54 protein-coding genes (2 of these 54 cut by a window edge) are annotated in these 56,420 nt (G+C 71.8%); 24 read left to right on the top strand and 30 right to left on the bottom strand.

Annotation, left to right across the window (positions count from 1 at the left end; translation table 11 throughout):
- On the top strand, window positions 1–298 hold the 3' portion of the coding sequence (locus IFT73_RS00505; RefSeq protein WP_192165701.1) for a DUF3592 domain-containing protein. The gene continues 74 nt to the left of window position 1, outside the view; only the last 298 of its 372 coding nucleotides appear in the window; the start codon falls outside the window, past its left edge; it ends in the stop codon at window positions 296–298.
- A 31-nt stretch (window positions 299–329) separates the two neighbouring features.
- On the opposite strand, the gene IFT73_RS00500 is transcribed toward IFT73_RS00505, so the two are convergent.
- Window positions 330–1,706, bottom strand: a complete 1,377-nt coding sequence (locus IFT73_RS00500) for a wax ester/triacylglycerol synthase family O-acyltransferase (protein ID WP_192165699.1) — start codon at window positions 1,704–1,706, stop codon at window positions 330–332.
- Between the two features lie 143 nt (window positions 1,707–1,849).
- On the opposite strand from IFT73_RS00500, the gene IFT73_RS00495 reads away from it, so the two are divergent.
- The 4 genes from IFT73_RS00495 to IFT73_RS00480 all read left to right on the top strand — a co-directional run bounded on the left by IFT73_RS00495 (window position 1,850) and on the right by IFT73_RS00480 (window position 6,237).
- Window positions 1,850–2,899 carry an alpha/beta hydrolase gene (locus IFT73_RS00495; RefSeq protein ID WP_192165697.1) on the top strand — a complete coding sequence of 350 codons (1,050 nt, stop codon included), beginning with the start codon at window positions 1,850–1,852 and terminating at the stop codon, window positions 2,897–2,899.
- A gap of 19 nt (window positions 2,900–2,918) precedes the next feature.
- Complete coding sequence (locus tag IFT73_RS00490) at window positions 2,919–3,356, top strand: hypothetical protein (RefSeq protein ID WP_192165696.1); 438 nt, start codon at window positions 2,919–2,921, stop codon at window positions 3,354–3,356.
- 65 nt (window positions 3,357–3,421) lie between these two features.
- Complete coding sequence (locus tag IFT73_RS00485; protein ID WP_192165694.1) at window positions 3,422–5,812, top strand: FdhF/YdeP family oxidoreductase; 2,391 nt, start codon at window positions 3,422–3,424, stop codon at window positions 5,810–5,812.
- Entirely contained in the window at window positions 5,809–6,237 is a 429-nt protein-coding gene (locus IFT73_RS00480) for a DUF1810 domain-containing protein (protein ID WP_192165692.1), read from the top strand. The genes IFT73_RS00485 and IFT73_RS00480 overlap by 4 nt, the downstream gene beginning before the upstream one ends.
- Before the next feature lie 77 nt (window positions 6,238–6,314).
- Here IFT73_RS00480 and IFT73_RS00475 read toward each other — a convergent pair whose 3' ends face one another.
- Window positions 6,315–9,341 carry an amidase family protein gene (locus IFT73_RS00475; RefSeq protein WP_192165690.1) on the bottom strand — a complete coding sequence of 1,009 codons (3,027 nt, stop codon included), beginning with the start codon at window positions 9,339–9,341 and terminating at the stop codon, window positions 6,315–6,317.
- 205 nt (window positions 9,342–9,546) lie between these two features.
- Entirely contained in the window at window positions 9,547–11,067 is a 1,521-nt protein-coding gene (locus IFT73_RS00470; RefSeq protein ID WP_192165687.1) for an OFA family MFS transporter, read from the bottom strand.
- A 114-nt stretch (window positions 11,068–11,181) separates the two neighbouring features.
- Between IFT73_RS00470 and IFT73_RS00465 the strand changes: the two genes are divergently transcribed.
- The 6 genes from IFT73_RS00465 to IFT73_RS00440 all read left to right on the top strand — a co-directional run bounded on the left by IFT73_RS00465 (window position 11,182) and on the right by IFT73_RS00440 (window position 23,530).
- Window positions 11,182–12,444: a magnesium transporter MgtE N-terminal domain-containing protein gene (locus tag IFT73_RS00465; RefSeq protein WP_192165685.1), complete on the top strand. Its 1,263-nt coding sequence runs from the start codon at window positions 11,182–11,184 to the stop codon at window positions 12,442–12,444.
- Complete coding sequence (locus IFT73_RS00460; protein WP_056606844.1) at window positions 12,437–12,943, top strand: DUF1003 domain-containing protein; 507 nt, start codon at window positions 12,437–12,439, stop codon at window positions 12,941–12,943. The genes IFT73_RS00465 and IFT73_RS00460 overlap by 8 nt, the downstream gene beginning before the upstream one ends.
- Before the next feature lie 132 nt (window positions 12,944–13,075).
- A complete protein-coding gene (locus IFT73_RS00455; RefSeq protein ID WP_192165683.1) occupies window positions 13,076–15,886 on the top strand; it encodes a hypothetical protein in 2,811 nt (936 codons plus the stop codon).
- A 6-nt stretch (window positions 15,887–15,892) separates the two neighbouring features.
- Window positions 15,893–17,167, top strand: a complete 1,275-nt coding sequence (locus IFT73_RS00450; protein WP_192165681.1) for an ABC transporter substrate-binding protein — start codon at window positions 15,893–15,895, stop codon at window positions 17,165–17,167.
- Between the two features lie 10 nt (window positions 17,168–17,177).
- The gene (locus IFT73_RS00445; protein WP_192165679.1) at window positions 17,178–19,211 is read left to right on the top strand and encodes a serine/threonine-protein kinase; all 2,034 of its coding nucleotides are present in this window, start codon (window positions 17,178–17,180) and stop codon (window positions 19,209–19,211) included.
- A gap of 11 nt (window positions 19,212–19,222) precedes the next feature.
- A complete protein-coding gene (locus IFT73_RS00440; protein ID WP_192165677.1) occupies window positions 19,223–23,530 on the top strand; it encodes an FtsK/SpoIIIE domain-containing protein in 4,308 nt (1,435 codons plus the stop codon).
- 27 nt (window positions 23,531–23,557) lie between these two features.
- Here IFT73_RS00440 and IFT73_RS00435 read toward each other — a convergent pair whose 3' ends face one another.
- From IFT73_RS00435 to IFT73_RS00395, 9 genes are all read right to left on the bottom strand, one after another.
- Window positions 23,558–24,145, bottom strand: a complete 588-nt coding sequence (locus IFT73_RS00435) for a hypothetical protein (protein WP_192165675.1) — start codon at window positions 24,143–24,145, stop codon at window positions 23,558–23,560.
- 27 nt (window positions 24,146–24,172) lie between these two features.
- Window positions 24,173–24,823: a hypothetical protein gene (locus tag IFT73_RS00430; protein ID WP_056606830.1), complete on the bottom strand. Its 651-nt coding sequence runs from the start codon at window positions 24,821–24,823 to the stop codon at window positions 24,173–24,175.
- Window positions 24,820–25,410, bottom strand: a complete 591-nt coding sequence (locus IFT73_RS00425) for a hypothetical protein (RefSeq protein ID WP_192165674.1) — start codon at window positions 25,408–25,410, stop codon at window positions 24,820–24,822. The genes IFT73_RS00430 and IFT73_RS00425 overlap by 4 nt, the downstream gene beginning before the upstream one ends.
- Before the next feature lie 2 nt (window positions 25,411–25,412).
- Window positions 25,413–26,591, bottom strand: coding sequence for a hypothetical protein (locus IFT73_RS00420; protein WP_192165672.1), 1,179 nt, complete (start codon window positions 26,589–26,591; stop codon window positions 25,413–25,415).
- Complete coding sequence (locus IFT73_RS00415) at window positions 26,588–27,952, bottom strand: putative T7SS-secreted protein (RefSeq protein ID WP_192165670.1); 1,365 nt, start codon at window positions 27,950–27,952, stop codon at window positions 26,588–26,590. Before IFT73_RS00415 ends, IFT73_RS00420 begins: the two co-directional genes overlap by 4 nt.
- A 5-nt stretch (window positions 27,953–27,957) precedes the next feature.
- Window positions 27,958–28,248, bottom strand: a complete 291-nt coding sequence (locus tag IFT73_RS00410; protein ID WP_056606819.1) for a hypothetical protein — start codon at window positions 28,246–28,248, stop codon at window positions 27,958–27,960.
- 127 nt (window positions 28,249–28,375) lie between these two features.
- Window positions 28,376–28,672 carry a WXG100 family type VII secretion target gene (locus IFT73_RS00405; RefSeq protein WP_056606816.1) on the bottom strand — a complete coding sequence of 99 codons (297 nt, stop codon included), beginning with the start codon at window positions 28,670–28,672 and terminating at the stop codon, window positions 28,376–28,378.
- 168 nt (window positions 28,673–28,840) lie between these two features.
- Complete coding sequence (locus tag IFT73_RS00400) at window positions 28,841–29,452, bottom strand: cyclopropane-fatty-acyl-phospholipid synthase family protein (protein ID WP_192165667.1); 612 nt, start codon at window positions 29,450–29,452, stop codon at window positions 28,841–28,843.
- A complete protein-coding gene (locus IFT73_RS00395; RefSeq protein ID WP_192165665.1) occupies window positions 29,449–31,155 on the bottom strand; it encodes an ATP-binding cassette domain-containing protein in 1,707 nt (568 codons plus the stop codon). Before IFT73_RS00395 ends, IFT73_RS00400 begins: the two co-directional genes overlap by 4 nt.
- Window positions 31,156–31,249: 94 nt before the next feature.
- Here IFT73_RS00395 and IFT73_RS00390 point away from each other — a divergent pair, with 94 nt between their 5' ends.
- Window positions 31,250–32,389: an Mrp/NBP35 family ATP-binding protein gene (locus IFT73_RS00390; protein WP_056606806.1), complete on the top strand. Its 1,140-nt coding sequence runs from the start codon at window positions 31,250–31,252 to the stop codon at window positions 32,387–32,389.
- Between the two features lie 9 nt (window positions 32,390–32,398).
- Window positions 32,399–32,725, top strand: a complete 327-nt coding sequence (locus tag IFT73_RS00385; RefSeq protein ID WP_192165663.1) for a sec-independent translocase — start codon at window positions 32,399–32,401, stop codon at window positions 32,723–32,725.
- A 24-nt stretch (window positions 32,726–32,749) separates the two neighbouring features.
- Here the strand turns inward: IFT73_RS00385 and IFT73_RS00380 are convergent, their stop codons facing one another.
- Both IFT73_RS00380 and sigE read right to left on the bottom strand, forming a co-directional pair.
- On the bottom strand, window positions 32,750–33,589 hold the full coding sequence (locus tag IFT73_RS00380; protein ID WP_192165662.1) for an anti-sigma factor: 840 nt from the start codon (window positions 33,587–33,589) through the stop codon (window positions 32,750–32,752).
- Entirely contained in the window at window positions 33,589–34,185 is a 597-nt protein-coding gene (gene sigE, locus IFT73_RS00375; RefSeq protein ID WP_192165660.1) for an RNA polymerase sigma factor SigE, read from the bottom strand. Before sigE ends, IFT73_RS00380 begins: the two co-directional genes overlap by 1 nt.
- 166 nt (window positions 34,186–34,351) lie before the next feature.
- Here sigE and IFT73_RS00370 point away from each other — a divergent pair, with 166 nt between their 5' ends.
- The gene (locus IFT73_RS00370; RefSeq protein ID WP_056609983.1) at window positions 34,352–34,981 is read left to right on the top strand and encodes an O-methyltransferase; all 630 of its coding nucleotides are present in this window, start codon (window positions 34,352–34,354) and stop codon (window positions 34,979–34,981) included.
- A gap of 86 nt (window positions 34,982–35,067) precedes the next feature.
- Here the strand turns inward: IFT73_RS00370 and IFT73_RS00365 are convergent, their stop codons facing one another.
- Both IFT73_RS00365 and IFT73_RS00360 read right to left on the bottom strand, forming a co-directional pair.
- Complete coding sequence (locus IFT73_RS00365; RefSeq protein WP_192165658.1) at window positions 35,068–35,427, bottom strand: hypothetical protein; 360 nt, start codon at window positions 35,425–35,427, stop codon at window positions 35,068–35,070.
- On the bottom strand, window positions 35,428–35,589 hold the full coding sequence (locus IFT73_RS00360; protein ID WP_019145023.1) for a DUF3117 domain-containing protein: 162 nt from the start codon (window positions 35,587–35,589) through the stop codon (window positions 35,428–35,430).
- A 102-nt stretch (window positions 35,590–35,691) separates the two neighbouring features.
- Here IFT73_RS00360 and IFT73_RS00355 point away from each other — a divergent pair, with 102 nt between their 5' ends.
- On the top strand, window positions 35,692–36,486 hold the full coding sequence (locus IFT73_RS00355; RefSeq protein ID WP_244632837.1) for an enoyl-CoA hydratase-related protein: 795 nt from the start codon (window positions 35,692–35,694) through the stop codon (window positions 36,484–36,486).
- Between the two features lie 19 nt (window positions 36,487–36,505).
- On the opposite strand, the gene IFT73_RS00350 is transcribed toward IFT73_RS00355, so the two are convergent.
- The 7 genes from IFT73_RS00350 to IFT73_RS00320 all read right to left on the bottom strand — a co-directional run bounded on the left by IFT73_RS00350 (window position 36,506) and on the right by IFT73_RS00320 (window position 41,709).
- Complete coding sequence (locus tag IFT73_RS00350) at window positions 36,506–37,099, bottom strand: hypothetical protein (RefSeq protein WP_192165654.1); 594 nt, start codon at window positions 37,097–37,099, stop codon at window positions 36,506–36,508.
- Between the two features lie 78 nt (window positions 37,100–37,177).
- Entirely contained in the window at window positions 37,178–37,750 is a 573-nt protein-coding gene (locus IFT73_RS00345) for a DNA-3-methyladenine glycosylase I (protein ID WP_256435402.1), read from the bottom strand.
- Complete coding sequence (locus tag IFT73_RS00340; protein ID WP_192165652.1) at window positions 37,747–38,487, bottom strand: TIGR00730 family Rossman fold protein; 741 nt, start codon at window positions 38,485–38,487, stop codon at window positions 37,747–37,749. Before IFT73_RS00340 ends, IFT73_RS00345 begins: the two co-directional genes overlap by 4 nt.
- Entirely contained in the window at window positions 38,480–39,547 is a 1,068-nt protein-coding gene (gene dapE / locus IFT73_RS00335) for a succinyl-diaminopimelate desuccinylase (protein ID WP_192165650.1), read from the bottom strand. The genes IFT73_RS00340 and dapE overlap by 8 nt, the downstream gene beginning before the upstream one ends.
- A 4-nt stretch (window positions 39,548–39,551) precedes the next feature.
- Complete coding sequence (locus tag IFT73_RS00330; RefSeq protein WP_192165647.1) at window positions 39,552–40,100, bottom strand: GNAT family N-acetyltransferase; 549 nt, start codon at window positions 40,098–40,100, stop codon at window positions 39,552–39,554.
- On the bottom strand, window positions 40,097–40,771 hold the full coding sequence (locus IFT73_RS00325) for a VOC family protein (RefSeq protein WP_192165645.1): 675 nt from the start codon (window positions 40,769–40,771) through the stop codon (window positions 40,097–40,099). The genes IFT73_RS00330 and IFT73_RS00325 overlap by 4 nt, the downstream gene beginning before the upstream one ends.
- A 38-nt stretch (window positions 40,772–40,809) precedes the next feature.
- Entirely contained in the window at window positions 40,810–41,709 is a 900-nt protein-coding gene (locus tag IFT73_RS00320) for an aminoglycoside phosphotransferase family protein (RefSeq protein ID WP_192165643.1), read from the bottom strand.
- Window positions 41,710–41,809: 100 nt separating this feature from the next.
- On the opposite strand from IFT73_RS00320, the gene IFT73_RS00315 reads away from it, so the two are divergent.
- The 4 genes from IFT73_RS00315 to mqo all read left to right on the top strand — a co-directional run bounded on the left by IFT73_RS00315 (window position 41,810) and on the right by mqo (window position 46,101).
- Window positions 41,810–42,289, top strand: coding sequence for a hypothetical protein (locus tag IFT73_RS00315; protein ID WP_056606768.1), 480 nt, complete (start codon window positions 41,810–41,812; stop codon window positions 42,287–42,289).
- A gap of 49 nt (window positions 42,290–42,338) precedes the next feature.
- On the top strand, window positions 42,339–43,781 hold the full coding sequence (locus IFT73_RS00310; RefSeq protein ID WP_056606765.1) for a flotillin family protein: 1,443 nt from the start codon (window positions 42,339–42,341) through the stop codon (window positions 43,779–43,781).
- A 45-nt stretch (window positions 43,782–43,826) separates the two neighbouring features.
- Window positions 43,827–44,423 (top strand): hypothetical protein, encoded by a 597-nt coding sequence (locus tag IFT73_RS00305; RefSeq protein WP_192165641.1) that lies wholly within the window; start codon window positions 43,827–43,829, stop codon window positions 44,421–44,423.
- A 145-nt stretch (window positions 44,424–44,568) separates the two neighbouring features.
- Entirely contained in the window at window positions 44,569–46,101 is a 1,533-nt protein-coding gene (gene mqo / locus IFT73_RS00300; RefSeq protein WP_371811115.1) for a malate dehydrogenase (quinone), read from the top strand.
- Window positions 46,102–46,315: 214 nt separating this feature from the next.
- On the opposite strand, the gene purE is transcribed toward mqo, so the two are convergent.
- From purE to IFT73_RS00275, 5 genes are all read right to left on the bottom strand, one after another.
- Window positions 46,316–46,834, bottom strand: a complete 519-nt coding sequence (purE, locus tag IFT73_RS00295) for a 5-(carboxyamino)imidazole ribonucleotide mutase (RefSeq protein ID WP_056606755.1) — start codon at window positions 46,832–46,834, stop codon at window positions 46,316–46,318.
- Window positions 46,835–46,899: 65 nt separating this feature from the next.
- Window positions 46,900–48,015, bottom strand: coding sequence for a 5-(carboxyamino)imidazole ribonucleotide synthase (locus IFT73_RS00290; RefSeq protein ID WP_192165638.1), 1,116 nt, complete (start codon window positions 48,013–48,015; stop codon window positions 46,900–46,902).
- A gap of 28 nt (window positions 48,016–48,043) precedes the next feature.
- Complete coding sequence (locus IFT73_RS00285; protein WP_192165636.1) at window positions 48,044–49,048, bottom strand: adenylate/guanylate cyclase domain-containing protein; 1,005 nt, start codon at window positions 49,046–49,048, stop codon at window positions 48,044–48,046.
- On the bottom strand, window positions 49,035–49,547 hold the full coding sequence (locus tag IFT73_RS00280; RefSeq protein WP_157432487.1) for a PH domain-containing protein: 513 nt from the start codon (window positions 49,545–49,547) through the stop codon (window positions 49,035–49,037). Before IFT73_RS00280 ends, IFT73_RS00285 begins: the two co-directional genes overlap by 14 nt.
- Window positions 49,548–49,646: 99 nt before the next feature.
- Window positions 49,647–50,453, bottom strand: a complete 807-nt coding sequence (locus IFT73_RS00275) for a biotin--[acetyl-CoA-carboxylase] ligase (protein ID WP_192165634.1) — start codon at window positions 50,451–50,453, stop codon at window positions 49,647–49,649.
- A 51-nt stretch (window positions 50,454–50,504) separates the two neighbouring features.
- Here IFT73_RS00275 and IFT73_RS00270 point away from each other — a divergent pair, with 51 nt between their 5' ends.
- The 5 genes from IFT73_RS00270 to IFT73_RS00250 all read left to right on the top strand — a co-directional run bounded on the left by IFT73_RS00270 (window position 50,505) and on the right by IFT73_RS00250 (window position 54,001).
- Window positions 50,505–52,097 carry an acyl-CoA carboxylase subunit beta gene (locus IFT73_RS00270; protein WP_056609980.1) on the top strand — a complete coding sequence of 531 codons (1,593 nt, stop codon included), beginning with the start codon at window positions 50,505–50,507 and terminating at the stop codon, window positions 52,095–52,097.
- A complete protein-coding gene (locus tag IFT73_RS00265; RefSeq protein ID WP_192165632.1) occupies window positions 52,094–52,351 on the top strand; it encodes an acyl-CoA carboxylase epsilon subunit in 258 nt (85 codons plus the stop codon). Before IFT73_RS00270 ends, IFT73_RS00265 begins: the two co-directional genes overlap by 4 nt.
- Window positions 52,352–52,430: 79 nt before the next feature.
- Window positions 52,431–53,129: a hypothetical protein gene (locus tag IFT73_RS00260; RefSeq protein ID WP_192165630.1), complete on the top strand. Its 699-nt coding sequence runs from the start codon at window positions 52,431–52,433 to the stop codon at window positions 53,127–53,129.
- Window positions 53,129–53,731 carry a nucleoside triphosphate pyrophosphatase gene (locus IFT73_RS00255; RefSeq protein ID WP_192165627.1) on the top strand — a complete coding sequence of 201 codons (603 nt, stop codon included), beginning with the start codon at window positions 53,129–53,131 and terminating at the stop codon, window positions 53,729–53,731. The genes IFT73_RS00260 and IFT73_RS00255 overlap by 1 nt, the downstream gene beginning before the upstream one ends.
- A 48-nt stretch (window positions 53,732–53,779) precedes the next feature.
- A complete protein-coding gene (locus IFT73_RS00250; protein ID WP_082556074.1) occupies window positions 53,780–54,001 on the top strand; it encodes a hypothetical protein in 222 nt (73 codons plus the stop codon).
- Window positions 54,002–54,017: 16 nt separating this feature from the next.
- On the opposite strand, the gene IFT73_RS00245 is transcribed toward IFT73_RS00250, so the two are convergent.
- On the bottom strand, window positions 54,018–55,346 hold the full coding sequence (locus IFT73_RS00245; protein WP_192165625.1) for a glutamate-1-semialdehyde 2,1-aminomutase: 1,329 nt from the start codon (window positions 55,344–55,346) through the stop codon (window positions 54,018–54,020).
- A protein-coding gene (locus tag IFT73_RS00240) for an O-antigen ligase (RefSeq protein WP_192165623.1) crosses the window boundary here: on the bottom strand, window positions 55,339–56,420 show its 3' portion. 256 nt of this gene lie beyond the right edge of the window; the window shows 1,082 of its 1,338 coding nt (coding positions 257–1,338); the start codon falls outside the window, past its right edge — the gene reads right to left on this strand; it ends in the stop codon at window positions 55,339–55,341. The genes IFT73_RS00245 and IFT73_RS00240 overlap by 8 nt, the downstream gene beginning before the upstream one ends.

Here is a 56,420-nt window from a genome sequence, read left to right as displayed (position 1 = left end):
CCCGACCGGTTGGGCCCGTGCGACGGGCGAGATCATCGGCCTCTCGAGCAGCGCACCCGCATGGGCGCCGCACCGGGGCGCATCGTTCCGGTACACCTCGGGCGACGGCACCGAGCACACGGTCTGGTCACCCGACGGGACCACCGCGGGCTCCGGCGTCGGCGGGCCCGTGCAGGTGCGCTACGACGCGAAGGACCCGGCCAACGCCCGTGCGGCGACTCCCCTGACCCAGGTGTTCGTGCTCATCGCGATCGCCGACGCGATCGCGGTCGTCGGCATCCTCATCCTCGTCCTCTGACCCACCCCCCCGCGTCCGGCCGGGCGGGCGGTCAGCCCCAGCTCTGCTCGAGCTCGGCGAGGGACGACTCGAGGTGCGCCAGCAGGCGCTGCAGCGACGGCACCGAGCGGCGGCAGCCGATCAGGCCGAAGTCGAGGTACTTGTCGCGGCTCGTCAGCGTGATGTTGAGCGCCTGGCCGTCGAGCACGATCGAGACGGGGTACATCCCCTCGAGCTTCGCGCCGTTGAAGTACATCTGCTCCTTCGGCCCGGGGACGTTCGAGATGATGACGTTGAACGGCGGGTGCGTGTAGCGCACGAACCCCGGCACGGGCGTCATCGCCAGGGGCAGCATCTGGACCGCCGAGAACGCCAGGATCTGCGTCGGCGTCAGGTCGCCCATGATCTTCTTGGCCTGCCGCGACGAGTACGCGATCTCCTCGAGTCGCGTCGCGCCGTGCTCGCGGTCGGTGGCCAGGTTGACGACGATCGCGCCGACCGAGTTGCCGCCGTCCGGCCCACCGGCCGAATCGGCCCGCAGGGCCAGCGAGATCGGCACCATCGCCGTCATGGGGTCGTCCGGCAGGGCGTGCTGGTCGAGCAGGTACTGGCGCAGCGCGCCCGACACCATCGCCAGCACGACGTCGTTGAGCGTCGTGGCGGACGACTTCGCGACCCGCTGGATGCGCTCGATCTCCCACGACTGCGCCGCGAACCGTCGCGCCCCGCCGACGGGTCCGTTGAGGATCGTCTTCGGCGCCCGCGGCAGCGTCACGTCGCCGTCGCGGATGACCTGGCGGGCGATGCGCAGGGTCGCCGGCACGAGACCCGCGACGTCGCCCACGACATCGGCCCCCGCCCGCAGCAGGGCAGCGGGGTCGAGGCCCTTGCGCGGGGGCCCGGCCGCGCCGCCACGGCTCGGCAGCGCCCACGGGGGCACGCAGTCGCGGGCGTCCGGGTCGACGCTCAGCGACCGCTGCATGAGCCGCAGGGCCCCCACGCCGTCGACCATCGAGTGGTGCACCTTGCTGTAGACCGCGAACCGCCCGTCGGCCAGGCCCTCGACGACGTGCGCCTCCCACAGGGGACGGTGCCGGTCGAGCAGCGAGCCGTGCCACCGGGACGTCAGCTGCAACAGCTCGCGGATGCGCCCCGGCTGCGGGACGGCCGAGTGCCGCACGTGGTATTCGAAGTCGATCGAGTCGTCGACCTTCCACCACGTGTTGCCGAGCGATCCGACGGGCTCGGCCGGACGCTTGCGGAACAGGGGCGAGACCTCGTGGCTCCTGAACGACTCGATGACCTCGCGGACGAAGTCGGGACCGGCGTCCGCGGGGGGCGTGAACAGCTGCAGCCCACCGACGTGCATCGGGTGCTCACGCGACTCGGCCAGCAGGAACATCGAGTCGGTGGGCGGCATGTAAGACATACGACGGTCCTTCGGGAGTGGAGTACCGGCTGCGGGGTACCCGTACCGGCAGTACGCTGACAGCCACATGTGGCGCAGGTCACTCTATGTGAAACGTTCGTGAACGCATCGCGAACGTCCACGAGGTCGCACGAGGAGGATCCATGGCTCACCTGTCACTGGCTGCCGAGCCCCAGTACTTCCGGGGCCAGAGCCTGCGATCGAGGGCGCTGGGCCTGACGCTGCGCCACACCGTCCGCCCCCTGCTGGGCCTGTGGACCCACCTGCCGTTCGACGTGTTCCCGCCCAACCTGGTCGAGCACGCGGCCAAGCTGCTGCCCGTCCACGAGGGCACGATGTGGCGTCCGGTCGACCTGCCGACCACGACCAGCGAGTGGCTGCAGGCCAAGGGCGTCGCCGACATCGGCGGCGGCAACGACCGCGCGATCCTGTACTTCCACGGTGGCGCGTTCCTGACGTGCGGCCTCAACACGCACCGCCGCCTCGTCTCGCGCATCTCGTACGCGGCCGAGCAGCCCGTGCTCAACGTCGGCTACCGCCAGATGCCGTACGAGCCGATCAACGAGTCGGTCGCCGACGGCGTCGACGGCTTCCGCTGGCTGCTCGACCAGGGCTACCTGCCGGAGAACATCACGATCGCGGGCGACTCCGCCGGCGGCTACCTCGCGTTCAGCGTCGCGCGCGCCGTGATCGACAAGGGCTGGGGACGCCCCGCGGGCGTCGTGGCCCTCTCCCCCCTGCTCGACTTCGACCCCACCGGCAAGCGGGCGCACCGCAACGCCAACCGGTGCCAGACGTTCCCGGTCCACGCCGTCGCCAAGCTCGGCGACGTGTCGCTGCGCCTCGACACGCGCCGCGGCGTCACGGCCAAGCGGGTCGACCCCGTCAACATGCCGCTGGCCGACATGCCGCCCGCCCTGATCCACGTCGGCTCGCGCGAGGTGCTGATGGCCGACGCCGAGCTCATGGCCAACCGCCTCGTCTCGGCCGGTGTGCCCTGCGACCTGCAGGTCTGGGAGAAGCAGGTGCACGTCTTCCAGGCCGCCGCGTCGTGGGTGCCCGAGGCGCGTCTGGCGATCGACGAGATCGGCACGTTCGTGCGCGGGCTCGCCGAGCGCGAGGTGCCCGCCGTCGTCCCCGCCCCGGTCGCCGTGGCGCCGGTCGCCCCCACCGCACGCGTCGCCCAGCTCTGACGTGTGATGTGCTGGCGGGGTGAGCACCACCGATCTCGTCGCCGAGCTGGCCAAGAAGTCGGGCCTCGTCTGGGTGACGTACGGGGGTCGTGACCACGCGGTCTGGCACGAGTGGGTCGGTGACGCGGTGTGCGTCGTGTCGGGAGGCTCCGAGCAGTCGCTGCCGCGCGTCGCCGACCAAGACACCGTGACGATCAGCCTGCGCAGCAAGTCGACGCGGGCGCTCGCGGCCCGCGTCGAGGCGCGGGTCGAGGTCGTCGCGCCGGGTTCGGAGCACTGGGAGACCGTCACGACGGCGCTGCGAGCCGGCCGGCTCAACCTGGCCGACACCGCGACGGCCGTCGACCGATGGGCCGCCGAGAGCGTCGTGGTCCGGCTCGTGCCGGACGCACCCGCCTCGACCCCGTCCGCGATCGCGCACGACCTGAGCCGCACCACTCCCCTGCTCAGCCGCTGAGGCGGTCGGCGGCGTGCGCCAGCACGCCGCGCGGGAGACACTGGAGACCAACCGGGAGGACCACCATGGCCAAGGACACCATCGACGAGGCGAACCTGCGGGTCACCGCGCCAGAGGACCACGCAGCCGGAGTCACGGCCGTCGCCGTCTCCATGAAGCGCGCCGTCGGACACATGGGCGTGAAGAACACCGCCAAGACGCTGCTGAAGCTCAACCAGGCCGACGGGTTCGACTGCATGAGCTGCGCGTGGCCGGATCCCGACCCCGAGAACCGCCACGCCGCGGAGTTCTGCGAGAACGGTGCCAAGGCCGTCGCCGAGGAGGCCACCAAGGACCGCGCCACCCCGGCGTTCTTCGCGCGGCACAGCATCGCCGAGCTCGACGCCCACGACGAGTACTGGCTCGGCCAGCAGGGACGCATCACGCACCCAATGGTCAAGCGCCCCGGCGGCACGCACTACGAGCCCATCGACTGGGACGAGGCCAACGCGATCATCGCGCGCGAGATCACGGCGCTCGACTCCCCCGACGAGGCCATCTTCTACACGTCGGGCCGCGCCTCGAACGAGGCCGCCTTCGCCTACCAGCTCTTCGCACGGGCCCTGGGCACCAACAACATGCCCGACTGCTCGAACATGTGCCACGAGTCGACCAGCATCGCGCTGGCCGAGTCGATCGGCATCGGCAAGGCCAGCGTGTCGATGAACGACGTGTACCAGGCCGACGTCATCCTGATCGCCGGCCAGAACCCCGGCACGAACCACCCCCGCATGCTGTCGGCGCTCGAGATCGCCAAGCGTCGCGGCGCCAAGATCATCGCGGTCAACCCGCTGCGCGAGGCCGGCCTGCACAACTTCCGCAATCCGCAGGTGCCCCGCGGCATCGTCGGCAAGGGCACCGACATCGCCGACCTGCACCTGCCGATCAAGATCAACGGCGACCTCGCCCTGTTCCAGGCGATCGGCTCGCTCCTCGTGGAGTGGGACGCGCTCGACCACGACTTCATCGATCGCCACTCGACGGGCTTCGAGCAGTGGGCCGAGCACGTCCGCTCCGTCGACTGGGCCACGGTCGAGCACGCGACGGGCCTGTCGCGCGAGCAGATCACGCAGGCCGCCGAGATGATCCGCGCGTCCGACAAGACGATCTACTGCTGGGCCATGGGCCTGACGCAGCACCGCAACGCCGTCGCCACGATCAAGGAGGTCTGCAACGTCGCGTTCGCCCGCGGCGACATCGGCAAGCCCGGCGCGGGGCTGTTCCCCGTCCGCGGCCACTCCAACGTGCAGGGCGACCGCACGATGGGCATCTGGGAGCGTCCGCCGCAGTCGTTCCTCGACTCGCTGCAGACCGAGTTCGGCTTCGACCCGCCGCGCGAGCACGGTCTCGACACGGTCGACTCGATCCGCGCGATGCGCGACGGCAAGGCGCACGTGTTCATCGGCCTGGGCGGCAACTTCGTGCACGCCTCGCCCGACACCGCCGTCACCGCCGAGGCGATGACCAAGACGCGCCTGACCGTCCAGATCTCGACCAAGCTCAACCGCTCGCACCTGCGCTGCGGCGACACGGCGCTGATCCTGCCGACCCTCGGACGCACCGAGAAGGACGTCCGCGGCGGCAAGGAGCAGTTCATCAGCGTCGAGGACTCGGTCTGCGCCGTCCACGCGTCGCGTGGCGTGCTCGACCCGGCCAGCCCCCACCTGCGCTCGGAGACCGCGATCGTGTGCGGCTTCGCCGAGGCGACGCTGGGCGACCGGCACGGCATCCGCTGGTCTGCGATGCGCGACGACTACGACGTCATCCGCGACCACATCTCACGCGTCGTCGTCGGCTGCGAGGACTACACCGCCAAGGTCGACCGTCCCGGCGGCTTCGTCCTGCCGCACCCGCCGCGCGACACGCGGACGTTCCAGACGAAGTCGGGCCTCGCGGAGTTCGTGGCGTCGCCGATCGACGTCCTCGAGGTGCCGGAGGGCCACCTGCTGCTGCAGACCCTGCGCAGCCACGACCAGTACAACACCACGATCTACGGGCTGAGCGACCGTTACCGGGGGATCGAGGGCGGCCGCCGCGTCGTCTTCGTCCACCCCGACGACATCGCCCACCTGGGGTTCTCGGCCGGCGACCTCGTCGACCTGACGGCCCGCTGGGACGACGACGACATCGTCCGCATGGCGCCCGACTTCCGGATCGTGCCGTACGACACGCCGCGCGGCACAGCGGCGGCGTACTACCCGGAGACCAACCCGCTGGTGCCGCTCGACTCGACCGCCGAGGGCAGCAACACGCCGACGTCGAAGGCCGTCATCATCACGATGAAGGCTGCCGACACGGGCCGCACCCGGCACGGGTCGTACGACACGCAGCAGCCCGACGTCGACGAGGACGGACAGGACGCCGAGGGGTCCGACGAGGGGCACAAGGAGCACCCGCAGCCCGTGCACCTGTCGTGAGCGACGCCGGCCCGCACGACCTCCAGCGGTTCGTCGACGCCCAGGACGGCGGCACGTACGAGCAGGCGCTCGGCGAGCTGTCGACCGGGGCGAAGACGAGCCACTGGATGTGGTTCGTCTTCCCTCAGGTCGCGGGTCTCGGCCGCAGTGCGATGTCGGTGCGCTACGCGCTGTCGGGCGTCGACGAGGCCGCCGCCTACTGGGCGCACCCCGTGCTCGGTCCGCGGTACGAGGAGTGCTGCCGGGCCCTGCTCGACCTCGGCGAGGTGTCGATCGACGACGTGCTGGGCGGCGTCGACGCCCAGAAGCTGCACTCGTCGCTGACGGTGTTCGGTGCGGCCGTGCCGGCGACCGCGACGTTCGAGATGCTGCTGGCCCGCCACTTCGGCGGCCGACCCGACCCGGCGACGCTCGAGCTGCTCTGACGGGGCCAGCACGCGGCGGAGGTGGATCCGCAACCTTCCCGACGCTGAGAATGGTGCGGATCCACCTCCGGTGGCTCCTACTTCTTCTTCGACACCCGCAGGTTGACCTTGTTGCTCCAGGCCGGGGTGTACTGGTCGCCCGCGACGACGTACGCGCGGATCGCATGACGTCCCGGCGACAGCTTGGGCAGCCGCAGCGACCTCGGCGAGTCGACCGTGACGGTGCGGACGATCCTCGACCCGTCGTAGATCAGCACCGTGCTGCGCACCGGCGCGTCGACCTCGACCCGCAGGAGGGCCCGCTGGCCCTTCTTGACCGTCGACTTCTGGAGCCGGATGCGGGCCGACGCCCCCGTCTTGGCGACCTTGAGGGTCGCGGTGGCCGTGCTGCCGGCCACCTGCTCCGACCCGCCGTAGGTCGCCGTCACCAGGTGGGTGCCGACCGGGACCTCCTTCGGCAGCGTGACGGTCGCCCGGCCACCTGACAGAGTGCCCCGGACGGTCGTGCCGGCCACCTCGACCGACACCGCGCCGGTCGCGGCGGGATCGGCCTCGACCGACACGGTGGCCGTCGTGGACCGTCCGAACGTCGCGGCCGTCGTGCCGAGCGTCAGCGAGGTGACCGAGGCGGCCGGACCGCTCCACTCCAGGGCCGGGGCGAAGCGCGTCCGGACCGAGGCCTTGGCCTGCTGCTCGAGCGCGTAGCCGAGACCCAGCACCGTGGTGTCGTCCCAAGCGCGTCCGACGATCTGGACGTTGTTCGACTGGCCCTCGTCGTTCGCGCCGATCGGCAGGATCGCCGTCGGCAGGCCGACGCCCTGCGTGATGACGCCCGAGGCGCGGTCGGAGCTGAAGATCGCCGACGAGGCGTCGTTGTTGCCGACGCTGGTCAGGAAGCCCGGGTAGACGACCGCGTCGACCTTCTGGCCGAAGGCCGTGTCCATCCAGCTCGCGGCGTTGACCTTGTAGGCGTCGCGACGCTTCAGCAGGTTGTCGACGCTGGTGTCGTCCATGGGCTGCGACGTGTAGCTGCTCGACACGTTGTAGGGCAGGTTCTTCGGGCTCTCCATGAGCTGCTTGGTCGTGAGCGGGAAGGCCGCGGGGCGCTTCTCGGCGATGTAGCGCTCCCAGCCCTCCGCGCCGGCGCTGCCCGAGGTCGGGTAGCTCGCGGCGGGCGGGTTGGTCGGTGCCGTGGCCCCGCCGCTCGGCAGCGCGACGAGCGTGCCGCCGGCGTCCTCGACGGCCGCCTTGGTCCTGGCCAGCGCGACCGCGCCCGCCGTGTCGTCGGTGATCGCGGTCGACGCGAACGCCGACGGCACGTACCCGATGACCGCACCCTGCAGCGCGTCGGCCCTCAGCGCCGACTTCCACTCCACGGGCCGCTTGGCGTTGTCGACGCGCGACGTCAGCAGGTCGTCGGGGTCGTTGCCGGTCGACTGCGTCGCCGTGGCGTCGAGGATCGACGCGACGTCGGTGACCGACTTGGCGATCGGTCCGGCATAGTCGGTCGCCCACGTGAGCGGCATGACGCCGTTGGTGCTCGTCAGGCCGTCCGTGCCGCGGAACGTCGTCAGGCCCGCGCCCGTCGAGGGCGCATAGAGCGAGACGCCCGTCTGGGTGCCCATCGCGGCCGGCGCCATGTCGGTGCCGACGGCCGTGGCCGAGCCGCCGCTGGAGCCGAACGACGTCTTGGACGGGTACAGGGCGTTCCAGGTCTGCTGGAAGCCGCTCTCGCTGAACGATCCCGAGTTGGCGAACTCCGAGAGGTTCGTCTTGCCGATGATCACGGCACCGGCCTCGCGCAGCTTGGCGACCTGCCAGGCGTCCTTGCCGGGCTCCCAGTCCTCGAGGGCCAGGGTGCCGCCGGACGTCGGCATGTCCTTGGTGTCGTAGAGGTCCTTCAGCGCGATCGGCACGCCGAGCAGGTCGCCCTTCGTGCCGGCGGCGCGCGCCTCGTCGGCCGCCATCGCCTGCGCGACGGCGTCCTGGGCGACCGTGATGAACGCCTTGAAGCCGAGGGCTCCGTCGTCGTACGCCTCGATGCGGTCGAGGTAGGCCTTGGTGACCTGCACCGAGGTGACCTTCCCGGCCACCATGTCGGCCTGCAGGTCGGCGATGGTCTTGCCCGTCACGTCGTACGCGACGTCCGTGACCGGCTGGACGTCGGCCTGGGCGGCCGGCACCTGGAGCGGCTCGGCGCCGGCACAGGCCGCCTCGGTCGCGCTGGGCAGCGTCCAGTTCGACACGGTGCACAGCTCGTCGAGCGTCAGGTTGCTGAAGTCGGGGTTCGCGGCGGCGCTCGCCGTGGTCGCCGCGATCTGCGCGTCGCCGACGGCACCCACGACGACGTACTGCATCAGCGACGTCGTCCGCCCCGGCTCGACCGTGACCGTGCGGACGAAGCCGAGGTCGTTGGCACGGCTGCCGGTCGGCACGTACGCCGTCGTGAACGGGTTCGACTGCTGGTCGCCGAGGTCGGTGACGTCCGAGCCGACGACCACGCCGGTCGGGCGGGTGCTGCCGGGCGTCGTCGCGGCGATCCAGGTGTCGGTGGTGTCGACCGCCGCGTCACCGCTGCTCGATGCCGTGATCGTCGCCCTGTTGGGGCTCGTGGCGGAGAAGCCCGATCCGAGCGAGCCGCCGAACGACACCTCGAACGTCAGGGGCTCGTCGGACGTGTTGGTGAACGTGTCGAAGAAGCTCGTCGTGCTGCTCGAGGCCTGCACCTGCACCTTGCGGGTCATCAGCAGGTCGTCGAGGCGGACCGACCTGGTCGACGTGTACGAGCCGGGCGCGGTGGCCGTCAGGCCGAAGCCCCGCATCATCTGGTCGTTCATGCGCGGCGTCTCGCCGGCGGGCGTGTCGACGTGCACGAAGATGTTGCCGAACCCCTCCATGCGGGAGCCGGAGACGTTGCGGATCGAGCCGGTGTCGAGGCCGGGACGTCGCGCGTCGTTGATGTTGACGGTCGCGCCGTTGCCGGTCGCGACGCCGGTCAGCGCCTGTGCGGGTGGCGCGAAGACCAGCAGGCCGAGGCCGAGGGCGGTCGCCGCGGGGGCGGCGACGAGGCGCGTGAGACGGCGCCCGGGGGTGGTGTGTGACATGGGTGTGCCGGTGACTTTCTCCGAGGGGGACGGGATGTCACCGTTTCTATGCGGCTCGCGTGAACCGGACGATCCGGCCACATGTCGGCGCTGTAACGATCTAGTCGACGCGTGTCGTCTGCACGAAACACGAGGAGGTGGATCCGCAACCGTCCCGGCACCGGGAACGTCGCGGATCCACCTCCTCGGGCGGGACCCCTGCTGATCAGAACAGGTTGGCGGCCTTCACGACGGTCTCGTAGATCCCGTAGACCAGCGGGATCAGCACGACGACCCAGGCCACGACCAGCAGCGGGCCGGCCTTGTCGACCGCGACGTCGTGACCCGCCGCCGCCCCCGAGGTCTGCTCCGGCGAGTCGGCGACGGCCTTCTTCTCCTCGTGGAACTTCGAGGCGACCGGACGGATCGCGAGGTTGGCCACGAAGCCGACCGCGAGGATCGCGACCATCGTCAGCAGCGCGGGACGGTAGTCGCCCGCGTTGAGCTGGCCCGGCTCGCCCTTGGCGTCGAGGAAGCCGTTGATGATCAGCGGTCCGACGACGCCCGCCGCGGCCCACGCCGTCAGCAGACGTCCGTGGATCGCGCCGACCTGGTAGGTGCCGAACAGGTCGCGCAGGTACGCCGGGGCCGTCGCGAACCCGCCGCCGTAGAAGCTGATGATGACGCCCGCGACGAGCGCGAACAGGATCGTCGAGCTCGAGCCCTGGAACGCCAGGAAGGCGTAGAGCAGGATGCCGAGACCGAGGTAGCCGACGTAGATGTTCTTGCGCCCGACGACGTCGGACGTCGACGACCACACGAAGCGGCCCGACAGGTTGAACAGCGACAGCAGGCCGACGAAGCCGGCGGCGGACGCAGCCGTGACGGTCGACGCCTCGCCGTCGCGGAAGAAGTCCTGGATCATCGGCGCGGCCTGCTCGAGGATGCCGATGCCGGCCGTCACGTTGCAGAACAGCACGACCCACAGCAGCCAGAACTGCGGCGTGCGGATCGCGTTGGCCGCCGAGACGTTGTCGGTCGTCACGAGCGCCTTCGCCTTCACGGTCGACGGGTCGAAGCCCGCAGGCTTCCAGCCGTCGGCCGGCACGCGGATCAGCCACGCACCGAACAGCATCAGCACGAGGTACACCAGTCCGAGCGTCACGAACAGCTTGGCGACGGCCGATCCGGACGCGATGCCGGTCGCGGTGTCGAACGAGTCGTCGTAGATGCCGAGCAGCTTGGCCGACAGCGGGCTGGCGATCATCGCGCCGCCGCCGAAGCCCATGATCGCCATGCCGGTGGCCAGGCCGGGGCGGTCGGGGAACCACTTGATCAGCGTCGACACCGGCGAGATGTAGCCGATGCCGAGGCCGATGCCGCCGATGAACCCGTAGCCCAGGTACACGAGCCAGAGCTGGTCGGTCGCGATGCCCGCCGAGCCGATCAGGAAGCCTCCCGACCAGAACAGCGCCGCCGTGAACATGGCCCGGCGCGGTCCGCCGGTGTCGACCCACGTGCCGAAGACCGCGGCCGAGAGACCGAGCATCACGATCGCGATCGAGAAGATGATGCCGATCTGCGTCAGGCTCGCGTCGAAGTTCTTGACCAGCGACGCCTTGTAGACGCTCGTCGCGTACGCCTGGCCGATGCACAGGTGCACCGCGAGCGCCGCCGGCGGGATGAGCCACCGGTTGAAGCCCGGTTTCGCGACCGTCCGCTGACGATCGAGCATGGCAAGTGACATGGTTCCCCCTCGTTGATGCAGGTGCAGGCGCGTCCTCGGACACGTGTGATGCGCCCCTCAACGTAGGCCGGTCGCCGGGGTGGCGCACCTCGACGCCCCGGTAGGGTTCGGGTTGTGAGTGCAACCCCCGGACGGATCTTCCTGTCCCGCATCGTCGGGCAGGCCGTCTTCGACCCCGCGGGCGACCAGGTCGGCAAGCTGCGCGACGTCGTCGTCGCGGTGCGGTCGGCCACGCAGCGTCCGCGCGTGCTCGGCATCGTCGTCGAGGTGCTCGGACGCCGACGCGTGTTCCTGCCCATCACACGGGTCACGTCGCTCGGCTCGGGGCAGATCATCACGACGGGCGTGCTCAACGTCCGCCGCTTCGAGCAGCGCAGCACCGAGACGCTCGCGATCCACCAGCTGCTCGACCGCTCGGTCACGCTGCCCGACGGCACCCCGGGCACGGTCTACGACCTCGCGATGGAGCAGGACCCCCGCCGCGACTGGTACATCTCGACCCTCGCGGTGCAGGCCGCCGGCAAGCGGTTCGGACGGCGCGGACCGCACCAGGTGCTCGAGTGGGACGAGGTCAAGGGCCTCACCGGCGCCGAGACGACGCAGGGCGCGACGCACCTGCTCGCGACGATGGACGAGATGCGCGCCGCCGACGTCGCCAACGCGTTGCGCGACCTGCCGCCCAAGCGCCGCATGGAGGTCGTCTCCGAGCTCGACGACGAGCGGCTCGCCGACGTCCTGGAGGAGCTGCCCGAGAAGTACCAGGTCGAGGTGCTGGGCGTGCTCGACCCGGGCCGCGCGGTCGACGTCCTCACCGAGATGGACCCCGACGACGCGGCCGACCTGCTCGGCGAGCTGCCCCCGGCCACGGCCGAGCAGCTGCTGGCCCAGATGGAGCCCGAGGACGCCGAGGGCGTCCGCCGGCTGCTGTCCTACGAGGAGCGCACCGCCGGCGGCATGATGACGACCGAGCCCGTCGTGCTGCCCGCCGACGCGACGATCGCCGAGGCCTTGGCGCGCGTCCGCAACTCCGACCTCATCCCGGCGCTGGCCTCGATGGTCTACGTGTGCCGCTCGCCCCTCGAGACCCCCACCGGGCGCTTCCTCGGCATCGTCCACTTCCAGGCGCTGCTGCGCGAGCCGCCGTCGACGCTGGTCGGCACGATCGTCGACAACGACATCGACTGGCCGCGCCCCACCGCCTCGCTCCAGCACGTCGCGAACCTGCTGGCCGCCTACAACATGGTCGCGCTGCCGGTCGTCGACGAGAACGCCCACCTGCTCGGGGCGGTGACCATCGACGACGTCCTCGACCACCTGCTGCCCGAGGGGTGGCGCGAGAGCGACCCCGACGAGGCGGAGGTGGTCACGCATGGCTGAGCGCGCACGTCTCGACCAACCCCGCGAGGTCCGGCGCACCTTCCGACCCCGCCGCGGCGAGGTCGACCCCGAACGGTTCGGACGCTTCGCCGAGTCGACCGCCCGATTCCTCGGCACCGCGACGTTCATCGCGTGGATGACGGTCTTCGTGGCGGTGTGGATCGGCTGGAACATGCCGTACGGTCCCGACCGTCCCCGCTGGGACGAGTACCCCTACATCTTCCTGACCCTCATCCTGTCGCTGCAGGCCTCGTACGCGGCCCCGCTGATCCTGCTGGCCCAGAATCGCCAGGAGGCCCGCGACCGCGTGACGCAGGAGCAGGACCGTGCCGCGGCGGCCCAGACGACGGCCGACATGGAGTTCCTGGCGCGCGAGGTCGCGAGCCTGCGCCTCGGCATCGGCGAGGTCGCGACCCGCGACTTCATCCGCGGCGAGCTGCGCACCCTGGTCAGCGAGCTCGACAAGCGCGACGACGATCACGAGGACGATCGGGGCTGACTTCCGGTCAGGCAGTCTCCTCGACCGATTGCAGGTACGATGTCCCCGCACCGGGGCGTGACTTCGTCACGTCTCGGCGGTTGTTCACGAGAGTGCCCGCGCGACGAGCGACGCGGGCCGGACAGGGGAATCGTGCAGAGCTCTACCACTGGAACCCGGGCCACCGCCCGGGACCGTCGTCGCGTCACCGGCGGCCTGCGGGTCGCGGCGGTCGGCGCCGTCACCGTCGGACTGGTCGCCTACGGCCTGCAGTCCGCGGCCCAGGCCGCGCCCGAGAAGGTGCTGCAGTCGGTCGACGTCACCCTCGGCACCGACGGGACGGTCGACGCGATCTCGAGCACGGCGATCCGCGACTCCGGCCAGGACGACCCGTCCGACGACGACACGACGCACGACCCCTCGAAGGTCGCCGGTGAGCTCCCCATCCGCGTCCTGACGTCGTACCGTCTCGGCAAGAAGACCGGCACCGACCTCGACGACCTCAAGGGCGCCACGGGCCGCGTCCACATCGAGGTCACGGTCCAGAACACCACGGTCCGTCCGACGCTCCTGTCGTACGACTCCGAGGCGCAGAGCAAGACCTCCCCCGCCCTGGTCGGCACGCCGCTGACCGTCGTCGCCTCCGCCGACCTCGGCGACACCCCCCTGTCTCAGGTCGTCGCGCGCGACGCCGACGACGAGTCGGCCGGCACCAACGGCGTCGTGAGCCGCGCCTCGGGCGGCAGTTCGCAGGTGCAGTGGGCCACGATGCTCGCGCCGCCGCGCCTGGCCACGAGCGCGACGTTCACCCTCGTGCAGGACGTCGACGACTTCGAGCCCCCCACGTTCGACATCAGCGTCCAGCCCGGTCTCGTGACCGACACCTCGGTGTCGCGCCTGATCGACTCGGTGTTCACCGACGACAACGGCACCCAGAAGCTCACGAGCCGCACGATCGCGCTGCTCGGATCGGTCGGCACCGTCCTGACCGACGCCACGACGGTGCTGGCCAAGGTCGAGCAGCAGCTCGACGGATCAGCGCAGGACCTCGGCAGCAAGACGATCTCCGACCTGAAGTCGAGCTCGTCCTACGTCACCTCGGCCCTCACGGGCCTGTCCGGCGACCTCGACAGCCTCGAGACGTCGATGGACAGCCAGCTCAGCTCCTCGCGCGACAAGGCCGTCCAGCAGCTCGCGACCAGCTTCAAGCAGGTCAAGGACAAGGTGCTCGGCGATCCCGACAACCTCCCGCCGGCCATCCCGCCGCCCAACGCGGCCGGCTGCGTCGTGCCCGTGCTGACCGAGAAGGACTCCTCGACGGTCCTCGGCCAGCTGCGCGTCATCGAGTCGCAGCTGACGCAGCTCTCCACCGCCACGGCGGGCTGCAAGGACCAGATCGCCGTGGGGCTCAAGGACTCCATCGGCGCCCTGGGCGACACGTGCGAGAAGCCGACGGCGATCGGCTCGCTCGACTGCGCGACCACCGCGCTCGGCGTCACCACCACGAGCCTCACCAAGGTCGAGAAGGACCTCAGTGAGACCTTCAAGCCGGAGCTCCTTACCGAAGCCAGCACGAAGCTGGAAGACCTGCTGAAGGGCGTCAAGGCTCCCGACCAGGCGACCTCGCCGCGCCAGGGCGGGCTGGCCGTGATCCGCGCCCGCGCGAAGGCGCTCAACAGCGGCGCCGTCGGCGCGACCCTCGACGAGCTGAAGACGGGTCTGGGCGAGGTCAAGGACCAGCTCGACGACGTCAGCGCCGACCTCGACGAGATCAACCAGAACGCCACCGACCAGATCACGCTGCTCGAGGGCAGCGGAGGCGCTCTGACGCAGGCCGACGACCTGGCCGAGCTGGTGTGCACGCAGATCACCGACCAGGCGGCGCGCGACCAGGCGATCGACCTGCTCCAGGGATCGACCTGCGACACCGAACCGGCCACCGACGAGACCGACTCGCTGCGCGGCAAGATCGCCGGCACCGTCGCCGCGTGGAAGGCCGTGCAGGCCGACTCGGCCACGGCGCCCACCCCCGGTTCGCCCACCCAGCCCGTCGGCAGCGTCGTCGCGGATCTGCTCGACCAGGTCGACGTCCTGATCGGCCAGCTCAACGAGATCCTCGCCGGCAACAGCGGCGACTACACCGCGAGGGTCCAGGCCCTGAGCGCCGACATCGAGAAGTTGTACACGTACCAGATCGAGGAGCAGGTCCCGCCGACCGAGGAGAACCCGAACCCCGCGCCGATCGTCAAGACGGTCGACGGTCCGGCCGTCACGCTCGCGACCGCCTTCGACTCCTTCAGGACGAACCAGGAGGGCGTCCAGGGCAAGCTCGCGAAGGCATTCGGCGACGCCCAGAAGGGCCTCAGCGAGGGCAGCGGCAAGATCGAGGGCAGCAAGTCCGTCGTCGACGCCGCCCGCGCCGAGGCCGAGGCCGGCTCGAGCGGCCTGTTCAGCGAGTTCAGCAGGTCGCTGGCCGGTGTCGGCTCCTCGATCGTCGCCGACGGCGCCGAGTCGGTGCGTCGCCAGCGCGACCAGCTCGACGCCGAGGCGAGCTCGTTCGCCAAGGGCCTCGACGGCACCGTCGCCAAGGCGATCCGCACGATCGGCTCGCAGGTCGGCTCGGCCAACCGCGACCTGAGCTCGTCGGAGAAGGACCTCGTGGCCGACCTCAAGGCGATCCTGGTCAACATCGGTACCCCTGAGAAGAACGGCAGCGGCCTGCTCGGCGCGATCTACACCGGGGCACGCCGCACGGGCGCCTCGAACGGCGACCTCGCCGACGCTGCGGGACTCGCCGACGCCTTCAGCCGCGTGCGGGGCGCCTCGCTCGACGACCTGTACCTCCAGCAGGCGCAGGTCACGGCATCGCTCGAGAAGGAGGCCGCGTTCCCGCTGTTCGACCTCAAGGCTCCGGCCGGGTCGACGACGCGCACGGTCTTCTCGTTCCACATCGGCAAGGACTGACGCACGATGGCACGCACGCGCAGCACCGCCCTGTCCCTCGCGGGTCTGGCCCTCGTGGCCTCGACCTCGCTCGCGGCCTGCACCGGCGGCGACGACGCGCCTCCGCCGCGTGAGCCCGCCGACGTCGGGCTCACGGTCAAGGGCGTCGACGACGTCTCGATCGGCGTGCTCGTGTCGACGACGTCGGCGGCCGGCGAGGGCTCCGACTACATCGGCCCGTCGGCCGGTGCCGAGCTCGCGGGCTACCGCCTGCGCCTCGGCGGCACCCAGGTGAAGGTCACGGTCGCCGACGACCGCGGCGACGCCGACGAGGCCGAGACGGGCGTCCAGTCGCTGATCGACCAGGGCGTCTCCGGCATCGTCGTCGCGACGACGGGATCCCACGTCCTGCCGGCCCTCGAGACCGCGTCCGAGGCGGGCGTCCCCGTCATCGCCCCGTACCTGCGCACGCAGGACGAGCTGCCTGACGGCGTCTACGTCACGGGGCCCAGCGAGGACGCCATCACGGCCTCGGTCGAGCAGGCGATGCAGGCCGACGAGGTCTCCTCGCCGCTGGTCATCACCGCCGACGCGGCACCCGCGCCCGCGGTGGGCACCGCGGCACCCGTCCCGTTCACGGGCTCGGCGCTCGACGACATCGTCGACGACACGACCAAGGCGGTCGAGGACAAGACCGTCGACAGCGTCGTCGTCAGCGCGCCGGCCGCCAGCCAGGGTGCCGTCGTCGCGGCGCTGCAGGGCGCGATCCCGGACGTCCCGCTGTACCTGACGCCCGAGGCCCTCACGCCGGAGTTCGCCGCTGCCCTCGACAGCAGCTCGGGCACGACGTCGGGGCGCTTCGTGTCGGTCGGCGCCCCCGCGTCCGACTCCTCGACGCTCGGCTCGACCGCCGCCGCCGACTCGGCCGCCGCCTACTTCGCGGCCCTGCGCCTCGCGGCCGGCGACGAGTCGTTCACGTCGTCCCTCGACGGGTCGCCGTTCTCGGCGATCGCCGCCGACGCCGACGTGCCCAGCCACGACGCGGTCCTCGCGCTGGTGCGGGCCGCGGCCAAGGCCCGGTCGGCCGTCCCCGCCGACGTCGCCAAGGCGCTCCCGACCCTGACGCTGGGCACGAAGCAGTCCCTCGCGGGGCCGGGCCTCGACTTCTCGTCGCCCTACGCCCTGCCCGCCGACAGCGTCGCCCCGCTCTACGCGACGACGCAGGACCCGGGGGTCCGACCCGTCGGCGACTCCCCCGTCCTCACGTGGTTCGAGCTGACCGACGACGGCAACGACGCGTAGGGAGTGGAGCATGGACGTCGGCAGTCGTCGGGCGCTCGGCAGCCGCTATGAGCTGATCGACCGGCTCGGCTCGGGTGCGATGGGCGAGGTCTGGCGCACCCACGACCGCGTCGCCGACGAGCTCGTCGCGGCCAAGCTGCTGCGCAGCGACCTGACGCAGGACCCCGAGATCGTCGGTCGGTTCATCCAGGAGCGCTCGATCCTGCTGGGTCTCGACCACCCCGGCATCGTCCGCGTGCGCGACCTGGTCGTCGAGGGCGACGACCTCGCGATCGTGATGGACCTCGTCACGGGCCAGGACCTGCGGGCCCACCTGCGCCGCGTCGGCACGTTCGCCCCCCACGAGGCCGTCACCGCGATGGCAGCGGTGCTCGACGCGATCGCCGCCGCCCACGAGCAGGGGTGCCTGCACCGCGACATCAAGCCCGACAACGTGCTGGTCGAGGACGGCGAGACGCCCCTGGCCGGTCGCGTGCGCCTCTCCGACTTCGGCATCGCCCGCCTCGCCCAGGAGTCGACGGTCCAGGCCACGGGGCTGCTCGGCACCCCCGGCTACATGCCGCCCGAGCTGTTCTCCGAGGGACGCTTCAGCGGGGCGTCCGACGTCTACGCCGCCGGCGTCATGCTCTACGAGCTGCTGGCCGGACGCACCCCGTTCGCGGGGCCCGGCACGGCCCACACGATCGGCTTTCGTCACGTCACGGCCGATCCGCCGGTCCTGCCCGTGCCCGACCCGCTCTGGAACGTCCTGCGCGCGATGCTCGGCAAGGACCCGACGGCCCGCCCGTCGGCGTCCGGCGCCGCCGCGATGCTGCGCGAGCTCGACGACGACGTGCTCGCGGTGCCCGCCCTGATGCCCCAAGGCGATCCCGCCACGTGGACGAGCACGGGAGAAGCCGGCGCGCCGTCACAGGTCGTCCAGGTGCGCCAGGAGGAGCAGCTCGACGTCGGCGCGACCAACATCCGCGGGCTGGCGGCGCCCGCGGCACCCGTCGCCGAGCCCGGCGAGGTCGTGCCGCTGTCCCCCGGCGACCCGGGCGTCGGCACCGACCAGACCAACATCGGCCGCCACGTGCCGACGTACGCCCCGCCGATCCTCGAGCCGGCAGCCCCGACGCCCGAGGCCGATCGACGTCGCACGCGGTGGTGGTGGGTGCTCGGGCTCGTCGGCGCCGCGGCGGTCATCGGCGTCGTGTTCCTGTTCGTGTCCAAGGGCCTGCCCGGTGGCGGCGGCTCCGCCGCCCCGTCCGCGGCCCAGGCCGTCGAGGCCACGACCGACGAGGACGTCTACCCGACAGGGCTCGGCATCGAGTCCAGCGCCCAGTACGACGCCGACTCGCAGACGATCTCGCTGACGATGACCTACTCGGCCGACCGGTCGGGGCTCGACGGCGACGTGCTGGCGGTCGTCCCGCCGGTCCGCGAGACCGACGAGTGCCCCGCGGTCGCCTGGGGCGGCCCCGTGACCCCCAACATCGGTCGCAGCACGGGCGTCCTGCCGCAGTGCGGCGGGTACTCGATCGATCTCGGCATCGCGGCGGCGGGCGACGTCCAGGTCGAGGCGAAGATCACCGACATCGACCTCGGCAGCGAGCCGCAGGACGCGCTCCAGTCGTGGCTCGACCGCCAGCAGGAGATCACCCGCGCGGCCGTCACCGATCCCAAGGTCACGGGCGTCACGTCGTACCCCCTGCAGCGCCTGACCGGGCTCGACCTGCGCATCCCGAGCACCCTGACCCTGGGCAAGGACGACGCGGTGCGCGTGCGCCTCTACCCCGTGTTCGCCGACGGCAAGCCCGACGAGCTCCAGCCGCTGTACGACAGCAGCTCCACCGGACGGCCGTCGGCCCTGCTGAGCTCGTTCTCCGGCGGCGCCCAGCCCACCTTCACGCCCTCCTCGAGCTGCGACGGCGCGGTCATCGCCGACAGCGACGGCACCGTCGTCGTGCGCGGCCAGGTCCAGGGATGCACCCTCACCGGGCGCGTCGGCAACTTCGACGACGTCCAGAGCAACAACCTGCTCGTCGTCGGCCCCAACGGATAGGACTCGCCAGCATGCGGATCACCGTGACCCTCGCACAGCCCACGGACGAGACGGACGTCGTCGTCGACTGTGACGACGCGACCCCCGCCGAGGAGATCGAGCGCGCGCTGGCGCTCGAGATCGGCGCCGACCGCGGCTGGAGCCTCGGACGTGCCGAGACCGGCGACAGCGCCGTCGCGACGGTCGTCCCCGACGGGCTGCGCCACGGTGCGCGCATCGGCTTCGGGGTCGACGCGGCCCCGACGCACCTCCCGCCGTCCGGCCTGCAGCTGCACGTCGTCGGCGGGTTGCACGCCGGGACCGTCATGGCCCTTCCGCAGGGCACCCACGAGCTGGGCCGCGGTGCCTCGATCGCCTGGGACGACCGCTCGCTCTCGCGCCGCAACACCCGTCTGACGGTCTCGGCCGACGGGATCACCGTGACCGACCTCGGCTCCACCAACGGCACGTTCCTCGAGGGCGTGCAGCTCGATCCCGACGTCGAGACCCCGTGGCCGCTGGGCGAGGTGCTCGAGATCGGCGACTCGGCCGTGATGGTGCGCCCCGCGCGGCACGACGAGACCGTCGTCGAGGCCGCCGAGCCCGGCTGGCGCACGTTCCTGCGTCCTCCGCGCATCAAGCCCTACCACCTGACCCCCGCCGTCGAGGTGCCGAAGCCGCCGTCCGAGCAGAACCGCCGCAGCTTCCCGATCATCGCGGCCCTCGCGCCGCTGGTGCTCGGATTCGTCATGGTCGCCGTCACCGGCAGCAAGACGTTCCTGATCTTCTGCCTGATGTCGCCGGTCATGCTGCTGGCCAACTACTTCTCCGAGCGCCGCGGTGGGGCCAAGAACTACAAGCAGAAGCTCGCGGAGTACCACGAGGCGCTCGAGACGGCCCAGACCCGGCTGTCGGAGTCGACGACGTCCGAGCAGGCCCGGCTGCGCGACGAGATGCCCGACGCGGCCGAGACGTTCGTCACGGCGACGCTGCCCGGCAACCGTCTGTGGGAGCGACGCCGGCACGACGAGGACTTCCTGAGCCTGCGCCTCGGCACCAGCGACGAGCCGACGACGATCTCGATCACGGGCGAGGTGCCCGAGACCCTGCCCGTGCTCCACGCCGTGCCGGTCGGGTTCTCGGTCACCGAGTCGAAGATCGTCGGCATCGCCGGTCCCGACGACGCGGCCGACGCCGTGCTGCGCTGGACGATCGCGCAGATGGCCGCGTACCACGCACCGCGCGACCTCTCGATGTCGTTCCTCACGTCGCGCGGCACCGACGAGTGGTCGTGGATCGGCTGGCTGCCGCACGTGCGCTCCGACGACCCCGAGGGCCCCGTCGCGATGATCGGCAACGACGCCGACACCCTGGCCGCGCAGGTGGCCTGGCTCAACGCCACGATCAAGGCCCGCCAGGACGCCGGCAAGGCGTCGCGCGCCAGCGCCGACAGCTTCGCCGCGCACGTCGTCGTCCTGCACGGCTACCGCGGTCTGCGCGCCGTGCCGGGTCTCAACCAGGTGCTCGAGGACGGTCCCGCGGTCGGCGTCTTCGCGCTGTGCGTCGACGAGCACCAGCGGTCGCTGCCCGAGCGGTGCGACGCCACGGTGCAGGTCGACCCCGTCGACCAGAACCGGGCGGCACTGCGCCGCAGCGGCCACCGGGCCGTCCCCGACCTGCTGCTCGACGGCGTCTCGGTCCGCTGGGCCGACGACGTGGCCCGCTCGCTCGCGAGCCTGCGCGACATCGGCGGGCCCGAGGACGGCGAGACGCTGCCCGACAGCGCCCGTCTGCTCGACGTGCTCGACCTCGACCCGCCGACCGCCGACAAGGTCCGCTCGGGCTGGATCATGAGCCCCATGAGCACCACGATGGTGCTGGGCGCGGGCATCGACGGCCCCTTCTCGCTCGACCTGCGCACCGACGGCCCCCACGGCCTGATCGCCGGCATGACCGGATCGGGCAAGACCGAGCTGCTGCAGACCATCATCGCCTCGCTGGCGGTGGCCAACCGCCCCGACGCGATCAACTTCGTGCTGGTCGACTACAAGGGCGACAGCGCGTTCAAGGAGTGCGTCAAGCTGCCGCACACCGTCGGCAAGGTCAACGACCTCGACCCGCACCTGGTCGTCCGCGCGCTCGAGTCGCTCAAGGCCGAGCTCAAGTACCGCGAGCACTTCCTGGCCGAGGCCGGCACGAAGGACATCGAGGACTACCAGGCCCTGCACGCCAAGGAGCCCGACCGTCCACCCCTCCCCCGCCTGCTGCTCGTCATCGACGAGTTCGCGCAGCTCAGCAAGGACCTGCCCGACTTCGTCGCCGGGCTGGTCAGCATCGCGCAGCTCGGACGAAGCCTCGGCATCCACCTGCTGCTGGCGACGCAGCGCCCGAGCGGTGTCGTGTCGGCCGAGATCCGCGCCAACACCAACATGCGCATCGCCCTGCGCGTCGGCGACGCCGCCGACAGCACCGACGTGCTCGACACCCCCGACGCGTCGCGCATCGCCAAGTCGACCCCCGGCCGCGCCTACGCCCGCCTCGGCGCCGGCGCCCTCCAGGCGTTCCAGTCGGGCCGCGTCGGTGGACGCCGGCCGGGCACCGTCGCCGCCGACGTGCCGCCGCCGTTCGTGTCGCGCGTGTCGTGGCGGACGCTCGGCTACCCGGCCGCCCGGCCGCCGCGCCGCAAGGAGACCGAGGTCGCCGGCACCGACCTGTCCGAGCTGGTGTCCGCGATCGTCGACGCCTCCGCCGGCGAGCAGATCCAGCAGCAGCGCAGCCCGTGGCTGCCGGCCCTGCCGACCACGATGCAGTGGGCCGACGAGGTGCAGGGCGAGGCCCGCCGCGGTCACGTCCCGTCGTTCCCCTTCGGACGCCGCGACGTGCCGGCGCAGCAGCGCCAGGTCGTCGCCGAGCTCGATCTCGAGCGCGACGGCCACTTCCTGGTCGTCGGCTCCAGCGGCAGCGGCCGCTCGCAGCTGCTGCGGACGATCGCCGCGTCGATCACGAAGCTGGCCGATCCGTCCGACGTGCACCTCTACGGCATCGACTGCGGCAACGGCGCGCTCAACGTGTTCACGAGTCTGCCGCACACCGGCACCGTGGTCAGCCGCAGCGAGGGCCAGCGCGCCAGCCGTCTGCTGGCGCGCATCGGCGAGGAGCTCGACCGTCGCCAGCAGATCCTCTCGGCGGAGGGCTTCGGCGACATCTCCGAGCAGCGTCGGGTCAGCGACGAGCCGCTGCCCCACCTCGTGGTCATGCTCGACCGCTGGGAGGGCTTCGTGGCCACCCTCGGCACGGTCGACGCGCTCAACGACGTCGTCATGCGGGTGCTGCGCGAGGGCGCGAGCCTCGGCATCCACGCGATCATCACGGGCGACCGCTCGCTGGCCTACAACACGCGCGTGTTCTCGATGACCGAGAACAAGCTGACGCTGCGTCTGGCCGAGCGCGACGACTACGGCCTGGTGGGGCTGCGCCCCAAGGACATGCCCGACACGGTCCTGCCGGGGCGCGGGTTCACGCGCGACGGCAACGAGTCGCAGATCTACCTGCTCGCCGACGACCTCGGTGGTCAGGCCCAGGCCGCGGCCCTGCGCGAGATCGGTGCCCGTGCCGCCGAGCGGGTCGGCGAGGTCGCCGTGCCACCGTTCCGCGTCGACGCCCTGCCCGCGCGCATCGAGGCCGACGAGGCCATGGCACTCGTGCCGGCGGGGGCTCCCGCACCCCACGTCGTGGCGGGCGTCGGCGGCGACGAGCTCACGGCCTTCGCGATCGACACGACCCGCAGCAACGCGTTCATCGTCGCGGGCCCCGGACGGTCGGGACGCAGCTCGGTGCTGGTCGGCATGGCGCAGACCTTCATCGCGACGGGCGGTGCCGTCATCGCGATGGCCCCGCGGCCCAGCCCGCTGCGCGACCTCGACGGCCCCGGCGTGCTGGCTGTCTTCACCGACCCGACGACCCCGGCGGCGACGTTCGACGAGCTCGTCGCGGAGGCCGGCCGGCCCGTCCTGGTGCTGATCGACGACGGCGAGGGCCTGCGCGACGCCGCGGGCGGCGACTTCTTCCTGCGGGTCGCACGGGGCCAGGTCGCCGACACGTTCGTCGTCCTCGGCGGTCACTCCGAGGGCGTCGGCGCCGGGCTCAGCGGCTGGCAGCCCGAGATGAAGAAGGCCCGGCAGGGCCTGCTCCTGTCACCGCAGGGCATCTCCGACGGCGAGCTGATCGGCACGCGCATGCCGCGCAACGTGCTCGGTCTGCCCGTGGCCGTCGGGCGTGGCTGGCTGCACCTCGGCGACGGCACGCCGGTGCAGGTCGCCACGATCGCTCCCCCGCGCTGACGACGTCGGCCGGCGACCCGCGGGTCGTCAGCCGACGTCGAACAGCAGCACCGCGAGCACGGCACCGACGATCGCGAGCACCGGGAGGCCGATGACGGTGCCCACGATCAGGGCCGTCGTGTGGCGCTCCCACCAGGCCAGCGCCGCGCCGTGCTCGGCCTTGACCTCCTGCCACGTCGCGACGCGCGGCGAGCCGTCGGCCGCGGCCGCGGCGAGCTCGGTCAGCGTCGAGGCCGTCCACTGGCCGCGCACGAGGCGCACGTGCTGCGAGCCGTCCGTCAGGAGCAGCTGGGGGTTCATGCCGTACCGGTCGCTGAACGAGACGACCTCGTAGGCGGACGACCGACGGTCGAGCCGCCTCTGCTCGGAGCCGCCCCGCCGGTACGTCACGGTGTCGGCGGTGACGTCGACCTCGCCGGTGGACTCGAGCCGTCGGTGTCGCAGCGCCAGCGGGACCACGATCACGGCCGTCACCAGCGCCACGACCGCGGCCAGCACGATCCCGAGGAAGTACACCGCCACGACGAGGGCGGGAATCGCCACCAGGAGCACGCCCCACGGTCGGGGGCCGGCGCCGGAGCCGGCCGAGAAGGTGCGCGTGCGGATGTCGGTCATGAAGCTCTCCTCGACGTCAGGGAGTGCTCATTCTGCCTCGTTCGGCGCGTAGAACGTCGGCTCCCACTCCAGACCGCTGTCTCCTTGGTGCAGTGTCGCGGCGATCGAGTCGAAGACGAAGGTCAGCTGGTCGGACAGCGCATCGGTCGAGGTGACGAAGCTCAGGACCAGCAGGTCGTCCATGCTGATCTGGATCATGTAGTCGACGTGGGTGTGCCAGATCTCCGGGGCGTCCGGCTCCTCGCCCGACGGTTCGAGCGCCCGACGGCGGCGGCGCGTCGCGGGGACCCCGCCGAGCGTCAGGTTCTCGACCTCGAGCACGCCCTCGGCCTTGCCGAGCAGCTTCGCGAGCCCGTCGACGACCTCGCGGTCCGATCCGACGTAGAGCTGCGCGACCAGCAGCGTCGCCGAGATCGGGAGCTTCACGATCGGGTCGACCAGGGCGTGCATCTGGGTCACGCCGTTCTCGGCAGCCCGGGCGAGGTCCTGCTTGAGCCGCCGGTCGGCCTCGACCCGTACCTGGATCAGCTCGTCGCGAGCCGTGCCCTCGAACTGACGGTCGAGCAGCCGCTTGATCTGGTCGTTGCGCACGTTCGGGTCGGTCGACAGCGTCGCCCACCCCGCGGGGATCACGAGCTTCCAGCCGCCCGGGGCCCTGACGGTTCGGATGCCGTTCACTGCGGGAGGCCCCTCACGGACTCGGCCAGACCCGTGATCGCGGGCACCGCGTCGGCGGCCACGACCAGGTCGTCGATGGGAAGCGTGGCAAGCACGATCGCGTAGTTCTCGCCGGACGGCAGCCACAGGACGCAGATCGTCTCGCTCAGGTCGACCCCGTGCTCGGTGGTCTCGTAGGTGCGGACCCGCACCAGCTCGGCCGGTCCCGAGGCCGTGGTGATCGTCTCGGCCTCGATCGGCTGGTGCAGCGGGGCGTCGTGGATCAGGTCGGCGACGAGCTCCGAGGTCGTGATGCCCTGCGGCACGCGCACGGCGAGCAGACGGGCGACGGTGAGCGGCTCGAGCCGCCGGCCCCCGGGCGGGAGCAGGACCCAGCCACCCAGCACCATGGTCTGGTCGTCGTTCATGTCCCTGAGCTGTGCGGCCACCGTCGCCAGGTGTGCGGCCATGGCCCGCAGCACGGCCGGATCGGCGGGATCGTCGACGAAGTGGTCGACGACGGACTCCACGTACTGGTCGGCGTCGAGCTCCATCTCGAGCGGAAGCCACTCGCGGAATCCCCCGACGTCCAGGTAGTCGTCCTCCATCGTCATCCTCTCGTGCGGGTCAGGCGACGCGACCACTGTCGCTGTCGCAGCTGGGCGACGCCGGTCAGCGCCAGCGCCGCCAGGGCCACCACGACGACCACGGCCCGGATCGGGTCGAGGTCGTCGACCGGGGCGGCGTGGGTCACGGCGATGAAGAACGAGATCAGCAGGGCCGCGAACGGGCCCGCCGTCACGACGTCGCCGGACGCGGCAGCCGACATGCGGGTCGTGCTGCGAGGCTCTGCCGCGTCGCCGCCCTCGACCGCGCCCCGGGCCACGTCGAGGTCGATGCCGACGGCGCGACAGGCACGCTGCAGCGTGTCCCGGTCGCCGGCCGACGACCACCCGGTCGCGCCGAGCACCAGCAGGTCGGTGCCGCGTCGGTCGACCAGACGCAGGCTGCCCCCGGAGACCGAGCACGTCACGACCCCACCCCGGCGTGGGCCGGCGAGCCAGGTCTCGGTGCCCGCGCCGACATGGACCACGTCGTCGGCACCGATCTGCAGCAGCTCGCCGGTCGACCCGTTGGCCACGTCGGTCCGTCCGGCGGCGGCCGGCGGCCCCGCGACGAGCTGCAGGAACGTCGCTCGGTAGCGCCACTGCTCGAACGCCACGAACAGCACGACGGCCGATGCCGCGAGCCCGATGTAGGGCCCGATGTCGCCACCCAGGGCCATCGCCGCGATCGCGCCCAGTGCCGAGAGCACCAGCAGGGCGACGTGCCGCGACGCTGCCCGCCGAAGACCCGACCGCACCGGACCGCGGTCCACCGTCACGGCGGAGCGCGATGCGAGGGCGGCCTCGGCGTCGGTGGCCGGTTCGAGGGCGAGCCCGAGGGACTGGGCGAAGTCGTCGGCCCCGGCGACCCGACGCAGCTCGGCGGCGTCGCGCACGTCGCCGTGCGCGAGGAGGTGCAACGGGACGACGAGCAGCGCCGCGTCGTCGGAGAGCAGCGCCAGGCTCTCCTCGAACCCTCGAGGGTGCACGCCGGCGTCAGGAACCTGGGCGCCCCGCAGCACCACCGCCCTGGCGACCTGGCCCGGCGACGCGATGAGGGTGTCGGGCTCGCCCGGCGACGTCATGGTGACCCCGCCACCCGAGGTGACCTCGATGCGCCACTCCCTCGCCTCCGCGATCTCCAGACCGGCACGCGGACCGGGTCGCAGGGACGAGCGCGTCACCGCCCGACGCCGGAGACGTGGATGTTGATCGGGTCGCTGATGGGCCCGACCGGCGGGTTGTCCTGCAGCATGTCGAGACCGTCACGCATGTTGTTGAACGTGTTGGTGAACGACTCGGGGGCGCCCAGCCCGTCCTTGAACTGCGAGGAGAACTGCATCGCGGCACCGGTGCCGGCCAGCTTGAGACCGCCGACCGCCTCGTCGAGGTGAGCCATCATGGCGGGGGTCGGGTTCATGCCGCGCAGCGCGTTGATCTGCCGGATGCTCGTCGACATCTCGGCCAGGTCGAGGCCGCGCAGCAGACGCGACGTCGACGCGAGGTCGTCGATCTGGGTGTTGAACGCGCTGACGGCCTTGGTGATGGCGCGGGTCTCGAAGCCGTTGGCGAACGCCCGGACCGACTTCAAGGGGAAGCGCTGGCCGAACTTGACCAGCCCGTTCATGCCGTCCTTGGTGGACTGCGTGATGCGGGCGACCTGGAGCACCCGCGCCGACTTGATCGAGCTCGCGGCCATCTTGCCGCCCGCCGTGAGCAGCTTGCCTCCGAACGCACCGAAGGCGGCGAACAGCAGGTCCCACCCGTCGGCGTCGCCCATCAGGAACTGGATCGTCGTGCCCGCGAGGATCGCGATGCCGACCCAGAAGGCGGCCGTGATGAGGAAGGCGAGGAAGGCGCCGCCGGTGCCGATGATCAGCAGCACCACGATGACGACGGCCAGGATGATCGCGAGGACGTTGAGCGCGTCGACGATCACGGCCAGGGCCGAGCTGACGGCTCCCTTGACGTCGTCCATCGTGCTGTCCTTGAACTGCTCGGACGCGTTCTTGATCGCGCTCGCGCACGTGCTGGCGGCACTCTCGAGGTCCTCGAGCGCGTTGACGAGGCGCGTGCGCGCCGCCGACAGGGCCGAGTTGGCCGCGTCGAGCCGGTCGCCGCGCAGCTCGTCGGCGTCCTTCTGCGCGTCGGTCGGCTCGGCAACGCCCTCGAGCTCGCTCGTCGCGTTGCTCTTGCGCTGCGCCTCGGCCTCGACGGCGTCGGCGACCGCGGCGGCCGTCTCGGCGCGTGCCGTGCCGACCTTGCCCGCGAAGGTGCTGAGGGCGGTGCCCGCGTCGATGTACTTCTGGGCGGCCTTGTCGAGGTCGCTGTAGGCGTCGTCGGCCTTGTCGGCCAGCTGCGTGGCAGCCTCGCCCGTCCAGCCGGTGAGGTCCGCGATCTGCTTGAGCAGGGACGCGGCGTCGTTCATCTGCTGGCCCTGGTCGGCGAAGATCTTGGCCGACTGCTCGACGTCGTACTCCGACGCCACGACGGGGTCCGAACCCTCGCCGACGAGCTCCCACTGGAGGTAGTTGCGCGCGCTCACGATCTCTACTCCGCTTCCTGCTTGAGTGCTTCGGCCAGCTCGAGGTCCGCCTTCGTGAACTCCTCGCTGGACTTGCTGGCCATCTCGCCGAGTGCCTCGACCTTGTCGTTGAGCTTCTTGCGCTTGTCGTCCCAGTCGTTGACGAAGTCGTCGATCGCCTCGGCGACCTTCGTGTGACCGACCTCTTCCTTGTTGAGCTCCTTGAGGCGCCCGTCGTCCTTGAGCTTGCCGTGCAGGTCCTTCAGCTGGGCGCCCAAGGTCTCGAGGTCGCCGCTGTTGTACGTCAGATCAGCCATCGTGAGGCATCCTTCGCGTGGGAGTGGTCACCGTGAAGAGGTCGTGAAGAGCGCGCCGCAGCGCGCACGACCGCGTCAGCAGGGGCACCCCGGAGGGCGCCCCTGCCGGGCGATCGATCGGGGCGGATCAGCCCTTGAGGGCGCTCGCGAGCTGCGTGTCGACGTCGGCGAACGTCTCGGCAGCCTTGTTGAGGTACGTCGCCATGCCGTCGAGGCCCTCGAGGGCCTTCGAGACGCCGGAGTTGAACTCCTCGTACGACGTGCGGAACGCGTCGGAGGCCGAGTCGGTGACGAAGCCGCCCGACACGAGGCCCTCGATCTGGGTCTTCAGAGCCGACAGCTGCGACTCGATGTCGACGCGACCGTTGTTGAGCTTGGTCGCCTGGTCCTGCATCTCCTGGTAGGAAACTGAAACATTGGCCATGCTGCATACCCCTTCTACAGCGCCACGGACGAACCACGGCGGGATGACAATCGGAATGACAGCCCGACTCTAACGGATCGACGGACGAACGTCCTGCCAAGCCGACAACTTTCTTGGTGCGATGCCGTACATTGCGCGACCGCGAGGCGACCCCCCGGTGAACGCGCGTCACCCGCTCCGCTTGACCGCCTCGACGATGCCGTCGTGCATCGTGCCGAGGTGCCCCTGCCGCTGCACCGTGGCGGTGTCGATCGACGCCCAGTCGTCGGCGTCGAGCCAGGCCGCGGCGTCCTCGGGCGTCCACCGCACGTCGGGGAAGTCGTGCGAGCCGTGCCGTTCGTCGACGGGGTGGTGCCCCACGAGGAGCAGCCGGCCGCCGGGCGCGACCGCGGCGCCGAGCTGGCGGTACAGGGTCGTCAGCCCCGGCTGGTCGAGGTACATGAACTGCGCCGACACCAGGTCGTACGCGGCGGGCTCCCCGATCCACGTGGCGAGGTCGACCCGGTGGCACGTGACGCGGTCGGCGACGCCCGCGTCGACGGCGTGGGCGCGCACCTTGTCGAGCGCGACCCGCGAGACGTCGAACGCCGTGACGTCCCACCCCCGCCGCGCGAGCCACACCGCGTCGGCGCCCTCGCCCGCGCCGACGTCGAGCGCCCGGCCGGGGGTCACGCCCGTGACCCGGTCGACGAGCTGCGGATTGGGCCGCCCGCTCCACACGCGGTCGTCCGCGCCGTAGCGCTCGTCCCAGAACTCCTCGCCGAACACGTCCTGGCTCATCGGCCGTCCCTCGCCCTCGCGCGCTCCACCCGGTCGACCTGACCTTCGTCCCACACCGGCTCGTCCGCCTCGTAGACCTGGCCGTCGGCGCCGAAGACCACGAACCGGTCGAAGCCGCGGGCGAACCACCGGTCGTGCGTCACGGCCATGACGGTGCCCTCGAAGGTCGACAGCGCCGACTCCAGCGCCTCGGCCGACTCGAGGTCGAGGTTGTCGGTCGGCTCGTCGAGCAGCAGCAGCGTCGCGTGCGCCAGCTCGAGCAGCAGGATCTGGAACCGGGCCTGCTGGCCGCCCGACAGCTGGTCGAACACCTGGTCGCCGGCCTTGGCCAGCCCGTACCGGTCGAGCGCCTTGGCCGAGGCCTCGTGCCCCATGCCCCGGCGGTGACCGTCTCCGTGGTGCAGCACCTCGAGGAGCGTCCGCCCCACCAGCGACGGGTGCTCGTGGGTCTGCGCGAACCAGCCCGGACGGACGCGCGACCCGAGGCGCGCCATGCCGGTGTGGTCGACCGGCGGCGGGACGACGTCGCCGACGGGCTCGTGCTCGACGTCCGGTCGCGATCCGCCCCCCGCCAGCAGCCGCAGGAAGTGCGACTTGCCCGAGCCGTTGCCGCCCAGCACGCCGACCCGCTCGCCGAACCAGATCTCGAGGTCGAAGGGCTGCATGAGTCCCGTGAGCCCCACCTGCTCGGCGACGACGGCCCGCTTCGCCGTCCGGCCTCCCTCGAGCCGCATCCGCAGGTTCTGCGCGATCGGGACCGCCTCGGGCGGCCCCTGCCGCTCGAAGCGCTCGAGCCGCGTCTCGGCGGCCTGCAGCCGCGACGCCATGTCGGAGTTGAAGGCCGACTTCTGCCGGTACATGATCACGAGCGCCTTGAGCTTGGCGCGCTCCTCGTCCCACCGCAGGCGGCGCTCCTCGAGCTTGGCGTTGCGGTCGATGCGCGCCTGCAGGTACGTCGAGAAGCGTCCCGGGTGCACCCACAGCGTGCTGCCGTCCGGCCCCGGCTCGAGCGTCGCGATGCGTTGCGCGACCCGCTCGATCAGCTCGCGGTCGTGGCTGACGAACAGCACCGTCTTGGGCGACTCGACGAGCTGCTCCTCGAGCCAGCGCTTGGCGGGGACGTCGAGGTAGTTGTCCGGCTCGTCGAGCAGCAGCACCTGCTCGGGACCCCTCAGCAGCGCCTCGAGCACGAGCCGCTTCTGCTCCCCGCCCGACAGCGTCGTGACCGCGCGGTGCTGCACCTGCTGGAACGGCAGGCCCAGCGCGGACGTCGCGCAGACGTCCCACAGCGACTCGTGCTCGTAGCCGCCGACGTCGCCCCAGTCGACGATCGCCTGCGCGTACGCCATCTGGTCCTGCTCCTCGTCGCGCTCGATCATGAGCAGCTCGGTGCGGTCGACCTCGGCCGCGGCGTCGCGCACCGCCACGGGCGCGACCGACAGCAGCAGGTCGCGCACGGTCGTCTCGTCGCGCACCGAACCGATGAACTGGCGCATCACGCCGAGCCCTCCCGTCACGGTCACGGCCCCCGCATGAGGCGCGAGGTCGCCGGTCGCGATGCGTGTCAGGGTCGTCTTGCCGGTGCCGTTGGGACCGATCAGCGCGACCTTGGCCCCCTCGCCGACGCGCAGGCTGACGTCGTCGAGCAGCGGACGTCCGTCCGACAGGGTGTAGCTCACGGAGTTGAGGTCGAGGTGTCCCACCCGGTCATCCTCTCAAAGCACCGCGCCCCCCGGTGCGCCCGTGGTTAGGTCACACTCAGGCTCGCCGTGACGGTCCTCCCCGTACGATGGGGACATGGCAGCAGTGACCGAAGAGCAGATCCGCACGGCCCTCGACGGCGTCAACGACCCCGAGATCAAGCGACCGATCACCGAGCTGGGCATGGTCGACACGATCACGATCGACGACCACCAGATCACGGTCCGCATCCTCCTGACGGTCTCCGGCTGCCCGCTCAAGGACACGCTGACCCGCGACGTCACCGCCGCGGTCGGCACGGTCGCCCCCGCGGCCGCCGTCGTCGTCGACATGGGCGTCATGAGCGACGAGCAGCGCAAGGACATGCAGACGATGCTCCGCGGTGGACGCGCCGACCGCGAGGTCCCCTTCGCCCAGCCCGGCTCGCTGACCAAGGTGTTCGCGATCGCGTCGGGCAAGGGCGGCGTCGGCAAGTCGACCGTCACGGTCAACCTCGCCCTGGCGATGGTCAAGCGCGGGCTCAAGGTCGGCATCGTCGACGCCGACATCTACGGCCACTCGATCCCCGACATGCTGGGCGTGGGCGACATCCGCCCCACCCAGGTCGAGGACATGATCATGCCCGTCCCGATCAAGGGCCTCAAGGTCATCAGCATCGGCATGCTCAAGCCCCGCAAGGACCAGGTCGTCGCGTGGCGTGGGCCGATGCTCGACCGCGCGCTCGTGCAGATGCTGAGCGACGTCTACTGGGGCGACCTCGACGCGCTGCTGCTCGACCTCCCCCCGGGCACCGGCGACATGGCGATCAGCCTGGGCCAGCACCTGCCGAACGCCGAGATCGTCGTCGTCACGACCCCGCAGCCCGCGGCCGCCGACGTCGCCGAGCGGGCCGGCACGATGGCCTCGATGATGCACCAGCGCGTCGCGGGCGTCATCGAGAACATGTCGTACCTGCAGGTCCCCGGCGGCGAGCGCATGGAGATCTTCGGCTCGGGCGGTGCCGCCAAGGTGGCCGAGACCCTCAGCGGTCGCTTCGGCTACGACGTGCCGATGCTCGGCCAGATCCCGCTCGACCAGAAGCTGCGCGAGGGCGGCGACGCCGGCGATCCCATCGTCGAGTCCGATCCCGACTCCGAGTCGGCCAAGATCCTGCAGGGCGTCGCCGACCAGCTCAGCGGACGGTCGCGCGGCCTCGTGGGCATGCAGCTGGGGCTCGCGCCCGCCGGACGCCTGTAGGGTCCCCGCATGTTCGGCATGGGCTGGCCCGAGATCGGACTGATCCTCGTGGTCGCCCTGCTGCTGTTCGGGCCCGAGAAGCTCCCCGAGCTGGCCAAGCAGGCCGGCGGCTTCGTCCGCACCGTTCGACGCATGGCCGACAACGCCAAGAACGACCTGGGCCGCGAGATGGGCGAGGACTTCTCCGACCTCAACCTGCGCGACCTCGACCCGCGCGAGATCGTGCGGCGCAACTTCCTCGACGACGACGCCGGCGACACGACGCCCGCGGCGACCAAGGAGACGCGCATCCTGCGCCCCGGCGAGCGTCCGCCGTTCGACCCCGAGGCGACCTGACGCCGTCGTCGTCGAGCTGACGGGTCAGGCAGCGCCGATCCACGACGACATCCGCGTCAGCCCGTTGCCGACCCTCTGGCCGACGCCCTGCTCGTGCGATCCCGTCGGCAGCTCCGCCACGGCCTGCTCGACCCGGCGCCGGTCGACGTCGGTGACGATCGTGAACACCGTCCCGGCGTCGTCCCACGTCACGACCATCGGCGTGCCACCGCGCACCCAGACCTTCGAGCCGGCCATCGTCTCGGGCCTGAAGCCCTTCAGCGTCGACGGGTCGATCACGCCGTTCTGCTCGAACAGGTTGAGCCGCGCCGAGCCGTCGGTGTACTCGAGCGCGATGACCTCGTCGCTGTCGGTGAACGAGCCCGAGACGCGGTGGAGGTCGCCGGCGAGGGTGTCGTGGCAGGCCCAGCCGAACTCCGTCAGGTCGTCCATCGCGGCGGCCGTGATGATCGTGCCGTCGGAGGCCGGCGCCGGCGCGGAGAAGTCGGCGGCGTAGCGCGCGTACGACGGGGCGACCTCGTCGCCGACCCGCTCGGACCCGCCCACCGCGTAGGCCGTCCCGACCACCGCGAGCGAGGCGCTGGCCAGCACGACGCCGGCGCGCAGGGGCACCGAGCGTCCCAGCCGGACCCACCACGACTCACGCGCCGGCGGATCGGCGGCCAGGCCGGCCAGCGAGGCGAGCAGGGCCGCGGGCGGTCCGGGGGTCGCGACCGTCGACATGCGCGACTTCAGCAGACGCTGCTGGCGCACGGCCTTCTCGCACGCGTCGCACGTCTGCAGGTGGGTGGACGCGTCGCGCTGCGCGGCATCGGACAGCTGTCCGTCCACGTACGCGGCGACGTCGGCACCCAGGTGAGGCATCAGATGCCGACCGGACCCACGAACCTGGTGCGACCCTCGGTGGGGGCGCGGTGGGCGAGGGTCTCGCGCAGCTGGGTGCGTCCGCGGTGGATGCGCGAGCGCACCGTGCCGAGCTTGATGCCGAGGACGTCGGCGATCTCCTCGTACGACAGGCCCTCGATGTCGCACAGCACGACCGCGACGCGGAAGTCGTCGGACAGCGAGGCCAGCGCGGCCTCGATGTCGGGGTCGAAGTTGGCGTCGTGCACCGCCGACTCCGGCAGCACCTCGGCGCTCAGCAGCCGGTCCTCGGCGCCCTCGCCGAAGCCGTCCATGCGGAGCCGCGACTTGCGCCGCACCCGGTCGAGGAACAGGTTGGTCGTGATGCGGTGCAGCCAGCCCGGGAAGTTGCCCGGCTCGTAGGTGTCGAGCGACCGGAAGACGCGGATGAACACGTCCTGCGTGAGGTCCTCGGCGTCAGGACGGTTGCCGGTCAGCCGGTAGGCCAGCCGGTAGACGCGGGCCGAGTGCTCGGCGACGATGCCCTCCCAGTCGGGCAGGGGCCCGTCGGCGGGTGCCCGGTCGAGCGTCGAGGTGGCCACGTCATCTGCCTTCATGGGTCGATCGTTGTTCCTTCACCTGAGAGAACGCACAGAACCACCTGACGGTTCCCCGTCGAATCGTCCGTACACCCCTCCGGCACCGCGTTCTTTCGTCGCGGCCTCCACGGTTCGGCGGTCCCGCGCCGATAGGCTGGGAGCACACATCGACCGAGGAGCCGTCATCACCACCGCAGCAAGCCTGGCATTCGCCGAGGACCACCAGAGCGAGGACGACCACCTCGCCGCTGCCCGACGCCGCGCCGACGAGGTCGGCGTCGTCCCCATCTCCCCCGGCGCGGGATCGGCGCTGTCGTTCCTCGCGTCGGCGATCGGGGCCCGGGCGGTCGCCGAGATCGGCACCGGCACGGGTGTCTCGGGGCTGTGGCTGCTGCGCGGCATGCAGCCCGGAGGCGTGCTGACGTCGGTCGACCTCGAGGCCGAGCACCAGCGGCTGGCACGTGAGACGTTCACCGCCGCCGAGTACGCCCCCCAGCGCTTCCGCCTCATCGCCGGTGCGGGCCTCGACGTCATGCCGCGCCTGACCGACGACGGCTACGACCTGGTGTTCCTCGACGGCGACAAGGTCGAGTACGGCGAGTACCTCGAGCAGGCCGTGCGTCTCGTGCGCCCCGGCGGCCTCATCGTGTTCGACAACGCCCTGTGGCACGACCGCGTGGCCGATCCGTCGCAGCGCGACCCCGAGACCTCGGCGATCCGCGACGTCGTCAAGCGCGTCTCGACCGACGACCGGCTGCGCAGCGTCCTGCTGCCCCTGGGCGACGGTCTGCTGGTCGCCCAGCTCCTCCCCTGACGCCGACGAGTCACGTACGCCCACCGACGAGTCGCTCACGCCGGGCGTGGGTGACTCGTCGGTGGGCGTGAGTGACTCGCGGGCGGTCAGTCGTCCTTGCGCTCGTGCTCGAAGTGGCTCGAGGAGCGGAAGCCTGCCGGCCCGCGGACGACAGCGACGACCTCGCAGGCCTCGATCAGGATCGGCTTGGAGCCGATGATCTTCGAGCCGGCCGACTCCTTGGCGATCTTCTCGAACGACTTCTGGAAGTCGGCCCGCGCCTCGTCGGACACGAACACGTAGCTGCCCTCGAACCACTCGCCCTTGACGGCGCGCCACGTCTTGAAGCGCAGCCCGTCGAGGCCGGCGAACTTCGCGTGCGACTCGTCCTCGACGTAGGCCCGCAGGGCCTTGAGGGTGCCCTTGGGAGCGTCCTTCAGGGACCAGCGGACCGTGAGGCCGTACACCTAGACCGCTTTGAGCGCGTCGCCGAGCGTGGCAGCTTCCTCGTTGTTGAGCTCGACAACGAGACGTCCTCCGCCCTCGAGCGGGACGCGCATGACGATGCAGCGACCCTCCTTGGTGACCTCCATCGGTCCGTCTCCGGTCCGTGGCTTCATGGCGGCCATCAGTTCCCCTCTCGTAACGGCGCTCAACCCGACGGTCCAAGCGTTCTACCATTATCGCCTATGACCGGATCGGTTTCGACCTCAGTCCCACAGGAGACCCCCTTGAGCACCTCCCCCGTCACCTACGACGTCGCCGACGGGATCGCCACGGTGGCCCTCGCCCGCCCCGACGGGATGAACAGCCTGACGCTCGCGGCGAAGGTCGCGCTGCGCGACGCGCTCCACGAGGCGGCCGCCGACAGCGCCGTCCGGGTCGTCGTCGTGACGGGCTCGGGGCGGGCGTTCTGCGTGGGCCAGGACCTGCAGGAGCACGTGTCGGGCCTGACGGGCGGGGAGGACCTCGGCGCCTCCTCGACCGTCGTCGAGCACTACAACCCCATCGCGACGGCGATCGCGACGATGCCCAAGCCCGTCGTCGCCGCCGTCAACGGCATCGCGGCCGGGGCCGGGGCGTCGATCGCGTTCGCCTCTGACTTCCGCGTGCTCAAGCGGTCGGCCGGCTTCAACACGGCCTTCGCGGGCATCGCGTTCTCGTGCGACACCGGCGCGTCGTGGACGCTGCCCCGCCTGGTCGGCCAGGGACGCGCGATGGACCTGCTGCTGCGCCCCCGGACGATCTCGGCCGACGAGGCGCTGTCGATCGGCCTGGCCACCTCGGTCGTCGACGACGACGCGTTCGACGAGGCCGTCGCCGCGCTGGCCGGCGAGCTGGCCCAGGGACCGACGCTCGCGTACGGCGCGATCAAGCGCGCCGTCGCGTTCTCGGCGACCCACGACCTGCCGTCGTCGCTCGAGCACGAGGGCCAGAAGATGGCGATGACCGGCGCGTCGACCGATCACGCGGTCGCGGTCGAGGCCTTCCTGGCCAAGCAGAAGCCGGTCTTCACCGGCCGCTGAGACCTGCCCGTCGGGGCGGTCAGGCCAGCTTGCGGTCGTGCTGGCGGCGCGTCTCGTCGGAGGCGGCCGTCTCCCACGCGAGCAGCTCGGCCCGCACCTGCAGCTCGGCGCTCTCGCTGGCCGCCAGGGCGTCGCTGGCGCGGCGCAGGTCGACCCGGGCCGACTCGAGGTCGGACTGGGCCGAGTCGGCGTCGGCCTCGAGGGCCGCGCTGCGGGCCCGCTCGGCGTAGACGCGCTCGCGCGCCTGGGCCAGCTCGATCTCGGCGGTGACGATCGCGTCGCGCAACGTCGCGATCTGGGCGTCGCGCAGGCTCACGCGCTGGCCCATCTGCTCGGCGAAGGCGATGTGCTCGCGGGAGCGGGCGACCGCGGCGGTGCGGTTGCTGTCGGCGAGCTGGGCGCGGTCACGGGCCCAGTCGCGGCGCAGCTGGGCGATCTCGTCGGAGAGCAGACGCGTCGCGATCCCGCCCACGACGACGGCGTACAGGGTCGCGGCGACGAGCACGGGGACCGTCGAGACGACGATGCCGACGATCGCGACGACGACGGCGGTGAGCAGCAGCGCGACCGCGCCGACTGCTCGGCGGGAGCGGGGGATCCTCCGGTTGGACATGATCGGATCGTAGGACGGCGCGACCCCGATCGTGCGGAGCCACGCCTGGGCGGGCACGAGCGGTTGCCGGCGACCCGGTCACACCGCGCCGGCGGCCTCACGCGCGACGCAGTCGGCGAGGTGGTCGTTGACCATGCCCGTGGCCTGCATCAGGGCGTACGCCGTCGTGGGCCCGACGAACCGGAAGCCGCGCTTCTTGAGGGCCTTGGCCATCGCGACCGACTCGGGCGTCGTGGCCGGGACGTCGACGTACGTGACGGGCGCGGGCCGTGGCCCGGGCGCGAACGACCACAGCAGGTCGTCGAGGGGCTCGTCGAGCGCGACCACCGTGCGGGCGTTCGAGATCGTCGCCTCGATCTTCAGGCGGTTGCGGACGATGCCCGCGTCGTCGAGCAGCCGCGCCACGTCGGCCTCGCCGAAGGCCGCCACGGTCGGCGGGTCGAAGCCCGCGAAGACCTCGCGGAACCGATCGCGCTTGCGCAGGATGACGGCCCACGACAGCCCCGACTGGAAGGCCTCGAGCGACATCCGCTCGAACAGGGCGGTCTCGCCGCGCAGCTCGCGGCCCCACTCCCGGTCGTGGTACGCGATCATCTGGGGGTCGTCGCCCCACGGGCACCTGACGACGTCGGGGGCGGGATCCACGCTCAGCGGTCCTTGGCGACGAAGTACGAGATCGCCTCGTCGACGTCGTCGGTGACGTGCAGCATGTCGATGTCTCCGGGGCCGACCTTGCCGTCGGCCTGCATCGTGTCGCGCAGCCAGTCGACCAGCCCGCCCCAGTACGCGCTGCCGAACAGCACGATCGGGAACGAGGTGACCTTGCCGGTCTGCGCCAGCGTCAGCGCCTCGAACAGCTCGTCCATCGTGCCGAAGCCGCCGGGCAGGACGATGAAGCCCTGCGCGTACTTGACGAACATGGTCTTGCGGACGAAGAAGTAGCGGAAGTTGACCCCGAGGTCGACCCACTCGTTCATCCCCTGCTCGTGCGGCAGCTCGATGCCGAGACCGACCGAGACGCCGCCGCACTCGCTCGCGCCGCGGTTGGCCGCCTCCATCGCGCCCGGACCTCCGCCCGTGATGACGGCGTAGCCCTCGGCGCACAGCTTGGCCGCGATCTCGGTGGCCGCGGCGTACATCGGATCGTCGGGACGCGTGCGGGCCGATCCGAAGACGCTGACCGCCGGACCGAGCTCGGCGAGCGCGCCGAAGCCCTCGACGAACTCGGCCTGGATGCGCAGGACCCGCCACGGGTCGGTGTGCACCCAGCCCGCGTCGCCCCGCGAGTCGAGCAGGCGCTGGTCGGTCGTGGTGTCGGGCCGCTGGTCGCGGCGCAGCTGCACGGGCCCCTTCTGGTGGGGCATGCGGTCGGGCACGTGGTCATCCATTCTGTGTCAGCCATCGGGTGAGGGTGTCGAGGACGCGGTGCAGGTGCTCGACGGGCACGTGCTCGTCGGCCTTGTGCGCGTAGATCGGGTCGCCCGGGCCGTAGTTGACCGCGGGCACGCCGAGCTGGGTGAACTGGGCGACGTCGGTCCAGCCGAACTTGGGTCGCGGCTCGGCGCCGACGGCCGCGACGAAGGCGGCGGCGGACGGCTGCGTGAGGCCCGGCACGGCCCCGGGCGCCGAGTCGGTGACGACGAGCCCGAAGCCCTCGAACACCTCCTGCAGGTGCTGGTGGGCGTCGGCCTCGGACCGGTCGGGGGCGAAGCGGAAGTTGACCGTGACGACGGCCTCGTCGGGCACGACGTTGCCCGCGACTCCCCCGCGGATGCCGACGGCGTTGAGACCCTCGCGGTAGACCAGCCCGTCGATCTCGACCTCGCGCGGCACGTACGTCGCGAGCCGGTCGAGCACGGGCGCGAGCGCGTGGATCGCGTTGCTGCCCATCCACGACCGGGCCGCGTGGGCGCGCTCGCCGGCCGTGCGGACGTCGACGCGCATCGTGCCCTGGCAGCCGGCCTCGACACCGGCGTCGGAGGGCTCCATCAGGATCGCGAAGTCGCCGGCCAGCAGCTCGGGACGCTCGCGGGCCAGTCGGCCCAGCCCGTTGAACTCGGCCGCGATCTCCTCGGCGTCGTAGAACACGTACGTGACGTCGCGGACGGGGTCGGGGACCGACGCCGCGAGCAGCAGGGCGACCGCCACGCCCCCCTTCATGTCGCACGAGCCGAGCCCGTGCAGCACGCCGCCCTCGAGCCGCGAGGGGAAGTTCGCGTTGGCCGGCACGGTGTCAAGATGCCCTGCGATCACGACCCGTTCACCGCGCCCGAGTGACGTGCGGGCGACGATCGTGTGACCGTCGCGGACGACGTCGAGGTGCCCGAGCGGGCGCAGCGCCGCCTCGACGGCGTCGGCGATCTCCTGCTCGGACAGGCTCTCGGAGGCGATGTCGACGAGTGCGCCGGTCAGCGCGACGACGTCGGAGGTCAGGTCGATGGTGGCCACCGGCTCACTCTTTCACGCGCGGCAGGGGCCGGGCCGACGCGATGCACTGGTAGAGGACGTGCGCCTGCCACCGCCCGTCGATGCGCAGGTAGTCGGGCGCGAGGCCGTAGCGCACGAACCCGGCCCGCTCGAGCACGGTCTGCGAGGCGATGTTGTCGACGAGGGTCTCGCCCTGGAGGCGGTGCAGGCCGAGCGTGCCGAAGGCGATCGCCTGCGCGTCGGCCAGCGCCACGGACGCGACGCCGCGGCCCGCGACGTGCTCGGCGACCCAGTAGCCGACGCTGGCCGACTGGTACGCCCCGCGGACGACGCCGCTCAGGGTCATCTCGCCGACGACGCCGTCGCCGTCGTCGACGATCGCGAGCGGGACGCCCCGCCCCTCGGCGTGCGCCGCGAGACGCTCGTCGATCGTGGAGCGCTGGCCGGCCTCGGTGTAGAACGCCTCGCTGCGGCGCGGCTCGAACGGCGCGAGCCGTGCCCGGTTGGCGGTGCGCACCGCCGCGAGGCCGGCCGCGTCGTCGGGGCGCAGCAGCCGGGTCGTCGTGCCGGTCACGACGCCTGCGGGTCGAAGACGCAGAACTCGTTGCCCTCGGGGTCGGCCATGACGGTCCACCGCGCGGTGTCGGTCGGTCGGGCCAGGAGCACGGCGCCGCGGGCCACGAGGTCGTCGACCGTGACCCCCGGCTCGAGCGTGACGTCCCAGTGCAGGCGGTTCTTGACGGTCTTGGGCTCGGGCACCGGCACGAAGTCGAACGAGTCGACGGGTGCCCCGGGGACGTCGTCGAGGTACGTGTAGCCGTCGTCGGTGGCGAGCGTCCCACCCCAGAGGTCAGCCCACCAGGCGGCGATGGCGGCGTGGTCCGCGGCGTCGACGACGACGTCCTTGAGCCCGGGCGGGCGGTTCGCGTCGACGAACACGCACAGCTCGTTGCCCTCGGGGTCGAGGAACGTCGTCCACGACACGTCGTCGTCGACCGGGACGCGCTCGAGCCCGGCGAACGCGTCGAGCGAGGCCGCGACGAGGTCGAGGTGCACGCGGCCCTTGACGGTCTTGGGCTCGGGCACCGCGTTGATCCAGACCGTCTGGCCGGGTCGTGCCCCCCGCAGGACGGCTCCGTCGTCGGCCCGCTCGCCGTCGAGGTGCAGCGCCGACGACCAGAACGCCTCGATCGCCGCGACGTCGTGGGCGTCGACGCACAGGTCCTTGAAGGTCACGAGAGGCATGCCGCCACGCTAGCCGCGCGCCCCGACATCCGCGAGGGTCAGTCCTGGACGGCCTTGACGATCGCGATCGCCGCGGTCACGCGATCGGCGTCGCCGTCCTCGATCGCCCACATCGCCCGGTGCGCCTCGCGGACGACGACCCAGTCGCGGGCCCGGTCCTCGTCGAGTCCCGCGGCGTCGACGACGGCGTGGAAGCGGCGCCTGACCGCGGTGCGGACGTCTCCGGTGGCGACGACCTCGTCCCACCGGCTCGACAGCAGCGGGGCGAGCTCGTAGTGCGGGTCGCCCGAGACGGGCTCCGGGTCGATCGCGAGCCACGGCGCGCGATCCGCGGCCAGGACGTGGGCGTAGTGCAGGTCGCCATGGATCATCCGTCCCGTGCTGTCCGCATCGGTCGTGAACGCCCGACCCAGGTGGACGGCCTGCTCGACGATGCGGTGCGGCAGGGGGGCCCGGCGCGGCAGGCGGCCCAGGTCGTCGGTCCAGCGCTCGACGAGGCGGGTCAGCGGCACGAGCTGCGGGGGCGCGGGGACGTGCAGCAGCGGGTACAGCGCCGCGACGGCCTCGCACGCCGCCAGCACGGGCAGCGACGACAGGTCGTCGGGGTGCAGGCGCTCGAGCAGCATCGCGCTGCGGCGCGGATCGGCCTGCAGCAGCCGGACGGCCCCGCGTCCGTGCCACGTCTGCAGGCCGAGGATCTCGTGCTGCCCCTCCCCGCCCGGCCCCGCGACCTTCAGCACGGCGGGCACCCCGTCGGCGACGACGGGCACGACCAGGGCGGTGCGGCCGTGCATCGGGGCGCCGTCGGGCCGCAGGCCCCACTCGTCGAGCAGCCCGCGGACGAGCCGGGGCACGCCGGCCACCCACGTGGCCCACTGCTCGTCCCGCTCGGCCTGGGCCGTGAAGCCCGCCGGGAGGTCGAACGGCAGGAGGGCCATGACGTCCAGCCTGCCATTCGCCGAAACCCACCACGTGACAACAACCTGTCGCACTAGATTGGTCCCCGTCCCCCACCGACTCTTCCCCAAGGACTCCCCCATGCTGTTCCTCGTTCTGGCCGGGGTCGGGCTGACCCTCCTCCTGGTCACCGTGGTGTTCGACGGCGTCCTCGACGTGTTCGACCTCGACACCCCGTTCCTGTCGGGCACGGCGCTCGCGGCGTTCCTGTCGGCCTTCGGCCTGACGGGTCTGTTGCTGCCCGACGCGTGGGGCACGGCCGGGACGCTCGCGGCCGCCGCCGTCGCGGGCCTGGTCGTCGGTGGCGGCGCCGGCCTCGGCATGCGCGCGATGCAGAGCTCGAAGACCGACGCCAACGTCAGCGCCTGGACCGTCATCGGGACGACCGGCACGGTCGTCAGCCCGATCAAGGCCGGCTCGTACGGCGAGGTCGCCGTGACGGTCGCGGGACACCGCATGAAGTACAACGCCCTCGCCGACACCGACCTGCCGCTGGGCTCGTCGATCGCGGTCGTCCAGTCGCTCTCGCCCTCGGCCGTCAAGGTCGCCCCGCTCGTCTGAGCGGACCCCTCCCTCTCTCCCGCACCGCCCACCAGAAGGGTCATCCCCGATGACAACCATCATCGCCATCTCCGGCTTCGCCCTGCTGTTCGTGCTGCTCGTCGGCACGATCGTGACCCGGTACAAGGTCGCCGGCCCCAACGAGGCGTTCATCATCACGGGACGCCGCGACAAGCGTGCCGTCGACCTGACGGGCCAGAAGGTCGTCGTGGGCGGCGGCACGTTCGTCATCCCGTTCGTGCAGTCGATGGCGCGCATCCCCCTGTCGTCGCTGCAGATCACCCTGCAGGTGCACAAGGCGCCGTCGAGCCAGGGCATCAGCCTCAACGTGCAGGCCGTCGCGGTCGTCAAGATCGGCGGCGACGAGGAGCACATCCGGGCCGCCGCGCAGCGCTTCCTGGGCCAGACCGACTCGATCCACGTCTTCACGACCGAGGTGCTCGAGGGCGAGCTGCGCGCGATCGTCGGCACCCTGACGGTCGAGCAGATCATCCAGGACCGCGGCGCGTTCGCCTCGAAGGTCGCCGAGGCCGCCGAGGCGTCGCTGTCCGTGCAGGGGCTGACGCTCGACTCCTTCTCAATCAAGGACGTCTCGGACGCCGAGGGCACGTACCTGCGCGACCTCGGACGTCCCGAGGCCGCCAAGATCAAGCAGCAGGCCGACATCGCCGAGGCCGAGTCGCACAAGATCAGCGAGCAGAGCCGCCTCGCCGCCGACGAGCAGGTCGCGATCGCCGAGCGGACGCTCGCGCTGAAGCGCGCCGAGATCAAGGTCGAGACCGACACCGCACTGGCCCAGGCCACGGCCGCCGGACCGCTCGCGAAGGCGGCCCGCGACCAGGAGGTGCTGGCCGAGGAGGCCAAGGTCGCCGAGCGGCGTGCCGCCGTGACCGAGAAGCAGCTCGAGGTCGACGTCCGCAAGCCCGCCGACGCCGAGCGCTACCGCATCGAGCAGCAGGCCGAGGCCCAGCGCAACGCGACGGTCTCGCAGGCCGAGGGCGCCCGCACCGCGAAGGTCGCCAACGCCGAGGCCGAGAAGGCCGCCCGCATCGCCGCCGCCGAGGCGTCCGCGATCGAGGGCGAGCGGCTCGGCTCCGCCGAGAAGTCGCGTCGGGCGCTGATCGCCGACGCCGTCCGTCTCGAGGGCGAGGCCGAGGCGGCCGCCAAGCAGGCCGTCGGCGAGGCCGAGGCCAAGGCCATGCAGGCCCGCTCGGACGCCTACAAGGAGTACGGCGAGGCCGCGATCCTCGAGATGCTCGTCAAGATCCTGCCCGAGGTCGCCCGCGAGCTGGCCGCGCCGATGGGCAACATCGACCAGCTGACGGTCGTGTCGACCGACGGCGCGTCGGCGCTGCCGAAGGCGCTCGCGAGCAACATGGCGCAGGTCGTCGAGCTCGTCCGGACGACGACGGGGTTCGACCTCAACGCGATGATCGCCGACTCGGCCGCCTCGTCCTCGGCGCCGACCGGTGCCGGGCACCAGCCGTCCTGAGGTCGACCGCCCGTGTCATTTCACCCTGCCGGACAGACTGGCGTCATGACGAGCTCGTTCGAGGGTCACATCGCCGGCATCGGCACGACCTCCGGCACGCGCATCGTCGTCGGCGTCTGGGACGTCAGCCCGTTCGGCACGTTCGCCGACACGATGATCGAGCAGCCCTCGGGCCACCGCATCCTCATCGCGCCCCGGCAGGACGTCGCCGACTTCATCGCGTCGACCTACGCGTTCGACGAGGTGCGCATCGAGCCGGTCTCGGTCGAGGCCGGTGACGAGTGGTCGGTGCACACGCGGTCGCTGCAGGTGCGCTTCACGCCCGGCCGGCAGCTGTGGGTCTCCCCCATCCTGGGGCTCGTGCCGGCACTGCTGCGCCGGACGTCGACCTGGGCCCGCTTCTGCAACCCGTTCGCGAAGCGGCTCATGCCGGGCGTCCAGACGTACGGGACGGCGGGCCACGGACGCACCGAGTGGTACGCCGCACGCCACGTCCGCCGCCTCACCTGCGCCCGGGCCACGTGGGAGGGCACCGAGCTGGGCGAGCTGGCCCCCGTGACCCCCGCCGTCCGGTTCGGTTTCGCGTCGTCCCCCGCCCAGCCGACGCTCACGTCCCTGACGTCGTACGTCCGCGAGGCCTGAGGCGCGAGACGTACGTCACACACCGATCGGACAAGATCACACCGTCTCCATGCGGCATCGGGCCCTTCGGCGCGCAAGGCTTGTGCGTGGCTTCACAAGAGCCGACAGCACCAGACCTACGACCTGAATTCGCGGTGATCCACGCGTGACCGAACGCTCCTCCCTCGTCCTCACGGATCGCCACACCCCGGCGGTCGTCCACACCGACGTGCTCCTCGTCGGCGCGGGCATCATGAGCGCCACGCTCGGCACCCTGGTCAGGAGCCTCGAGCCCGACTGGAGCATCAGCCTCTTCGAGCGCCTCGACGGTCCGGCCCGCGAGAGCTCCGACCCGTGGAACAACGCCGGCACCGGCCACTCGGCCCTGTGCGAGCTGAACTACACGCCGCAGCGCCCCGACGGGACGGTCGACGTCACCAAGGCCATCACGGTCAACCAGCAGTTCCAGCTGTCGCGCCAGTTCTGGGCGCACGGCGTGTCGCAGGGCCTCCTCGGCGACCCGTCGTCGTTCATCAACCCCGTGCCGCACGTCAGCTTCGTGCAGGGCGCCGACGACGCCGCGTACCTGAAGGCGCGCCACGCGGCCCTCGTCGACAACCCGCTGTTCGAGGGCATCGAGTACGTCGACGACCGCACCGAGATCGCCCGTCGCCTGCCGCTGATGTCGGCCGGGCGCGACGACGACGAGACGCTGGCGCTCAACTGGAGCTCCGGTGGCACCGACGTCGACTTCGGCTCGCTGACGCGACAGATGCTCGGCCACCTCGAGTCGGCCGGTGCCGAGCTGAACTACGGCCACGAGGTGCGCAACCTCAAGCAGAACCCCGACTCGACGTGGACCGTGACGGTCAAGGAGACCGCGACCGGCCGCAAGACCCGCGTCAACGCCCGGTTCGTGTTCGTCGGCGCGGGCGGCGGCGCCCTGCACCTGCTGCAGAAGTCGGGCATCCCCGAGATCCGCGGCTTCGGCGGCTTCCCGGTCAGCGGCCAGTTCCTGCGCTCGACCAACGCCGATCTCGCGCGCGGCCACCACGCCAAGGTCTACGGCAAGCCCCCGGTCGGCGCTCCCCCGATGTCGGTGCCGCACCTCGACACCCGCGTCGTCGACGGCAGGCCCAGCCTGATGTTCGGCCCCTACGCCGGCTTCTCGCCCCGCTTCCTGAAGGAGGGGCACCTGACCGACCTGCCCCGCTCGGTCAAGCCCAACAACCTGTTCTCGATGCTCGGCGTCGGGCTCAACTCGATGCCGCTGACGGTGTACCTCGTCAAGGAGCTGCTCAAGTCGCGCGAGCAGCGCGTCGAGGGGTTGCTGGAGTTCGCGCCCAGCGTCGACGGCGACGAGTTCGAGCTCATCACGGCCGGGCAGCGCGTCCAGACCATCCGCCGCAACGGCATGTCGGGCACGCTCGAGTTCGGCACCTGCACCGTCAGCCACGCCGACGGGACGATCGCGGGCCTGCTGGGCGCCTCGCCCGGCGCCTCGACCGCGGTCGCGGCGATGGTCGACGTCCTCGAGACGTGCTTCCCCGACCGCTTGGCCGCCTGGCGTCCGCGCCTGGTCGACATGATGCCGTCGTACGGCACCGACCTGATGCACGACACGACGCTGCTGGCCGACCTGCGCCGCTGGTCCGACAAGACCCTGCGCCTCGTCGGCGACGACCACATCGAGGCCTGACCCTCGCTGCTGCGGTTTCCCAGGTTCACCTCGGATGCTTCCGAGGTGAACCTGGGAAACCGTCACCTGACCCCTGGTGCAACCGGGGTGAGGTGACAAATCGCTGCGTCCACCCCGATAGCGTCGGAGCAGTGCCGCAGATCCCCAGGTGAACCTGGGGAAGTTTGCCGCCCGCGCGGATACCCAGGTGACCCTGGGAAACTGCGCGCCGGGGTCAGCGGAAGCCGGCGCCGCCCTTCGCGGGGTGGCGGATCTTCTCGCCCTTGGCGCGGGCGACGTCGGCCAGCTCGGCCTGGAACGCGACGATCCGCGCCGTCAGCCCGGGGTCGCCCGCGGCCAGGATGCGGACGGCCAGCAGCCCCGCGTTGCGGGCGTTGCCGATCGAGACCGTCGCGACCGGCACGCCGGCCGGCATCTGGACGATCGACAGCAGCGAGTCCATGCCGTCGAGGTACTTCAGCGGCACGGGGACGCCGACGACCGGCAGCGGCGTGACGGCGGCCAGCATGCCCGGCAGGTGGGCCGCACCGCCGGCGCCGGCGATGATGACCTCGAGCCCGCGCCCGTGCGCCTCGCGGCCGTAGGCCAGCATCTCGTCGGGCATGCGGTGGGCCGACACGACGTCGGCCTCGTGCGCGATGCCGAACTCGTCGAGGGCCGTCGCGGCGGCCTCCATGGTCGGCCAGTCGGAGTCCGACCCCATCACGATGCCGACGCGCGGCTGCTCACTCATGTCCCAACCCTACCCAGCCCGGTCGCCACCGCGGCCGAGCGAACGTCGGCGAGCGCGGGCGCGCCCTACCCGTCGGTGAGCAGGGCGGCGGCGTGCCGGGCGCGGGACAGGACGTCGTCGAGGTCGTCGCCGACCGCCGTCACGTGACCGACCTTGCGACCGGCCGTGACCGACTTGCCGTACAGGTGCACCTTGACGTCGGGCTCGGCCGCGAGGACGACGGACCGCTGCGCCTCGAGGTCGTCGACCGCACCGCCCAGCACGTTGACCATGACCGACCACGGCTGACGGGCGTCGGTGCCCCCCAGGGGCAGGTCGAGGACGGCCCGCAGGTGGTTCTCGAACTGGCTCGTGACGGCGCCGTCGATCGACCAGTGACCCGTGTTGTGCGGACGCATGGCCAGCTCGTTGACCAGCAGGCGGCCGTCGCCGGTCTCGAACAGCTCGACGGCGAGGATGCCGGTGACGTCGAGCTCGGTCGCGATGCGCTCGGCCAGCGACCGCGCCTCGGCGGCCAGCGCGGGGTCGAGGTCGGGCGCCGGGGCGACGACCTCGGCGCACACGCCGCCGACCTGGCGCGACTCCACGACGGGGTACGAGCGCACCTCTCCCGACGGCGAGCGCGCCACGAGCGCCGACAGCTCGCGCCGGAAGTCGACGAGCTCCTCGGCCAGCAGCGGACGGTCGGATGCGAAGGCCTCGTCGGCGTCGTCCTGCGACCGCACGACCCAGACGCCCTTGCCGTCGTAGCCGCCCCTCGTCGTCTTGAGCACGGCGGGGAACCCGAACGCCTCGAGGTCGTCGCGCGACGCGACCGGGGCGTTGCGCGGGCACGGTGCGCCCAGCGCGCCGAGCCGCTCGCGCATCGCCGCCTTGTCCTGGGCGTAGAGCAGGGCGTGGGGACCGGGACGGCAGGCGTGCCCCTCGCTCTCGAGGACGCGCAGGTGCTCGGGCGGGACGTGCTCGTGGTCGAACGTCACGACGGGCGCGCCGTCGACGACGCCGCGCAGGTCGTCCAGCACGGTGTGGTCGCCCACGACGTGGTCGGGCACGATCTGTGCCGCCGAGACGTCGGGTCCCTCGGCCAGGAGCCGGATGCGAAGGCCCAGGGCGATCGCGGGCGGCTGCATCATGCGGGCGAGCTGTCCACCGCCGATGACGGCGAGATCTGGTGTCGGCACGGTCCTCAGCCTATCGGGACCGTGACGCCTACCGGGCGCGGAACCCGCGCCGGTCGCTCACCGTGATCGGCGACAGGTTGCCGAAGCCGCGCAGCGGACGCGGCGGCAGCACGCGCGTGTCGAACTCGTCGCCCAGCGCCTCGGCGGTCGCGGCGTCGACGAGCACGCGGTTGCTGCGGGCGACGTGCGACAGACGTGCCGCGAGGTTGACGGGCGGTCCGTAGACGTCGCCGAGCCGGTTGATGACCGATCCCGTCGCGAGGCCGACGCAGATGTTGGGCAGCTCGGTGCGCGACGCGATCTGCTTGACGAGGTCGAGCGCCGTGCGGGTGCCCTGCCGGGGGTCCTCCGTCACGAACAGCACGGCGTCGCCGAGCGTCTTGATGACGCGCCCGCCGTGCGCCGTGATGATGTCGGCGCAGCGGGTCTCGAAGTTCTCGACCAGGGCGCCGAGGCTGCTGTCGTCGAGACCGTTCGACAACGAGGTGAAGCGCGACAGGTCGGCGAAGCCGACCGTCATGGTCGTCGAGAGCAGCTCGGCGTCGGCGGCCCCCAGCGCCTCGACCCGGGCCGCCGCGGCGGCGAGGTGGCGCCGCCACGCGTAGACCATGAGGTGCTCGAAGCCCGGCGCGGCGGAGCGGGCCAGCTCGGCCGCCGCCTCGAGGCGGGTCGGCGACTTGCCGCTCTCGACGTCGTGCTCGATCTGGTCGACCAGCGCCGACACCTGCCAGTCGGCCAGCCGCGCCATCGTGGCGCCGAGGCCGCGGGTCATCCGCAGCACCGTCGACTCGTCGAGCATCTGGCCGTCGAGCGCGACCGCCACGGCCGCGAGCGCCTTGACGTCGGGCTCGCCGTACGCCAGGGCGTCACCCGTCTCGGGGAACCCCAGCGCCCGCCACAGGCGCAGGCCCCGGGCGTGCTCGACCCCGCCCTGGTCGGTGACCTCGGCGCTGGTCAGCGTCAGGTCGTGCCGCAGGATCAGCCGGGCCAGGGTGTCGCGCAGGTCGGCGCGCTCGACGTCAGACGGACTCATCGTTCCTCTGCGACTCGTGCCGCTCGAACACCAGGTTCGTGACGGTGCGGTGGAACGCCTCGACGCGCGGGATGTCGTCGAGCTCGAGGCCCGCCTGCTCGCTCGCGTCGTGGATGATCAGGGTGCCGCAGCCGAGGATGCGGTCGTTGAGGTTCTTCTCGTACGCGACGTCGTTGATGCGGCTCAGCGGGATGACCCGGCCCGTGCGGGTCAGGATGCCCTTCTGCTCGACGATGCGCTTGTTGGTCAGCGTGTACGTCCACAGGTACCAGCTGAGGAACGGGATCAGCGATCCCCACACGACCAGGATCGCGGCGAGCCCGACGATGATCCAGCCGGCCTTGCCGTCGCCCTTGTCGCCGATCTGGGCGATCAGGAAGCCCGCGGCCACGCACACCACCAGCAGCACGACGAAGGGCAGGAACAGCCGCTTGACGTGGGTGCGGGTCGTCTCGACGGTCTGCTCGCCGTCGATCATCAGCTTTCTGGGCAGGCTCACTTCGTCATCTCCGTCGGAAGGGCAGAGCACGTCGTCGACGACGTGCTCTGTGCCTGGCTGTTCACTCGCTGGCGCTCGCTCATGGCGACGATTCTGTCACTACGCGGGACGCAGGTGGGTGATATCGCCCGCGCTGATCGCGCGGCCGTCGACCAGCAGGCGTCCGTGCTCGTCGAGACCCGTCGCGATGCCCTCCACGGCCTCGTCGCGCGGCAGGCTGACCCGGACGCGCTGGCCGATCGTGACGCAGCGGCGCAGGTAGGACTCGCGGATGCCGGCGGCCGGGTCGCCCTCCGACGCGGCCCAGGCGCGGTAGAGCGCCTCGAGGTTGCGCAGCAGGGAGCGCAGGACGATCGTGCGGTCGGTGTCGGTCGCCCCCTCCAGCGCCAACGAGGTCGCGGTCTCGACCGGCAGCTCGTCGCGCCGCAGGGTCGTGTTGAGCCCGACGCCGACGACCGCGGCGGGCCCGTGGTCGGTCTCGACCCGCTCCAGCAGGATGCCGGCGATCTTGCGCCCGTCGACCTGGACGTCGTTGGGCCACTTGAGCCCCGACTCGACGCCGCACTCGTGCACCGTGGCGTCGACCGCGAGCCCCGCCAGCAGCGGCAGCCACACCCAGCGCGCGGCCGGGACGGCGTCGGGCCGCAGCAGCACCGAGACGATGACGCCCGATCCGGCCGGCGAGCTCCAGGCCCGGTCGAGACGTCCCCGGCCCGACGTCTGGACGTCGGTCGTGTGGACCGTGCCCTCCGGCGCTCCCGCCCGGGCGGCTGCGGCGACGTCGGCGTTGGTGCTGCCGGTCGAGGACGTCACGACGACGTCGGTCCAGAGCCGCCGCGGCCCCGTCAGCGCCGACCGGAGGGCCCCCGCGTCGAGGGGCGGACGGTCGAGGTCGCGGTAGGACATGAGAACAGACTCACATACCCATTCGGCGTGACGGTCGTTACGCTGACCCCCGTGACCGAACAAGAGATCGTTGAGAAGCCCGAGCTGCACACGACCGCCGGCAAGCTCGCCGACTTCATCGAGCGTCGCGACACGGCCCTCGTGGAGATGGCCGAGCGCGCCCACGAGAAGCAGTCGGCCCGCGGTCGCCAGAGCGCCCGCGACCGCATCGACCAGCTGCTCGACGAGGGCTCGTTCGTCGAGCTCGACGCGCTGGCCCGTCACCGCGCGACCGACTTCGGCCTCGACGCGAACCGCCCGCTGGGCGACGGCGTCATCACGGGCTACGGCACGATCGACGGCCGCCAGGTGTGCGTGTTCAGCCAGGACTTCAGCGTCTTCGGCGGCAGCCTCGGCCAGGTCTACGGCGAGAAGATCACCAAGGTCATGGACCTCGCGATCAAGTCGGGCTGCCCCATCATCGGCATCAACGAGGGCTCCGGCGCGCGCATCCAGGAGGGCGTCGTGTCGCTCGGCCTGTACGGCGAGATCTTCAAGCGCAACGTGCACGCCTCGGGCGTCATCCCGCAGATCAGCCTCATCATGGGCGCCAACGCGGGCGGTCACGTCTACTCCCCCGCCGTCACCGACTTCGTGATCATGGTCGACAAGACGTCGAACATGTTCATCACGGGCCCCGACATCATCAAGACCGTGACGGGCGAGGAGGTCTCGATGGAGGACCTCGGCGGCGCCCGCGCCCACAACACCAAGTCGGGCAACGCGCACTACATGGGCGCCGACGAGCAGGACGCGATCGAGTACACCAAGGCGCTCGTCTCGTTCCTCCCCCAGAACAACATGGAGGAGGCCGAGGTCTACCCGGTCGACACCGATCTGGAGCGCACCGAGACCGACTACGCCCTCGACACGCTGATCCCCGACTCGGCCAACCAGCCGTACGACATCAAGACCGTCATCGAGTCCGTGCTGGACGACGGCGACTTCCTCGAGGTCATGCCGCTGTTCGCCCAGAACCTGGTCATCGGCTACGGACGCGTCGAGGGCCGCAGCGTCGGCGTCGTCGCCAACCAGCCGATGCAGCTCGCGGGCTGCCTCGACATCGACGCGTCCGAGAAGGCCGCCCGCTTCGTCCGCACGTGCGACGCCTTCAACATCCCCGTGCTGACGTTCGTCGACGTGCCGGGCTTCCTGCCCGGCACCGACCAGGAGTGGAACGGCATCATCCGCCGCGGCGCCAAGCTGATCTACGCCTACGCCGAGGCCACGGTCCCGCTCATCACCGTCATCACCCGCAAGGCGTACGGCGGCGCGTACGACGTCATGGGCTCCAAGCACCTGGGCGCCGACCTCAACATCGCGTGGCCCTCGGCCCAGATCGCGGTCGTCGGCGCGTCCGGCGCGGTCGGCATCCTGTACCGCAAGGAGCTCAAGGCCGCCGACGACCCCGAGGCCCTGCGCGCCCAGCTCATGACCGAGTACGAGGACACGCTGTGCAACCCGTACCTCGCGGCCGAGCGCGGGTACGTCGACGCCGTTATCGAGCCGAGCCAGACCCGCGCCGAGATCGTCAAGGGCCTGCGCCTGCTGCGCACCAAGCGCGAGACGCTGCCGCCCAAGAAGCACGGGAACATCCCGCTGTGACGGCCGACGAGACGCCCGCCGAGGTCGACGCCCCCGCGCACACGCCCGTGCTGCGGGTCGTCAAGGGCGACCTGACGCCCGAGGAGCTCGCGGCCCTCGTGGCGGTCGTGGCGGCACGCAACGCCGCGGCCGCCAACGCGGCCGGGCGCACGAAGCCGGCTCCCCGCAGCGAGTGGGGCCACCCGTCCCGCCAGGTGCGGGCCGCGCACACGTTCGGTCCCGACCGGTGGCGCCGCTCGACCTTCGGCCGCTGACCGTGAGCGTCCAGGTGCACGATGGGGGCAGGTCCTGTCGTTCCGGCGGCCCGGGACCGACCGCACGTGCCCACATCTCGTGCATCTCGTACATCTCGCGGGTCGGGGCGCGATGACGCTGCGGCCGCTCGCGGACGTGTCGGTGGCAGACTGGTTCCGGGGCGATCCGGCACCTCGTCGGCTGCGGACCACGGTCGGCCCGTCGGGGTTCGAGGCGTACGTCCGCGTGCTGCACTCCGTGGGGGGTGACGGCGAGCGGTTCGAGGGTCACCTCGACGCAGCGCTGCTGACCGCCCTCGTGGACGTGCTCGGGGCGCACACCGCGACCCCCGACGACTGCTTCTTCGCGTTGTGGGAGGGCTACGGCGACATCCACGGCGGCGAGGCGGCCGGCTTCCTCACGGCGTTCTCGGGCCCCCCGAAGTGGCCCGGCCGCATCTTCACCAAGGAGAAGCCCGTCGCACCCCCGCCGCCGGCCTTCCCGCCGCACGTCATGGACGGCCCGCTGCTGAGCGCGAACGACGAGACGTACTTCCTGTTCGGCGGTCCCCTCGCCGACGCCGGACGATGGGGGGCGAAGGGCTACGGCAACGGCGCGCCCCGCGACATCAACAGCCCGAACCTGATGTGGCCCGCCGACCACGCCTGGTTCGTGACGACGGGCATCGAGGGCACGTGGACGGGTGTCGGCGGCAGCGAGTCGCTGATCGCGGCGCTGCTGCGGGACGACCGGCTCGAGACCGTCCGCCAGCGCTACGACGACGGGACCCTGCGCTGATGGCCGCCCCGGTCAGGGTCGTGCTGGCCTCCCAGTCACCGGCGCGCCTCGCGACGCTGCGGTCGGCCGGCATCGAGCCCGAGGTCGTCGTCTCGGGCGTCGACGAGGACCTCGTCACCTCGACCGACGCCGGCAACCTCGCCGCGGCCCTCGCCCAGCTCAAGTGCCGCGCCGTCGCCGAGCGGGTCGGTGCCGACGCCCTCGTCATCGGCTGCGACTCCGTGCTGGCGTTCGAGGGCGAGATCCTCGGCAAGCCCGACGGGCCGGACGACGCGACGGCCCGCTGGCGGCGCATGCGCGGGCGCAGCGGGGTGCTGCACACGGGACACTGCGTGCGGCGCGGCGACGACGAGTTCCTCGAGACGGCCTCGACGGTCGTGCACTTCGCCGACGTCACCGACGCCGAGATCGCGGCGTACGTCGCGACCGGCGAGCCCCTCCACGTGGCCGGGGCCTTCACGATCGACGGCCTGGGCGGCGCCTTCGTCCGGGGCATCGAGGGCGACCACCACAACGTCGTCGGGCTGTCGCTGCCCCTGCTGCGACTGCTCGTCGGCGAGCTCGGCGTCGCCTGGACCGATCTGTGGGAGCGGACGAACTAGGGCGAATGTTTGGTCTGGGGCTCCCGGAGGTGCAAGGATGGACGAACGATGGCAACCACACCCCGCAAGCGCCGCTACCACGCATCCAGTCCCTTCCAGGCCGGACCGGAGGTGGTGCACGAGGTCTACGAGGTCGGTGCACGCGTCTCGCACGACACCTACGGCATGGGCCGCATCGTCAGCCTCCAGGGCACGACGTCGGCGCAGGTCGACTTCGGCGACGGCGCCAAGCACATCCCGCTGCCCTGCGCGAAGATGAGCGCGCTCTAGCCGCCGCCTCCCCCGGCTACAACCGGCGCGGAGCCGCCGTCCGCCGGACGGCCGGCGCAACGGGCCGACCGACCAGGAAGCCCTCGACCGATCCCGTGTCGAGCGCCCGACGGTAGACTTGGCAGGCCTGCGCGACGGCGTCGACGGTCAGGGCGACGTCGGCGTCGGTGTGCGCCGCCGACGTGACGAACGACTGCCCCAGCACGCCACGACGCAGCAGCTCCTGCAGGAACAGCGTGCGCCACGCCTGGCTGGGCCGGCCCTCGGGATCGCGCGTGCCGAACACGAGGCACGACGGACGTCCCGACACCGTGACGTGCTCGCCGACCCCCGCCGCGTCCGCGGCCGCGCGGACGCCGTCGGCGAGGTCGCGCCCCGCCCGCTCCATCAGCCCGACGGGGTCGCCGGACGTGTAGGCGTCCGCGACGGCCAGGAACGCCGCGAGCCCCGACGTCTCGGGACCGTGGGTCGTCGACAGCAGGAACACCCGGTCGGCGTCGGTGTTGAGCCCGCCGAGCTCCATGACGTCACGGCGTCCGGCCAGCGCCGACACCGCGAAGCCGTTGCCCATCGCCTTGCCCCAGCACGACAGGTCGGGCGTCACGCCGTACACGTGCTGCGCCCCGTGCGCCGACCAGCGGAAGCCCGTGATCATCTCGTCGAGCACCATCAGCGTGCCGTGGCGGTCGCACGCCGCCCGCACGCCCTCGAGGAAGCCGGGATCGGGCTCGGCCGATCCGGTCGCGGCCTCGAGGAACACGCACGCCACGTCGTCGCCGGCCAGTGCCTGCTCGAGCGAGTCGAGGTCGTTGTACGCGAAGCGGACGGTCAGGGGCCGCGCGAGCTCGTCGGTGCCGGCCGCCATCGCGGTCGTGCCGATGAACCAGTCGTCGACCGAGAAGAAGGGCTGGTCGCTGATGGCGATCTTGTGGCGACCCGTCGCCGCCCGGGCCAGCCGCACCGCCGCGGTGGTCGTGTCGGAGCCGTTCTTGGCGAACTTGACCATGTCGGCCGTGGGCACGAGCTCGAGGAAGCGCTCGGCGGCGGTCAGCTCGATCTCGGAGGGCCGGCTGAAGCTGTTGCCGCGGGCCAGCGCCGCGGTGACGGCGTCGACGACCGGCGCGTAGGCGTGCCCGAGCGTGACCGACCGCAGCCCCATGCCGTACTCGACGTACTCGCGTCCGTCGACGTCCCAGACGCGCGCCCCTGCGCCGTGCGTGAGCACGGGCGCCATGCCGTCGGGGTACTGGTCGGAGCCGCGCGCGTAGGTGTGGGCGCCACCCGGCACGAGCTCGTGCAGGCGCGCCTGACGGGCCGTCGAGACGGGCAGGAACGGCTCAGCCATGGTGGGTGCTCCCGGTGGTGAGGGCTGCCGAGCCGGCCAGCGCGACGAGGACGTACAGCAGGGTCGAGATCTGCGCGAAGCCGCCGATGTCGAGGATCAGGGCCACGACCGCGGCGGCCGTGACGGCGCCGAGGATGCCGTTGACGAGCTCGAAGTCGCCGGCGCCCGGCGACGTGACGCCGCGGCGCGACGCCCGGAACGCGATGAGCCAGGCCCCGCCGACCAGCATCAGGAGCGCCGCGAGCCCGACGACCCCCGACTCGACGAGACGCGTCAGGTAGAAGTTGTCGAGCACGGGCTGCTGCGCGACGTCGTACGTGCCCGCGCCCTGGCCGAGCAGCCAGTGGCTCGGCAGCCGCTCGAGCGCGTACGACAGGCCGGACGTGCGGGAGCCGACCGAGTTGTCGGACGTCCCCCCGACCAGCACGTCGGCCAGGCGCGACACGAGCGGAACCCCCGCCACGACGGCGCCCACCACCACGAGGACGACGGCCGACCCGCCCGTCACGACCCGCCGCACGGGCCAGCGCCACGCCATGACGACGAGGGCCGCCGCGATGCCCACGAACGCCGAGCGCGAGATCGTCGACACCGCTCCGAGCGCGATGACCGCCGACGCCACGGCCCACGGCCATGCCGTGCCGCCGCGCGCGCGGCGCGAGAGCGTCAGGCCCAGCGCGAGCGGGAAGACCACGGTCAGGACGGCGGCCAGCTCGAGCGGGTGCCCCGCGCTGCCCGCGGGGCGGACCGCGCCGGCGCGCAGCAGCTCGCCGGCCATCGCGCCGCTGCCCTGGTCGGTCAGCCCGGGCAGGACCAGCGCCCCGGCCAGCTCGACGCCCGTCGCCACCTGCAGCAGGGCCAGCACGGCGCTGACCGCCGCACCGACGACGACGCCCTGGACGACGCGCACGAGATCGGCGGCGCTGCCGATGACGACCATGACCAGCAGGACCGCGGCGAGCATCCCGACCTCGCGGGTCACGAGCTGCAGCGACTGCGAGGCCTGGTCGCCGACCGGGCCGCGCACCATCAGGCCGGCGCACGAGACCAGGGTCGCCGCGAGCATGCCCATCG

This window comes from Aeromicrobium sp. CFBP 8757 (assembly GCF_014841755.1).
In the GTDB taxonomy this organism is placed as follows: Bacteria; Actinomycetota; Actinomycetes; order Propionibacteriales; family Nocardioidaceae; genus Aeromicrobium.
The sequence above is the reverse complement of the archived record's forward strand: the minus strand, read 5'-3'. Positions and strand labels throughout refer to the sequence as shown.

What these genes read in the sequence shown, in the direction of transcription:
- IFT73_RS00500 (WP_192165699.1), bottom strand. Translation starts at nt 1,706, where the DNA reads ATGTCTTACATGCCGCCCACCGACTCGATGTTCCTGCTGGCCGAGTCG.
- IFT73_RS00495 (WP_192165697.1), top strand. Translation starts at nt 1,850, where the DNA reads ATGGCTCACCTGTCACTGGCTGCCGAGCCCCAGTACTTCCGGGGCCAG.
- IFT73_RS00485 (WP_192165694.1), top strand. Translation starts at nt 3,422, where the DNA reads ATGGCCAAGGACACCATCGACGAGGCGAACCTGCGGGTCACCGCGCCA.
- IFT73_RS00475 (WP_192165690.1), bottom strand. Translation starts at nt 9,341, where the DNA reads ATGTCACACACCACCCCCGGGCGCCGTCTCACGCGCCTCGTCGCCGCC.
- IFT73_RS00470 (WP_192165687.1), bottom strand. Translation starts at nt 11,067, where the DNA reads ATGTCACTTGCCATGCTCGATCGTCAGCGGACGGTCGCGAAACCGGGC.
- IFT73_RS00460 (WP_056606844.1), top strand. Translation starts at nt 12,437, where the DNA reads ATGGCTGAGCGCGCACGTCTCGACCAACCCCGCGAGGTCCGGCGCACC.
- IFT73_RS00450 (WP_192165681.1), top strand. Translation starts at nt 15,893, where the DNA reads ATGGCACGCACGCGCAGCACCGCCCTGTCCCTCGCGGGTCTGGCCCTC.
- IFT73_RS00445 (WP_192165679.1), top strand. Translation starts at nt 17,178, where the DNA reads ATGGACGTCGGCAGTCGTCGGGCGCTCGGCAGCCGCTATGAGCTGATC.
- IFT73_RS00440 (WP_192165677.1), top strand. Translation starts at nt 19,223, where the DNA reads ATGCGGATCACCGTGACCCTCGCACAGCCCACGGACGAGACGGACGTC.
- IFT73_RS00435 (WP_192165675.1), bottom strand. Translation starts at nt 24,145, where the DNA reads ATGACCGACATCCGCACGCGCACCTTCTCGGCCGGCTCCGGCGCCGGC.
- IFT73_RS00425 (WP_192165674.1), bottom strand. Translation starts at nt 25,410, where the DNA reads ATGGAGGACGACTACCTGGACGTCGGGGGATTCCGCGAGTGGCTTCCG.
- IFT73_RS00410 (WP_056606819.1), bottom strand. Translation starts at nt 28,248, where the DNA reads ATGGCTGATCTGACGTACAACAGCGGCGACCTCGAGACCTTGGGCGCC.
- IFT73_RS00405 (WP_056606816.1), bottom strand. Translation starts at nt 28,672, where the DNA reads ATGGCCAATGTTTCAGTTTCCTACCAGGAGATGCAGGACCAGGCGACC.
- IFT73_RS00400 (WP_192165667.1), bottom strand. Translation starts at nt 29,452, where the DNA reads ATGAGCCAGGACGTGTTCGGCGAGGAGTTCTGGGACGAGCGCTACGGC.
- IFT73_RS00390 (WP_056606806.1), top strand. Translation starts at nt 31,250, where the DNA reads ATGGCAGCAGTGACCGAAGAGCAGATCCGCACGGCCCTCGACGGCGTC.
- IFT73_RS00385 (WP_192165663.1), top strand. Translation starts at nt 32,399, where the DNA reads ATGTTCGGCATGGGCTGGCCCGAGATCGGACTGATCCTCGTGGTCGCC.
- IFT73_RS00380 (WP_192165662.1), bottom strand. Translation starts at nt 33,589, where the DNA reads ATGCCTCACCTGGGTGCCGACGTCGCCGCGTACGTGGACGGACAGCTG.
- sigE (WP_192165660.1), bottom strand. Translation starts at nt 34,185, where the DNA reads ATGAAGGCAGATGACGTGGCCACCTCGACGCTCGACCGGGCACCCGCC.
- IFT73_RS00360 (WP_019145023.1), bottom strand. Translation starts at nt 35,589, where the DNA reads ATGGCCGCCATGAAGCCACGGACCGGAGACGGACCGATGGAGGTCACC.
- IFT73_RS00350 (WP_192165654.1), bottom strand. Translation starts at nt 37,099, where the DNA reads ATGTCCAACCGGAGGATCCCCCGCTCCCGCCGAGCAGTCGGCGCGGTC.
- IFT73_RS00340 (WP_192165652.1), bottom strand. Translation starts at nt 38,487, where the DNA reads ATGGATGACCACGTGCCCGACCGCATGCCCCACCAGAAGGGGCCCGTG.
- IFT73_RS00325 (WP_192165645.1), bottom strand. Translation starts at nt 40,771, where the DNA reads ATGCCTCTCGTGACCTTCAAGGACCTGTGCGTCGACGCCCACGACGTC.
- IFT73_RS00320 (WP_192165643.1), bottom strand. Translation starts at nt 41,709, where the DNA reads ATGGCCCTCCTGCCGTTCGACCTCCCGGCGGGCTTCACGGCCCAGGCC.
- IFT73_RS00315 (WP_056606768.1), top strand. Translation starts at nt 41,810, where the DNA reads ATGCTGTTCCTCGTTCTGGCCGGGGTCGGGCTGACCCTCCTCCTGGTC.
- IFT73_RS00310 (WP_056606765.1), top strand. Translation starts at nt 42,339, where the DNA reads ATGACAACCATCATCGCCATCTCCGGCTTCGCCCTGCTGTTCGTGCTG.
- IFT73_RS00305 (WP_192165641.1), top strand. Translation starts at nt 43,827, where the DNA reads ATGACGAGCTCGTTCGAGGGTCACATCGCCGGCATCGGCACGACCTCC.
- purE (WP_056606755.1), bottom strand. Translation starts at nt 46,834, where the DNA reads ATGAGTGAGCAGCCGCGCGTCGGCATCGTGATGGGGTCGGACTCCGAC.
- IFT73_RS00285 (WP_192165636.1), bottom strand. Translation starts at nt 49,048, where the DNA reads ATGAGTCCGTCTGACGTCGAGCGCGCCGACCTGCGCGACACCCTGGCC.
- IFT73_RS00275 (WP_192165634.1), bottom strand. Translation starts at nt 50,453, where the DNA reads ATGTCCTACCGCGACCTCGACCGTCCGCCCCTCGACGCGGGGGCCCTC.
- IFT73_RS00255 (WP_192165627.1), top strand. Translation starts at nt 53,129, where the DNA reads ATGGCCGCCCCGGTCAGGGTCGTGCTGGCCTCCCAGTCACCGGCGCGC.
- IFT73_RS00250 (WP_082556074.1), top strand. Translation starts at nt 53,780, where the DNA reads ATGGCAACCACACCCCGCAAGCGCCGCTACCACGCATCCAGTCCCTTC.
- IFT73_RS00245 (WP_192165625.1), bottom strand. Translation starts at nt 55,346, where the DNA reads ATGGCTGAGCCGTTCCTGCCCGTCTCGACGGCCCGTCAGGCGCGCCTG.